The organism is Cryobacterium cheniae (assembly GCF_004403395.1).
Classification (GTDB): Bacteria; Actinomycetota; Actinomycetes; order Actinomycetales; family Microbacteriaceae; genus Cryobacterium; species Cryobacterium cheniae.
In genome coordinates, this window is record NZ_SOGN01000033.1 from 1 (window position 1) to 56,421 (window position 56,421).

Annotated in this window: 55 protein-coding genes and 2 tRNA genes (1 of these 57 only partly in view); 14 read left to right on the forward strand and 43 right to left on the reverse strand. The window is 67.4% G+C overall.

Annotation, left to right across the window (positions count from 1 at the left end; genetic code table 11):
* The coding region (locus tag E3T23_RS05700; RefSeq protein ID WP_166806218.1) for a chromosome segregation SMC family protein at window positions 1-1,418 on the reverse strand (1,418 nt) is incomplete at its 3' end.
* 182 nt (window positions 1,419-1,600) lie between these two features.
* On the opposite strand from E3T23_RS05700, the gene E3T23_RS05705 reads away from it, so the two are divergent.
* On the forward strand, window positions 1,601-2,683 hold the full coding sequence (locus E3T23_RS05705; RefSeq protein ID WP_134369425.1) for a GNAT family N-acetyltransferase: 1,083 nt from the start codon (window positions 1,601-1,603) through the stop codon (window positions 2,681-2,683).
* Window positions 2,684-2,725: 42 nt separating this feature from the next.
* Here E3T23_RS05705 and E3T23_RS05710 read toward each other — a convergent pair whose 3' ends face one another.
* The 10 genes from E3T23_RS05710 to E3T23_RS05755 form a co-directional block, all read right to left on the reverse strand.
* A complete protein-coding gene (locus E3T23_RS05710; protein WP_134369426.1) occupies window positions 2,726-4,174 on the reverse strand; it encodes a DUF222 domain-containing protein in 1,449 nt (482 codons plus the stop codon).
* A 117-nt stretch (window positions 4,175-4,291) separates the two neighbouring features.
* Complete coding sequence (gene mutM / locus E3T23_RS05715; protein WP_134369427.1) at window positions 4,292-5,197, reverse strand: bifunctional DNA-formamidopyrimidine glycosylase/DNA-(apurinic or apyrimidinic site) lyase; 906 nt, start codon at window positions 5,195-5,197, stop codon at window positions 4,292-4,294.
* A 51-nt stretch (window positions 5,198-5,248) separates the two neighbouring features.
* The gene (gene rnc / locus E3T23_RS05720; protein WP_134369428.1) at window positions 5,249-5,935 is read right to left on the reverse strand and encodes a ribonuclease III; all 687 of its coding nucleotides are present in this window, start codon (window positions 5,933-5,935) and stop codon (window positions 5,249-5,251) included.
* 165 nt (window positions 5,936-6,100) lie between these two features.
* Entirely contained in the window at window positions 6,101-6,304 is a 204-nt protein-coding gene (gene rpmF / locus E3T23_RS05725; protein ID WP_066596228.1) for a 50S ribosomal protein L32, read from the reverse strand.
* A 2-nt stretch (window positions 6,305-6,306) separates the two neighbouring features.
* The gene (locus E3T23_RS05730) at window positions 6,307-6,879 is read right to left on the reverse strand and encodes a YceD family protein (protein WP_134369429.1); all 573 of its coding nucleotides are present in this window, start codon (window positions 6,877-6,879) and stop codon (window positions 6,307-6,309) included.
* Window positions 6,872-9,283, reverse strand: coding sequence for a transglutaminase TgpA family protein (locus E3T23_RS05735; protein ID WP_134369430.1), 2,412 nt, complete (start codon window positions 9,281-9,283; stop codon window positions 6,872-6,874). The genes E3T23_RS05730 and E3T23_RS05735 overlap by 8 nt, the downstream gene beginning before the upstream one ends.
* Window positions 9,280-10,743 carry a DUF58 domain-containing protein gene (locus E3T23_RS05740; protein ID WP_134369431.1) on the reverse strand — a complete coding sequence of 488 codons (1,464 nt, stop codon included), beginning with the start codon at window positions 10,741-10,743 and terminating at the stop codon, window positions 9,280-9,282. The genes E3T23_RS05735 and E3T23_RS05740 overlap by 4 nt, the downstream gene beginning before the upstream one ends.
* A 4-nt stretch (window positions 10,744-10,747) precedes the next feature.
* Window positions 10,748-11,719, reverse strand: a complete 972-nt coding sequence (locus E3T23_RS05745; RefSeq protein WP_241977651.1) for an AAA family ATPase — start codon at window positions 11,717-11,719, stop codon at window positions 10,748-10,750.
* A gap of 86 nt (window positions 11,720-11,805) precedes the next feature.
* The gene (coaD, locus tag E3T23_RS05750; protein WP_134369432.1) at window positions 11,806-12,294 is read right to left on the reverse strand and encodes a pantetheine-phosphate adenylyltransferase; all 489 of its coding nucleotides are present in this window, start codon (window positions 12,292-12,294) and stop codon (window positions 11,806-11,808) included.
* Between the two features lie 58 nt (window positions 12,295-12,352).
* Window positions 12,353-14,551, reverse strand: coding sequence for an ATP-dependent DNA helicase RecG (locus E3T23_RS05755; protein WP_134369433.1), 2,199 nt, complete (start codon window positions 14,549-14,551; stop codon window positions 12,353-12,355).
* Between the two features lie 119 nt (window positions 14,552-14,670).
* Between E3T23_RS05755 and rsmD the strand changes: the two genes are divergently transcribed.
* Window positions 14,671-15,249, forward strand: a complete 579-nt coding sequence (rsmD, locus tag E3T23_RS05760) for a 16S rRNA (guanine(966)-N(2))-methyltransferase RsmD (protein WP_134369434.1) — start codon at window positions 14,671-14,673, stop codon at window positions 15,247-15,249.
* Window positions 15,250-15,387: 138 nt separating this feature from the next.
* Here the strand turns inward: rsmD and thiL are convergent, their stop codons facing one another.
* The gene (gene thiL / locus E3T23_RS05765; RefSeq protein ID WP_241977639.1) at window positions 15,388-16,395 is read right to left on the reverse strand and encodes a thiamine-phosphate kinase; all 1,008 of its coding nucleotides are present in this window, start codon (window positions 16,393-16,395) and stop codon (window positions 15,388-15,390) included.
* Between the two features lie 24 nt (window positions 16,396-16,419).
* Between thiL and E3T23_RS05770 the strand changes: the two genes are divergently transcribed.
* The 3 genes from E3T23_RS05770 to E3T23_RS05780 all read left to right on the forward strand — a co-directional run bounded on the left by E3T23_RS05770 (window position 16,420) and on the right by E3T23_RS05780 (window position 18,472).
* Window positions 16,420-16,935, forward strand: coding sequence for a DUF3515 family protein (locus E3T23_RS05770; RefSeq protein ID WP_134369435.1), 516 nt, complete (start codon window positions 16,420-16,422; stop codon window positions 16,933-16,935).
* Between the two features lie 238 nt (window positions 16,936-17,173).
* Window positions 17,174-18,232 carry a YeeE/YedE family protein gene (locus E3T23_RS05775; protein WP_134369436.1) on the forward strand — a complete coding sequence of 353 codons (1,059 nt, stop codon included), beginning with the start codon at window positions 17,174-17,176 and terminating at the stop codon, window positions 18,230-18,232.
* Window positions 18,233-18,244: 12 nt separating this feature from the next.
* Entirely contained in the window at window positions 18,245-18,472 is a 228-nt protein-coding gene (locus E3T23_RS05780; RefSeq protein WP_134369437.1) for a sulfurtransferase TusA family protein, read from the forward strand.
* Between the two features lie 106 nt (window positions 18,473-18,578).
* Here E3T23_RS05780 and E3T23_RS05785 read toward each other — a convergent pair whose 3' ends face one another.
* The 10 genes from E3T23_RS05785 to E3T23_RS05830 form a co-directional block, all read right to left on the reverse strand.
* On the reverse strand, window positions 18,579-19,697 hold the full coding sequence (locus tag E3T23_RS05785) for a D-alanine--D-alanine ligase family protein (RefSeq protein WP_134369438.1): 1,119 nt from the start codon (window positions 19,695-19,697) through the stop codon (window positions 18,579-18,581).
* Window positions 19,600-20,727, reverse strand: coding sequence for an NAD(P)H-dependent glycerol-3-phosphate dehydrogenase (locus tag E3T23_RS05790; protein WP_241977641.1), 1,128 nt, complete (start codon window positions 20,725-20,727; stop codon window positions 19,600-19,602). Before E3T23_RS05790 ends, E3T23_RS05785 begins: the two co-directional genes overlap by 98 nt.
* The gene (locus tag E3T23_RS05795) at window positions 20,717-21,487 is read right to left on the reverse strand and encodes a lysophospholipid acyltransferase family protein (RefSeq protein WP_420898302.1); all 771 of its coding nucleotides are present in this window, start codon (window positions 21,485-21,487) and stop codon (window positions 20,717-20,719) included. Before E3T23_RS05795 ends, E3T23_RS05790 begins: the two co-directional genes overlap by 11 nt.
* Before the next feature lie 58 nt (window positions 21,488-21,545).
* The gene (gene murA / locus E3T23_RS05800) at window positions 21,546-22,868 is read right to left on the reverse strand and encodes a UDP-N-acetylglucosamine 1-carboxyvinyltransferase (protein WP_241977652.1); all 1,323 of its coding nucleotides are present in this window, start codon (window positions 22,866-22,868) and stop codon (window positions 21,546-21,548) included.
* A gap of 98 nt (window positions 22,869-22,966) precedes the next feature.
* The gene (gene leuD, locus E3T23_RS05805) at window positions 22,967-23,575 is read right to left on the reverse strand and encodes a 3-isopropylmalate dehydratase small subunit (RefSeq protein WP_134369440.1); all 609 of its coding nucleotides are present in this window, start codon (window positions 23,573-23,575) and stop codon (window positions 22,967-22,969) included.
* Window positions 23,575-25,023, reverse strand: a complete 1,449-nt coding sequence (leuC, locus tag E3T23_RS05810) for a 3-isopropylmalate dehydratase large subunit (protein ID WP_134369441.1) — start codon at window positions 25,021-25,023, stop codon at window positions 23,575-23,577. Before leuC ends, leuD begins: the two co-directional genes overlap by 1 nt.
* A gap of 417 nt (window positions 25,024-25,440) precedes the next feature.
* Window positions 25,441-26,322: a PP2C family protein-serine/threonine phosphatase gene (locus tag E3T23_RS05815; protein ID WP_241977642.1), complete on the reverse strand. Its 882-nt coding sequence runs from the start codon at window positions 26,320-26,322 to the stop codon at window positions 25,441-25,443.
* Window positions 26,323-26,366: 44 nt separating this feature from the next.
* On the reverse strand, window positions 26,367-27,392 hold the full coding sequence (locus E3T23_RS05820) for a TerC family protein (RefSeq protein ID WP_134369442.1): 1,026 nt from the start codon (window positions 27,390-27,392) through the stop codon (window positions 26,367-26,369).
* 242 nt (window positions 27,393-27,634) lie between these two features.
* Window positions 27,635-27,707: transfer RNA gene (locus E3T23_RS05825), tRNA-Glu, on the reverse strand.
* A gap of 56 nt (window positions 27,708-27,763) precedes the next feature.
* Window positions 27,764-28,663 carry a diacylglycerol/lipid kinase family protein gene (locus E3T23_RS05830; RefSeq protein ID WP_134369443.1) on the reverse strand — a complete coding sequence of 300 codons (900 nt, stop codon included), beginning with the start codon at window positions 28,661-28,663 and terminating at the stop codon, window positions 27,764-27,766.
* A gap of 55 nt (window positions 28,664-28,718) precedes the next feature.
* On the opposite strand from E3T23_RS05830, the gene E3T23_RS05835 reads away from it, so the two are divergent.
* The 5 genes from E3T23_RS05835 (at window position 28,719) to E3T23_RS05855 (ending at window position 34,184) form a co-directional block, all read left to right on the forward strand.
* Window positions 28,719-29,357, forward strand: a complete 639-nt coding sequence (locus E3T23_RS05835; RefSeq protein ID WP_134369444.1) for an MBL fold metallo-hydrolase — start codon at window positions 28,719-28,721, stop codon at window positions 29,355-29,357.
* Window positions 29,358-29,626: 269 nt separating this feature from the next.
* Entirely contained in the window at window positions 29,627-31,297 is a 1,671-nt protein-coding gene (locus E3T23_RS05840; protein WP_166806219.1) for a YhgE/Pip domain-containing protein, read from the forward strand.
* 193 nt (window positions 31,298-31,490) lie between these two features.
* Window positions 31,491-32,213 (forward strand): ABC transporter ATP-binding protein, encoded by a 723-nt coding sequence (locus E3T23_RS05845; protein WP_134369446.1) that lies wholly within the window; start codon window positions 31,491-31,493, stop codon window positions 32,211-32,213.
* Window positions 32,210-33,508 carry an ABC transporter permease gene (locus tag E3T23_RS05850; protein WP_134369447.1) on the forward strand — a complete coding sequence of 433 codons (1,299 nt, stop codon included), beginning with the start codon at window positions 32,210-32,212 and terminating at the stop codon, window positions 33,506-33,508. Before E3T23_RS05845 ends, E3T23_RS05850 begins: the two co-directional genes overlap by 4 nt.
* On the forward strand, window positions 33,501-34,184 hold the full coding sequence (locus tag E3T23_RS05855; RefSeq protein WP_134369448.1) for a TetR/AcrR family transcriptional regulator: 684 nt from the start codon (window positions 33,501-33,503) through the stop codon (window positions 34,182-34,184). The genes E3T23_RS05850 and E3T23_RS05855 overlap by 8 nt, the downstream gene beginning before the upstream one ends.
* Window positions 34,185-34,348: 164 nt before the next feature.
* Here E3T23_RS05855 and ald read toward each other — a convergent pair whose 3' ends face one another.
* Window positions 34,349-35,467, reverse strand: coding sequence for an alanine dehydrogenase (gene ald / locus E3T23_RS05860; protein ID WP_134369449.1), 1,119 nt, complete (start codon window positions 35,465-35,467; stop codon window positions 34,349-34,351).
* A 357-nt stretch (window positions 35,468-35,824) separates the two neighbouring features.
* Here ald and E3T23_RS05865 point away from each other — a divergent pair, with 357 nt between their 5' ends.
* On the forward strand, window positions 35,825-37,048 hold the full coding sequence (locus tag E3T23_RS05865) for a PucR family transcriptional regulator (RefSeq protein ID WP_134369450.1): 1,224 nt from the start codon (window positions 35,825-35,827) through the stop codon (window positions 37,046-37,048).
* A 14-nt stretch (window positions 37,049-37,062) separates the two neighbouring features.
* Here E3T23_RS05865 and E3T23_RS05870 read toward each other — a convergent pair whose 3' ends face one another.
* The 8 genes from E3T23_RS05870 to E3T23_RS05905 all read right to left on the reverse strand — a co-directional run bounded on the left by E3T23_RS05870 (window position 37,063) and on the right by E3T23_RS05905 (window position 44,259).
* On the reverse strand, window positions 37,063-38,547 hold the full coding sequence (locus E3T23_RS05870; RefSeq protein WP_134369451.1) for an amino acid permease: 1,485 nt from the start codon (window positions 38,545-38,547) through the stop codon (window positions 37,063-37,065).
* Between the two features lie 158 nt (window positions 38,548-38,705).
* Window positions 38,706-39,587: an ABC transporter permease gene (locus tag E3T23_RS05875; protein WP_134369452.1), complete on the reverse strand. Its 882-nt coding sequence runs from the start codon at window positions 39,585-39,587 to the stop codon at window positions 38,706-38,708.
* Window positions 39,574-40,557 carry an ABC transporter ATP-binding protein gene (locus E3T23_RS05880; protein WP_134369453.1) on the reverse strand — a complete coding sequence of 328 codons (984 nt, stop codon included), beginning with the start codon at window positions 40,555-40,557 and terminating at the stop codon, window positions 39,574-39,576. Before E3T23_RS05880 ends, E3T23_RS05875 begins: the two co-directional genes overlap by 14 nt.
* A gap of 10 nt (window positions 40,558-40,567) precedes the next feature.
* Window positions 40,568-41,731 carry a LolA family protein gene (locus E3T23_RS05885; protein WP_134369454.1) on the reverse strand — a complete coding sequence of 388 codons (1,164 nt, stop codon included), beginning with the start codon at window positions 41,729-41,731 and terminating at the stop codon, window positions 40,568-40,570.
* A 119-nt stretch (window positions 41,732-41,850) separates the two neighbouring features.
* Window positions 41,851-42,204, reverse strand: coding sequence for a TFIIB-type zinc ribbon-containing protein (locus E3T23_RS05890; RefSeq protein ID WP_134369455.1), 354 nt, complete (start codon window positions 42,202-42,204; stop codon window positions 41,851-41,853).
* A gap of 119 nt (window positions 42,205-42,323) precedes the next feature.
* A complete protein-coding gene (locus tag E3T23_RS05895; RefSeq protein WP_134369456.1) occupies window positions 42,324-43,178 on the reverse strand; it encodes an SDR family oxidoreductase in 855 nt (284 codons plus the stop codon).
* Complete coding sequence (locus E3T23_RS05900; protein ID WP_206750239.1) at window positions 43,178-43,612, reverse strand: MarR family winged helix-turn-helix transcriptional regulator; 435 nt, start codon at window positions 43,610-43,612, stop codon at window positions 43,178-43,180. Before E3T23_RS05900 ends, E3T23_RS05895 begins: the two co-directional genes overlap by 1 nt.
* Before the next feature lie 14 nt (window positions 43,613-43,626).
* A complete protein-coding gene (locus E3T23_RS05905) occupies window positions 43,627-44,259 on the reverse strand; it encodes an NAD(P)-dependent oxidoreductase (protein ID WP_134369458.1) in 633 nt (210 codons plus the stop codon).
* 256 nt (window positions 44,260-44,515) lie between these two features.
* Between E3T23_RS05905 and E3T23_RS05910 the strand changes: the two genes are divergently transcribed.
* From E3T23_RS05910 to E3T23_RS15795, 3 genes are all read left to right on the forward strand, one after another.
* A complete protein-coding gene (locus tag E3T23_RS05910) occupies window positions 44,516-44,731 on the forward strand; it encodes an AsnC family protein (RefSeq protein WP_134369459.1) in 216 nt (71 codons plus the stop codon).
* Window positions 44,732-44,891: 160 nt separating this feature from the next.
* Window positions 44,892-45,878 (forward strand): serine hydrolase domain-containing protein, encoded by a 987-nt coding sequence (locus tag E3T23_RS05915; RefSeq protein ID WP_134369460.1) that lies wholly within the window; start codon window positions 44,892-44,894, stop codon window positions 45,876-45,878.
* Window positions 45,879-46,334: 456 nt separating this feature from the next.
* Entirely contained in the window at window positions 46,335-46,463 is a 129-nt protein-coding gene (locus E3T23_RS15795; RefSeq protein WP_255570672.1) for a hypothetical protein, read from the forward strand.
* 215 nt (window positions 46,464-46,678) lie between these two features.
* Here E3T23_RS15795 and E3T23_RS05920 read toward each other — a convergent pair whose 3' ends face one another.
* From E3T23_RS05920 to gltX, 12 genes are all read right to left on the reverse strand, one after another.
* Window positions 46,679-46,957 (reverse strand): HPr family phosphocarrier protein, encoded by a 279-nt coding sequence (locus E3T23_RS05920; protein WP_134369461.1) that lies wholly within the window; start codon window positions 46,955-46,957, stop codon window positions 46,679-46,681.
* A gap of 64 nt (window positions 46,958-47,021) precedes the next feature.
* Window positions 47,022-47,285 carry an HPr family phosphocarrier protein gene (locus E3T23_RS05925; protein WP_134369462.1) on the reverse strand — a complete coding sequence of 88 codons (264 nt, stop codon included), beginning with the start codon at window positions 47,283-47,285 and terminating at the stop codon, window positions 47,022-47,024.
* A gap of 6 nt (window positions 47,286-47,291) precedes the next feature.
* Window positions 47,292-47,654 (reverse strand): PTS glucitol/sorbitol transporter subunit IIA, encoded by a 363-nt coding sequence (locus E3T23_RS05930; protein ID WP_134369463.1) that lies wholly within the window; start codon window positions 47,652-47,654, stop codon window positions 47,292-47,294.
* A gap of 104 nt (window positions 47,655-47,758) precedes the next feature.
* Window positions 47,759-48,790, reverse strand: coding sequence for a PTS glucitol/sorbitol transporter subunit IIB (gene srlE, locus E3T23_RS05935; protein ID WP_134369464.1), 1,032 nt, complete (start codon window positions 48,788-48,790; stop codon window positions 47,759-47,761).
* Between the two features lie 11 nt (window positions 48,791-48,801).
* A complete protein-coding gene (gene srlA, locus E3T23_RS05940) occupies window positions 48,802-49,380 on the reverse strand; it encodes a PTS glucitol/sorbitol transporter subunit IIC (RefSeq protein WP_134369465.1) in 579 nt (192 codons plus the stop codon).
* Window positions 49,381-49,383: 3 nt separating this feature from the next.
* A complete protein-coding gene (locus E3T23_RS05945) occupies window positions 49,384-49,836 on the reverse strand; it encodes a transcriptional regulator GutM (protein WP_134369466.1) in 453 nt (150 codons plus the stop codon).
* Entirely contained in the window at window positions 49,833-51,770 is a 1,938-nt protein-coding gene (locus E3T23_RS05950; protein WP_134369467.1) for a BglG family transcription antiterminator, read from the reverse strand. Before E3T23_RS05950 ends, E3T23_RS05945 begins: the two co-directional genes overlap by 4 nt.
* A 23-nt stretch (window positions 51,771-51,793) precedes the next feature.
* On the reverse strand, window positions 51,794-52,597 hold the full coding sequence (locus tag E3T23_RS05955; protein WP_134369468.1) for a sorbitol-6-phosphate dehydrogenase subunit: 804 nt from the start codon (window positions 52,595-52,597) through the stop codon (window positions 51,794-51,796).
* A gap of 198 nt (window positions 52,598-52,795) precedes the next feature.
* Window positions 52,796-54,532 (reverse strand): glucose-6-phosphate isomerase, encoded by a 1,737-nt coding sequence (gene pgi / locus E3T23_RS05960; RefSeq protein WP_134369477.1) that lies wholly within the window; start codon window positions 54,530-54,532, stop codon window positions 52,796-52,798.
* A 375-nt stretch (window positions 54,533-54,907) separates the two neighbouring features.
* Entirely contained in the window at window positions 54,908-55,102 is a 195-nt protein-coding gene (locus E3T23_RS15910) for a helix-turn-helix transcriptional regulator (protein WP_134369469.1), read from the reverse strand.
* A gap of 196 nt (window positions 55,103-55,298) precedes the next feature.
* A tRNA-Gln gene (locus E3T23_RS05970) sits at window positions 55,299-55,370 on the reverse strand.
* A gap of 125 nt (window positions 55,371-55,495) precedes the next feature.
* Window positions 55,496-56,421: the 3' portion of a glutamate--tRNA ligase gene (gene gltX / locus E3T23_RS05975; RefSeq protein WP_134369470.1), read on the reverse strand. Its footprint extends 595 nt past the window's final position; the window shows 926 of its 1,521 coding nt (coding positions 596-1,521); the start codon falls outside the window, past its right edge; its stop codon occupies window positions 55,496-55,498.

Sequence of the window (56,421 nt, forward strand, 5' to 3'; positions counted from 1 at the left end):
TCCCGCAGACGTTCGACCTCGGCCTCCGTCTGGGCGACGGCGGCCCGGGCCGTCGCCGCGGCGACCGCGGGGTGGCTCTCGCCGGCGTCGACGGCGCACCCGTCAAGGGCCGCGGCCTCGGCGGTGAGCCCGGCGAGGTTGTCCGCTGCCGTGCCGACCCGGCCGCGGGCGGCATCGAGGGCGTTCTGCTGCCGCAGCACCTCACCGCGCACGGAGGCCAGCCGGCCCGCCGCGGTCTCGGCCTGCCCGACCAGCTGGGAGAGGTGCAGGTCGTGCCGGGAGACCAGCACGGCCTGGGCCGCAATCTGCTCGTCGAGGGCGTCGAGGCGGGCGCGGGCCTCCACGGTGGCCGCGCGGGCGGCAGCCCAGGCAGAGTCGGCCACGTCGATGCGGCTCCGCAACGTGTCGATCTCGGCCGCGGCATCCGTCAGCATGGCCGTGGTCACTCTCGGTCCGGCGCCGACGGGCTCGGCCTGCGAGCCGAGCAACGCCAGCCGCTGGTTGGCGAGGGTGTAGAGGCCGCGCAGGCGTTCCTGCACGGATTCGAGGCCGAAGCTCGTGCGCCGGGCCACGTCGACGGCGTCGCCGACCTGCTCCTGCTCGAGCCGGCTCAGGCGGCGCTGCCTCGTTTCGAGCTGCTCGGTCAGCACGAGGCGTTCGGCGTGCCGCTCGCTCTCGGTGCGGCCGTGCGCGTCGAGGGCTGTGCGCAGCGTGACGACGTCGTCGGCGAGCAGCCGGGCCCGCGCATCACGGGCGACGGCGGCGATGGTCTGCGCCTCCCGGGCGATGTCAGCCTGGCGCCCGAGCGGTTTGAGCTGCCGGCGGATCTCCCCGGCCAGGTCGCTGAGCCGGGTGAGGTTGGCCTGCATGCCGTCGAGCTTGCGAAGGGTCTTCTCCTTGCGCCGACGGTGCTTGAGAATGCCGGCGGCCTCCTCGATGAACCCGCGCCTCTCCTCGGGGCTGGCGCGCAGCACGGCGTCGAGCTGCCCCTGCCCCACGATCACGTGCATCTCCCGGCCGAGACCGGAGTCACTGAGCAGTTCCTGCACGTCGAGAAGCCGGCAGGTGCGCCCGTTGATGGCGTACTCGCTCGCGCCGTTGCGAAAGAGGGTGCGGGAGATGGTGACCTCGGTGTAGTCGATCGGCAGCGCACCATCCGTGTTGTCGATGGTCAGCGTCACGGCCGCCCGGCCGAGCGGGCCTTTGGTGGACGTGCCGGCGAAGATGACGTCTTCCATCTTGCCTCCGCGGAGGGTCTTCGCGCCCTGCTCGCCCATCACCCAGGCGAGCGCGTCCACAACGTTGGACTTGCCCGAGCCGTTCGGGCCGACCACGCAGGTGACGCCGGGTTCGAAGGCGAACGTCGTCGGATGGGCGAAGGACTTGAAGCCTTTCAGCGTGAGGCTTTTCAGATACACGGTTTCGCCCCCTTTCGTCGCTCGTCGCCGATCGTCATCGATCGCACCGGCCGCGGCTGCCCGGCGCGCCGCCCCCGTCAACGGTACCGGACAGCGCCGACACAGCCCGGTAGGCGCGGCCCCCGGCGGTAAGCGCGGGCTCGGCAGGCGGCGCGGCCGTGGCGGCGCTACGCTGGCCGATCATGGGGACCTTCCGCTTCGACGTCGACGAACTCGCCATTCCCGCCACCCCGACAGCGGCCGGCTGGCCCGACTTCGCGGCCGCCAACCGGGTGCGCAACGCGGTCGAGTCCGCGGCGTACGGCACCACCGACCTGGAGATGACCGCCGAGGAGGTCCTGCCCGGCTGGCGCAGCCAGAGCTGGGAGCATAGACGACTGTTCGTGGCCCGCTCTGATGGCCGCGTCGTCGGGCGCGGCCACTACGAGACCCTCCCGGAGGATTCCGCCGACCACACCTGGCTGGCCGTGCAGGTGCTCCCCGCCTACCGCCGGCACGGCATCGGATCCGCCCTCCTCGATCGGCTCGAGGCCATCGCGCGCGCCGAGGACCGCCGCGTGCAGATCGTCTACACCCCGTCACCGGATGCGCCGGGTGAGCGCCTGCCCTCCCCCACCGGATTCGGCTCGGTTCCGCTCGGCAACCCCGAGGTACGGTTTCTGCAGCACCGCGGCTACCGCCTCGAACAGGTCGTGCGCGCCAGTCGGCTGGCCCTTCCCGTCGACTCCGCTCCGCTCCGCCGGCTGCGGGAGGCCGCCGCCGCCCAGGCCGGCCCCGACTATTCCGTGGTGCGGTGGGTCGACCGCGCCCCAGCGGAATGGCTGCCCGACCTGGCCCTTCTCTACACGCGCATGAGCACGGATGCCCCGAGCGCCGGCCTCGCCGAGCCGGAGCAGCACTGGACGCCCGAGCGCATCGTGCAGGAGGAGCAGAAGGCCGCGGCCGGCCCCCGCACGGCGCTGACCTCGGCCGTGCTGCATGGTCCGAGCGGCCACCTCGTGGGATTCACCGAACTCGAGGTGCCGGCGGAGTCCCTCCGCTCGGTGAGCCAGGAGGACACCCTCGTGCTGCGGGAGCATCGCGGCCGCCGGCTGGGCATGCTGTTGAAGGCGGCGAACCTGGAGCTGCTCGCGGCGGAGCACCCCGGGCATCCGTCGGTGACGACCTTCAACGCCGAGGAGAACCGTCACATGCTCGCCGTCAACGAGGCCATCGGTTTCGCGCCGATGGGCTACGAGGGAGCCTGGCGCCGCGACACCGCCTGACCATCTCCCGCGACGCTGGTCGAGCCGGTCGAGACCCGAGAGCTACAGCTTCCCGCTCTTACCGGGCAGCGCGATCAACTTCTGTTCCGGGTCCACTTCCACCGGTGGCCGCAGCCAGTACTCGGTGCCGGTTCGGATGATCGTCCAATGCCGGTTGTGCAGCAGCAGATGGTGCGGGTGGCAGAGCAGTACTCCGTCGGCGAGGTCGGTGTAGCCGTTGTCTTTCAGCCATTCGTTGATGTGGTGGGCCTCGGTCCAGGCCGGTGATTTCTCGCAGTCGACCCAGCGGCATCCGCCGTCGCGTACCGCCATCGCGGCGCGCTGTGTCTCAGTGAAGAGGCGTTCGTCGCGGCCGACGTTGATGATCTGGCCGCCTTCGTCGAACTGGATGCCGCGGGTGCCGGTGTCGCAGAGGAGCCGGTCGATGGTTTCCTGCGAGATCGGGACCGGGCTCCCTTCGATCTGCCCATGGGCAGCCGGTTCGGCGGCTCCAGGCTCAGCCGACTCAGACCGTGGAGGCGTGAGCGCTTTCTCGGTCACGATCACCCGCACCGAGGGCCGGCGGCCGCCGAAGACCCGGCCGGGGTCGGCCTCGCCGGCGATCTTCAGCAACTGCACGAGCGAGTCCGCGGCGATCTGCTCCGTGCTGCGCGAGTCGTCCTGGATGCGCTTCGCCCAGGCGGCCTTCTCCTTGTCGACGAAACGGACGCCTCCGCGGCGGGGTGCGGTGATCGAGTCGAAGACGGAGAGCACGAACTCGCCGTCTTCGGGCGCGAACAGCCCGTTCAGGCGCACATTGCCGTTGCTAAGCCGGTAGACCTTCAGGTAGCGGTCGTCGTGGGCCTGCTTCTCCCGGGCGGCGATGCCGGCCTCGTCGAGGGAGTCGCGCATCCGCCGGGCACGTTTGAAGACCTCGTCGGCGTTCAACGACGACGCTTCCGCCAGAAGCGACTCCAGCGCAGTCCCGAGCTTTTCGGCCGTGACTGCGGTGTCGATCTTGCCCAGCCCGGCCCGGATGGACTCCGCCGCGTCGACCGAGAGGATTCCGTCGGTCACGGCCCGGGCGATCGGGGCCTGCCAGGGCACCTTGGCGACGAAATCGGCGATGTCGGCGGCGTCCGCGTCGGACGAGGAGAGCGCCTCCTCGACCTGCTTCTCGGCCGCCTCGGCATCGGCCATCATCGTGCCGACCGCGACCAGCTTGTACGCGTCGCCCTTGGAGGAGCCGGTCCATTTCTGGATCAGGGCCTCGGGTGAGAGGAACCCCTGCTGAGCGGCCAACCCCGCATGCCCCAGCTCCGGCCGGGAACGCTGGGCGATGGTCGCCGCCATCCAGACGGAGTAGGTGTCCAGGAGGCGGCGGGCCGCAGCGATTCGCTTCTGGCCGGCCAGCGCGTCGACGTCGGGCAGGGCCGCCAGGTCAGCGCTCGAGGAACCCAGCAGTGCCACGGCGTCGGCCGCCCGCCTGAGTTCTTCCGCGAGGTTCGTCATGTGACGAGAATATCCGATCACGAACAAATAGTCGAGAGTTCGTCACTTATTGGGGTCAATTAAGGGTGCCAGTTTCGTTTGCTTGTTCGAGTGGCCACTAGAACGCAAGCGTCAGCGTCAGCGGAGTCGCTGGCAGCGCGGGCAGAGGTGCGAGCTGCGATTCATAAACTGCCGCCGCACGAGCGGCGTGGCGCAGCGCGGGCACGGCGATCCCTGCCGGCCGTAAGCGGACAGACTGTGCGCGAAGTACCCGGATTGCCCGTTCACGTTCACATACTGCGCGTCGAAGCTGGTTCCGCCCTCTGCCAGGGCCCGATTCAGGATGCTGCGCACGGCGGCCAGAAGCGCCCGCGCCTTCGCGGGAGACAGGGAGTCGGCCGGCTGCTCGTAGTGCAGGCGGGCGGCGAAGAGCGCCTCGTCGGCGTAGATGTTGCCGATTCCGCTGATCAGCGTCTGATCGAGCAGCGCCCGCTTGATGCCGGTCTTCTTCCGAGCCAGGGCCGCCAGGAACAGCGGGGTCGAGAACCCCGGGTCGAGCGGGTCCCGGGCGATGTGCGCCACCTGCGACGGGATCAGCCCCGACCAGGGTCCGCTCGCCCGTCCGGAGAACCCGGCGGGCAGGCCGTCCCGGGTGGGCTGCATGGCGTCGACGGCCATGCTGCCGAAGATGCGCTGGTCGACGAAGTTGAGCCAGAGTTCACCGTGGTCGGGGTGGTCGAGCGCCAGACGGATGCGCAACTGTCGGTCGGCATCCGTGCCCGGGCTGCGCAACAGCACCTGCCCGCTCATCCCGAGGTGCACGACCAGGGCACGCCCGGTATCCAGAGGCAGCCAGAGGAACTTGCCTCGACGCACGGCAGCCAGGACGCGGTGGCCCTGCAGCATTTCGGTGAACGGCCCCAGGGCCGGGTCATGTCGCCGCAGCGAGCGTTCCTCGAAGACCTCGACGCCGGCGATCACCGCCCCGGTGACAGCCGGCTCGACGCCGGCGCGAACGACCTCGACCTCAGGCAGCTCGGGCATGCGCGCCGTTCAGCCGGCCGGAATCAGAAGGGGCTTTCATCACGGGAGGCGTCAGGGAGAGCTGAGCCGCGTCCAGGCGTCGAGGGCGGCGGCCATTTCGGCGTGCTTCTTGCTGGTGCCCTCACCGACGGCGGTGACGACGCCCACCGTGACGGTGGCGATGAAGACCTTGGAGTGGTCGGGGCCGCTCTCGGCGATGGAGTACACGGGAATCCCGGAGCCCAGCCGCGCCGCGGCTTCCTGCAGGCTCGTCTTGGGGTCCATGGAGACACCGAAGTGCCCCGGGTCGCGCAGGAGCGGCTCGATCAGGCGCAGCACGAGTGCCGTCGCCGTGTCTCCGCCGGAGTCGAGGTAGACCGCGCCGATGAGCGCCTCAACGGTGTCGGCGAGGATGGACGACTTGTCGCGCCCGTTGGTGAGTATCTCGCCGCGACCGAGGCGCACGAACGCGCCCAGTCCGATGCCGCGGGCAATGCCCGCGAGGGCAACGCTCGACACCAGGCTGGCCCGGCGTTTGGCCAGGTCACCCTCGTCGAGCTGCGGGTACTCCCGGTAGAGCATGACCGTCACGGCCTGCCCCAGAATCGAGTCGCCCAGGAATTCCAGACGCTCGTTCGTGGGCCCACCGCCGTGCTCGTACGCGTACGAGCGATGGGTGAGAGCCAGCTCCAGCAGGGCCGGATCGAGCTGCACACCGAGAGTCGCCAGCAGGGCCGAGTCCTCGGGCAGGCCGTTCACGAGCGCCCGCCGGAAGCATGCCCGTCGGAGACATGCCCGTCGAAAACATGCCCGCCGAAAACATGCCCGCCGAAAACACTGATGCCGCGACTCAACGGACCGGGACCCTCAATCGGGACCCCCGGCATCCGTCGGCGCGGCATCAGACGTTCAAGCACGACGGAATTAAACGTCGGCGACCTTGCGGCCCTTGTATTCCATGAACAGCGCCGTGCCGGCGGCGTCGGTGACGACCTTGGCGCGGTGCGGCAGGCTGTAGACGACTTTGCCGTTTTCCATGGTCTTGACCAGGGTGGGAGCCTCGGCCTTCCAGCAGGAACGACGTGAACGGGTGTTGGAGCGTGATTGCTTGCGCTTCGGGACTGCCATGACTACTTCTCTTCTCTATCCGTTTCAGCCTGGATGTCTTCATCCGTGCCGCTGCTTTCGGAAGCTTGGAATTTCATGAGCGCGGCCCACCGGGGATCGCGCTTTTCTTCGGGTACGAACTCAGGGGCCTCGGCAAGCCGTTCACCGGTCTCGGGGTCGAGACCTGGGCAATCCGGCCGGCAAACCGGCTGGAACGGCAGTGACAACACCACCGCATCCCTGATCAGAGGTTCAAGATCCACGTGGTCATCTTGAACCTCACTTTCATAAGCTTCGTCTAGAGAGTACGCGAAAAGCTCGTGAAACTCGACTTGGACCGGCAATTCGACGTCGATGAGGCATCTGCCGCACTCTCCGGCGGCGATCCCGGACACCTGGGCCGACACGAGGATGCCCTCGTGCAGGGTTTCCAGGCGCAGATTCGCGACCAGGCCGGAGCCGGCCTTCACGGCGACCAGGCTCTCGCCGAGGTCTTCCGGGACGACGATTTCGAGGTGCCGTTCGTGCATGGTGCCCGGGCGGTTGATCAGGTCGCGCACATCGACCTTGTACGGGGTCTTCTTAAACTTACTCACGGGCGTAGATTCTACGCGTTCGCGGCTGGGAGTCCGTGCGTCGCTCGGCGGGCCGCCACAGCGAAGCGGGCAGCAGCGTGGCCCGCGCCCGCGCCCGCCGGTCTGACGCCGAACGGATGCCGCGGAGCACCATGTCGAGGTCGGCCAGGAGTTCCGCCGCCCGCGGGTGGGACGCATCGCCGCCCGGGCGTCCGTAGCGGCTCTGCTCCGCCCCGACCAGGATCCGGTCGAGGGCGGCGGCCGCGGCACCGATACCGGCGCCCCGCGCGCCGGGCGCCGATCCGATCAGTACCCGCAGCCGGGCGGCGAGCTCGCGCGGCGTCTCGGTGTCGCGCACGAAGACACCGTGGTCCACGGCCGTGTCGCTGATCTCCCGCCACGCGTCCGCGGCTCCGCTCCGGCCGGACAAAATGCCCCGGCGCCGCAGCATCCGCCGGGTCACCCGCCAGGCGGCCGGCAGGAGGAGCAGCGCGAGCGTCCCCAGCAGGAGCAGTCCGAGGCGGAGGATGCCGCCGAGCTCCTCCGCGAGCGAGGAGGCGTCGGACTGGGCGTCGGCATTCTGTTGGCCGCCGAGGTCCTCGGGACGGGGCGCATTCGACGGGGCGTTCGCCCCGGATTCGCCGAGCGGCACGGCGGCGGCATCGTCTCGCGTGTACGCGGGCACGGCGCCACGGCCGGGCGTGGGCTCGAAGGGGACCCAGCCGACGCCCTCGAAGTAGATCTCCGTCCACGCATGCAGGTCGTGGGTGTCGACGCTGTACCGGCCGACCCCGGCGACGGAACCCGACGCGGACAGCGACCCGGGCTGGTAGCCGATCGCGATCCGGGACGGGATGCCGATCGAGCGGGCCATCGCGGCCATCGCCGAGGAAAAGTGGACGCAGTACCCGGTCTTGACCTCGAGGAAGGTGCTCACGACGTCGATGCCGCCGCCGTCGTAGCCGTCCTCGACGGGAGCCTCGGTGTCGTAGGCGAAGTCGCTGCCGCGCAGGTAGTCCTGCAGGGCGCGCGCGGCGTCGTACGCGGTCGCCGTGCCTGCGGTGACCTCGCGGGCGGTGTCGCCGATCAGGGCCGGAGTCTCGGCCGGCAGTCTCAGGCTGCGCCGGATCTCCGCCGGATAGGCACCCTCGGCCTGCCGCAACTGCTCCGCCGTCGGCTCCAGAGTGAGCGCGGTGACGGTGTATTCCTGGCCGATGGTCGTGTCGCCGGGACTCGCAATGGACCCGGTGCCCTCATTCCAGTACCACGCACCCAGCAGGCCGGTCACCGAACGGGCCGGCATCGGGGCCGGCAGCCACCGGGTCGCCAGGTCGTCGATGCCGATGCTGGTGATCGTCTCGCTCGTTTTGATCTCGGGTGAGAGCCCCGGCGGCAGGGCGATATCGTCGACGGTGTTCTCCCGGCTGCCCGGCGCAATGCCGGCGACCCAGTTGCGGCCGGTGAATTCTTCGAGCGTCAGCAGCCGCAGGTAGGGCGGCCGGGTCGCCGTGGTGCGGTAGTGCAACACCGGTTCGGCGTCCGGACGGCGCAGGTCCTGGCCGAGGTTGATCATCGGGCTGACACCGTTGGAGAACAGCAGGTTGCTGCCCGGGCGCGTCCCGGTGACGCTGCCTCCGGGCAGCACGGGCGCGGTGACGCTGACCACGATCGCGGCCACGATCGCGACGCTGCCCACGACGACAGCGCCCCCGGGCGCGCCGGGCGCGCGTTTCCACCCCTGAGAGACCGAGCCCGGACGCGCCGGAACCGGCGGCCGTTGGAGGCTGCCGGCCTGGCGCATCCGGATCTCGACCCTGAGGAGCAGGAGGTAGGCGACCGCCGTGAGCACGAGGGCCGGCAGGTTCGCCGCACCGGTGAGAACAAGCCCCGGCACGAGCACCGGCACCAGCACGGGCAGTCCGGCGAGCGCGGGCACCCGCAGAATGACCGCGAGCGTGTCGAGCAGGATCGCGATCATGCCGGCGCCCGCCGAGAGCAGGAACAGGATGCCGACAGTGGCCTCGGCCGGCGTCGACTGCTGTTCGACGGAGACCGCCCCGGAGAACACCAGGTCGCGGAAGCGGTCGACCGTCTCCCCGGTGGGGATCAGCCAGAGCCAGCCGCTTCCGGCGCCGAAGAACAGCGTCAGCATCGCCACGAGCACCCCGAACCCGGCGAGGGGCCCGAAAAAGGCGGGCAGCCCGGCGCGGCGGAGCCCCGCGGAACCGAGCAGCACGCCGGCGGCCGCGAACGTCATCAGCCACCACCAGCCCGTGTCCTCGAGCAGCGGACCGAGGCCGGCGTTGGCCACGACCAGCAGCAGCAGCAGCGCGAAGGCGAGCGGCCACTGCGCCTGCTTGAGTCGGGCCGCCCGGGCGGACGGTCCGCGCCGTGCGGGGCGGATGCCGGCATCAGGAGGGGTCATGCANAGGGGTCATGCACGCGCCTCCTCTCTCCGATCAAGTCCTCCCAGGCCCGGGGGATGTCCCGGGCCTGGTGCACGGGGATGCACCGCCAGCCGGCCTCGCGCAGCCGGCGCACGGCATCCGTGTCGACCGTGTCCAGCACGAACGCCACCGCCGGCCGGCTCTGGGACACGAGGTCGGCGAGATCGACCAGGTCCCGGTCGTCGACGGCGACGAGCACCGCGAAGGTCGGCAGCAGCCCGCCGAAGGCCCGGTGCGTGCGGCCCGTCCCGGACGCTCCGGACCCGGGTGCACCCGGTGCGACGGATGCCGCGGGTTCGGGCGTCAGGCCGGCCCCGTCGGCGGTCCTCGCCCGGTCCACCCCGTGCTCCGCGGTCTCCCCCGGCTCGTTCGGGTCCACCGGAACGACCCCGGCCAGCCCCTCCAGCAACAGCGCCGCTCCGCCCGGCGGCAGGAAAACGGCGGGCGGGTCGCCGAGCGGGTTCGGGCCGAGCGCGACCAGGTCGACCCGGTAGCCGGCCGCCAGCAGGTGCACGCCCACGGACGCCACCAGCTCGACGGCCACCTCGAAGGCCCGCTGGAGGCGCGGCCGGCCCGCACCGTCGCCACCGTCGCCACCGGCCTCCGTGTCGCCACCGGTGCCGGTCGTCGCGCCACCGCGGCCGCGCAGCGCGGTGTCGAACACGATCCGAGCGCCCGGGTTGCTCTGCTCTTCCTCTTGCCGCACCATGATCTCACCCAGGCGTGCCGTGGCCGGCCAGTTCACGCGGCGCAGCGGGTCACCCGGCCGGTATTCGCGCGCAATCAACGGGTCCGCGTTGTGGTGCAGGCGCCGGAGCCGCTCCGGCACGTCGCCGTCGTTCTGGGCGCCGGTGAGGCCACGCCCGGCCAGGACGGTCACCCGGGGCGTCACCACCAGGGCCTGCGGCTCCCCGACGGCCCACTCGCCCGCTGCGAGGCCGAAGGGGTCAGAGCGCCCGATCAGCACCGGGCCCGTTGCGTAGAGGCCGCGCCGGGGAGGGGTGAACCGGTACTCGAACCTCACGCTGTCGGCGCCGTTGTCCGGGCCGCCCTCGTAGGCGTCGAGGGCGGGCAGCGGCGTTGCGGCCGGAGGGGTCAGTCCGAGGTCGGTGGTGTCCCGCCGGCGCACGGTGTCCCGCAGTCGGAGGCCCGACACGGGCCGGGAGGAGAGGTTCCGCAACCCGAGCCTCACGACGACCTCGCCGCCGGCCGGCACGACGTGTGGCCGCAGCGTCCGGGTGGCGCGCAGGCGTACCGGACGGATCAACACGTACCCGACCGCGGCGACGGGGGTCGCCAGCAGCAGGCCCGCGACGAACAAAAGGTCGCGCTGGTCGTTCAGCAGAGCGAGGAGCAGCAGGCCGGCACCCGCGGCCAGGAACATCCCGCCGCGGACAGTGAGCCGGGGGAACCGGGCGCGCCGCTGCTTCGCAGGCATGGCGTCACGGATGCCCGGGGGCGCCGACGGGAACGGGGGTGGCAGCCACAATTCGGCGAACGATGTCGTCGACGACCGGGCCGCGGTCCTGATGGTGGCCGACCACCCGGCTGCTCGCCACGAGGCGGTGCCCCAGCACGGCGACGGCCAGCGAATCGATGTCGTCGGGCAGCACGTAGTCCCGGCCGTGCAGCGCCGCCCGGGCCTTGGCCGCCCGGATCAGCTGCAGCGTGGCGCGCGGGCTGGCGCCCAGGCTCAGGTCGCGGTCGTCGCGGGTGGCCCGCACCAGGCTGACCGTGTACTCCTTCACCGCCGCGGAGGCGAACACCCCCCGCACGGCCGTCATCATGCCGCGCAGCTGGTCGGCGGAGACGACCGCCTCGATGCCGGCCAGCGGGCTCGCCGTGTCGCGGGCATCCAGCATCATCAGCTCGGATTCGGTGTCGGGGTACCCCATTGAGATGCGGGCCATGAACCGGTCCCGCTGGGCCTCGGGGAGCGCGTAGGTGCCCTCCATCTCGATCGGGTTCTGGGTGGCCACCACCGTGAAGGGCGGCGGCAGCAGGTACGTGGCACCGTCGACGGTGACCTGGCGTTCCTCCATGCATTCCAGCAGCGCCGACTGGGTCTTCGGGCTCGCCCGGTTGATCTCGTCGCCGATCACGATATTGGCGAAGATGGCGCCCGGCCTGAACTCGAACCGGCGTTCGACCTGATTGAACACAGACACGCCCGTCACGTCGGAGGGCAGCAGGTCGGGGGTGAACTGGATGCGGCTGACCGAGCAGTGCACGGACTTGGCCAGAGCCTTGGCCAGCATGGTCTTGCCCACACCGGGAACGTCCTCGATCAGGAGGTGCCCCTGGGCCAGCAGCACGGTGAGGGCCGTGGTGACGGCCGCCCGCTTGCCGTCGATGACGGTTTCCACATTGCGGATGATCGCTCGGGCCGCCGCCTCGACGGAAGGCAGGTCCATCAGGGTCTCGTCGTCCGCGTCGACGACGGGGCCGCCCGCGCTCCCGGCGAGCGCCGGAACGGGCACCGAGCGCATGGGCGAGGCATTCACACGGGTGCCTTCTGCAGGAATGCCGCCACGGCAGGCGGGACGTATGGGGAGATGTCGCCGCCGAGTGCGGCGACCTGGCGCACCAGGGAACTGGACACGTGCGCGTTGGCGGGGTCCGGGAGCAGGAAGATCGTTTCCACGGCGGCGAGGTTGCGGTTGACGATCGCCATCGGGGTCTCGTAGGCCACGTCCACCTGCGACCGGATGCCCTTGATCAGCACGCTGGCGTCGACCTCCAGGCAGTATTCGACGAGCAGTCCCATGTTCCAGGAGGCCACCACGATGTTGCCCGGCAGCCCGGCGTCCAGGATCGACCGCTGCAGTAGGGAGACCCGCTGTCCGATCGGCAGCAGAGCCGTCTTGGCGGGGTTGTGCACGACGAGGACGTGCAATTCGTCGAAGAGCCCGGCCGCCCGTGCAATCACGTCGAGGTGACCCCGCGTGACAGGGTCGAATGATCCGGGGACGACGGCGATCCTGCGCATGCGATCACCCTAGCCCCAGACCGTGAACGGCACCTGAACGTGCGTTGATCTTGGCCGGTCAGGACTTGGTGAGCGAGGCCCGCTCCGCGTCGTCGAGTCGTCGTCGCACCGCATCCCGCAGCGCCGGGACCGTGTCAAGGTGCGGGTCGTGCTCGCTGAGGCGCTGCGCGTGGGCTCGGGCCTCTCCGATCAGGTCGCCGTCGGTCGCCACCCGCAGCAGGCGCAGCGAGGAACGCCCCCCGGACTGGTTGCTGCCGAGTACGTCGCCCTCCCGGCGCAGCTCCAGGTCGACCTGGGCCAGCTCGAACCCGTCGAGGGTGGCCGCGACGGCCTCGACCCGCTGGCGCGCGATGGTCTCCGCCTCCGCGGACGTGACCAGGAGGCAGAGTCCCGGAACGCCACCGCGGCCCACCCGGCCGCGCAGCTGGTGCAGCTGCGAGACGCCGAACCGGTCGGCATCCAGCACCACCATGGCGGAAGCGTTGGGCACGTCGACGCCGACCTCGATGACGGTCGTCGCCACGAGCACGTCGATCTGACCGGCTGCGAACGCACGCATGGTCTGGTCTTTGTCCTCGCTGCTCATGCGCCCGTGCAGCGGCTCGATGCGGGCGGAGGCCAGGGCCGGGTTGCGGCGCAGTTCGGCGAGCACCGTTTCGACGGATGCCGGCGCGGCCGCATCGGGATCGACCTCCGCGCCCTCCTCGAGCTGCTTCGGGGCGATGGCCGGGCACACCACGAAACCCTGGCGGCCCAGGGCGAGTTCTTCCGCCAGCCGGGTCCACACCCGGGTGACCCAGCCGGGCTTCTCGAACAGGGGAACGACGAACGTCTCGATGCCCTGCCGCCCCTCCGGCAACTCCGCGATCGTGCTCACATCGAGGTCGCCGAACACGGTCATGGCCACGGTCCGCGGGATCGGGGTGGCGGTGAGCACCAGCACGTGCGGCGGCACGGCCCCCTTCTGCCGCAATGCCTCACGCTGGTCGACACCGAACCGGTGCTGCTCATCGACGACGACCAGCCCGAGGTCGAAGAACGTGACCTTGTCGCCGAGCAGCGCGTGCGTGCCGATCACGATCTTCGCCTGCCCGGACACCACCCGCAGCAACGCCTTGCGGCGCTCCGGCACCGAAAGCTGCCCGGTCAGCAGGGTGGGCATCAGCTCGCTCGCCGGCTCGGGGCCGAGCGACCGCACGATCGAGCGCAGGTGTTGGGCGGCCAGAACCTCGGTGGGGGCGAGGAAGGCCGACTGGCCGCCCGTGTCGGCGACGGCGAGCATGGCGCGCAGGGCCACGACCGTCTTGCCGGAGCCGACCTCCCCCTGCACGAGCCGGTTCATCGGATGGGTCTCGGAGATGTCGGCGGAGATCTCCCCGGCCACACTCTGCTGGTCCGCGGTCAGGGTGAAGGGGAGGGCGGCGTCGAACCGGTCGAGCAGCCCGCCGGGCGTCGGCACGCGCGGGGTGGATTGCTGCTGCCGGGCGGTGAGTCGCTGCTGCACCAGAGCGCTCTGCAGCACGAACGCCTCCGTGAAGCGCAGGGTGTCCCTGGCCCGGCGCCAGTCCGAGTCGGTTTCCGGGCGGTGGATGAGTTCGAAGGCGCGGCCCTGCGGCAGGAGCCCCCGCTCGGCGCGCAGCTCCGGTGGGATCGGGTCGGGCACGGAAAGAACGCTGTCGAGCAGGATCTCGATGGTCTTCGCGACCTGCCAGCTGGCCACGGTGTTGGTGGCCGGGTAGATCGCGACGGGCTGCTCGATCCAGAGTTTGGCGGCCGCGGCATCCGTGGGCATCTCGGGTTCGTCGTCGGCGCCGGGACCGAAGAGCTTGTAGGTGGGGTGGGTGAGCTGCAGGTGGCCGCGGTAGTCGGTGACCTTGCCCGCGAACATGCCGCGCATGCCGGGCAGGAGCTGCCGGGCCCGCCAGGACTGGTTGAAATAGGTGAGGGCCAGGATGCCGTGGCCGTCGGAGATCTTCACCTCGACGATCGACCCCTTGCGGGCCTTCATCGGGCGTTCCTCGACCGAGCGGATCTCCGCCACGATGGTCACGTTCTCGTCGAGCGGGAGCAGGCTGATCGACGAGAGCTCGCCGCGGCGGGCGTAGCGGCGCGGGTAATGGCTGAGCAGATCACCCACGGTGACCACACCGAAGGCCTTGCCCAGGGCGACGGCCGTCTTACCGCCGACCACGTTGGCCAGCTTGCTGTCGAGGGTCACCGGGGCGAGGGTGGTCTCCGCGGCCTCCGAATCGCTCATGCTTCGATCGTAAGCGGGACGTGCGACCTGCGGGGCCGGTTCGCGGCGGGTTCGGGCCCGCCGCGCCGCAGGGCGCGCCCGAGACCTCGGTCGGTGGCGGGCGATAAACTCGACGGGTTATGACGCGAATCGTTGCCGGGTTTGCCGGTTCCCTGCCTTTGGCGGTGCCCAAGACCGGCACCCGCCCCACCAGTGACCGGGTGCGGGAGGCGATCTTCTCCGCGCTCGACGCGCGCGACATCATCCGTGGCGCGCGGGTTCTCGACCTGTACGCCGGGTCGGGCGGGCTCGGCCTGGAGGCGGCCAGCCGCGGAGCGCGAATCGTGACCCTGGTCGAGAACAACTTCGGCGCCGCCCAGCTGTGCCGTAAGAACACCGAGGCCGTGCTGCGCGCGGCCCCCAAGCGCGACGCCCCGAAGGTCAAGGTGAGCAGCCAGGCCGTGCAGTCGTTCCTCGCGGCCACCGGCGACGGGTTCGACCTGGTGTTCATCGACCCGCCCTACGACCTCGCCGAGACCGAACTCGGCCACAACCTCGCCGCCCTGGCGCCGCTCCTCGACCCGGACGCCCTCGTCATCGTGGAACGCAGCTCACGCTCCCCCGAACCGGTCTGGGGCGCGGGCCTCGCGTCGGACCGGCGCAAGGACTACGGCGACACGACCGTCTGGTACGCCTCCCCCGTGCTTCCCACCGCCTGAGGCGCCCCGCTCGCGGCTCCTCGCGGCTCCTCGCGGCGCACCCTATGGCTCGCGGCGCATGCTCTAACGTGCGCCCGCTTCCCCAGGGTGCGCCGCCGCGACGGATGGCGACGGCCGTCGGGAAAGCCGGCTCGCGGTTCAGGCGACGGCGCCGTCCCAGCCTCGGTAGGGGTCCCAGCCGACCTGGTCGTGGGGGCGGCCGTCCACCAGGACCCCGCCCGCGGCATCCGTCACCACACCGAGGGCACGGAAACCGTCGGGGAGCACGGTGCCCGGCGGGAAGGTGACCAGCAGGCCGTGGTCCTCGCCGCCGCCAAGGGAGCGCTCGACGTTCTCGCCGAGCGCCGACCGGGCGAAGTCGATGCCCACGCCGCTGGCCCGGGCGAGGCGCCCGGCGTCGAGGGCGAGTCCGTCGGACACGTCCAGCATCGCGGTCGCGCCGGCCGCGGAGGCGGCCGGTCCGCGGTCGATGGGCGGCACGGGGGCGAGCTGCGCCGCGACCGCCTCGGGATGCTGCGCCCGCAGGATGTCCGCCAGCGCGGCATCCGGGACACCGTCTTCATCCACGGCGAGCCGAAAGAGCAGGTCCAGGCCCCGCGCGGCCTCACCGAGACGCCCGGCCAGGGCCACAACGTCGCCTGGCCGCGCCCCGGAGCGCAACACGGGATCGCGCCCCTCGAGGTCGCCGAAGGCCGTCACCGCCAGCGTGAGGGCGTCGGAGGCGGACAGGTCGCCGCCGACGACGCCGCAGCCGGGGGCCAGCGCCTCGCAGCAGTCGCGCAACCCGTCGGCGATGCCCTCGATCACCGAGATCGGCGTCGCCGGCGGGGCGGCGATCGCCACCACCAGCGCGGTCGGGCGGGCACCCATGGCGGCGACGTCGGACAGGTTCGTCGCGGCGGCCTTCCAGCCGAGGTCGTGCGGACTCGACCAGGCGAGCCGGAAGTCCGGGCCCTGGATCATCATGTCGGTGGTGACCACGTAGCGCCCGTCCGGGGCCCGCATCACGGCGGCGTCGTCGCCGGGTCCGAGGAGCTGGGCGGCGGAGCCGGGCAGCCGGGGGAAGATCCGGGCGAGAACCTCCCCTTCGCGAAGATCGGCCAGCGTTTCACTCGTGGGGAGCATCGCGCCCGCAGCATTCGTCATGCTTCAAACGGTAGCCTGAATGCAATGACTCCCCGCATCCGCTTCCTCCGCACCGGCCTGGCGCTCACCGTCGTCGCCGGCACCGTGCTCCTCACCGGATGCACGGCGATCGTGCCGCTGGAACCGGCCGCGGATGCTGTCAATCCCACCTGCGCCGACCTCATCGTTCGCCTGCCGACCTCGGTGGCCGAGCTGCCGGAACGCGAGACGAACGCCCAGGCCACCGGCGCGTGGGGCACCCCAAGCGCGGTCCTGCTGCACTGCGGCGTGACCGTACCAGCACCAACGACGCTCCCCTGTCTCACGGTGAACGGCATCGACTGGATCGAAGACGACTCGGATGCCCCGCTCTACCGGTACACCACCTACGGCCGCGACCCGGCGACCGAGCTGATCATCGACTCGGACAAAGTCAGCGGGTCCACGGTGCTCGTGGACCTCGCCCAGGCCGTGGGCAACATCCCCGCGACGGGTCAGTGCGTCGGCGCCGAGGACCTGCTGCTGCCGACCGATGGTGAGACCCTGCCTCCCGCCCCCTAGCCGGCCGGACCTCGCCGAGCCGTGAGAAGCGCCCCTGAAAATCCCTAAAGCGGGGGCGAAACTCACGGCTAGGCGAGGATGCGGGCCTGTTCGGGCGACTTTCGGCGCGGTGCTGTCAAGTGTTACGCCTCATTTCGTCATGCCGCGACGTCTGGGAGCAGGGCCGCCGGCCGACCCGTAACGTCGCCGGGGAGTCGCCGTCAGCAGGCGTGCGGCCGCTGATGGACGGGGACACGACATGCTTCTCACCGGACTCGGCCTGGGCCTCGCCCTGGGCTTCACCATGCAGCGGGGCAGGTTCTGCGTGACCGGCGCGTTCCGGGACCTCTGGATCACGGGCAGCACGCGCTGGCTGACCGCCTTCCTAATCGTCGTCGCTGTGCAGAGCGTGGGTGTCTTCGCCCTCGACGCGGCCGGTGTCATCACCCTCGACCCCCAGCCGTTCGCGTGGCTGGCCACGATCCTCGGCGCGTTCATCTTCGGATTCGCCATCGTGCTGGCCGGCGGATGCGCCACGGGCACGTACTACCGGGCTGGCGAGGGTCTGGTGGGCAGCTGGTTCGCCCTGATCTTCTACGCCCTCTTCTCCGCCATGTCGAAGACCGGCGCACTCGCCGGCCCCGTCGCCGCGCTCCGCGGGGTGACCGTCCCGGCCTCAACCATCCACGGGTTCCTCGGAGTCTCACCGTGGCCGCTCGTGGCCATCCTCGTGACCGGCGTCGGCCTGCTCGCCCGGCATCATCTGCGCCTGCGATCGCCCCTGCCGATGGCGTCCTTGCCGGCCCGCAGCACAGGCCTCCGGCATCTCCTGTTCGAGAAGAAATGGGGCGCGTTCACCACGGCACTCATCATCGCCGCGCTCGCCATCCTCGCCTGGCCGCTCAGCTGGGCGACGGGCCGCGAGTCGGGGCTCGGTATCACCGGTCCGTCCTCGGCCATCGTCAATTACCTCGTGCAGGGCGACGCAGAGGTCATCGACTGGGGTGTCTACCTGGTGCTCGGCATCCTCATCGGGGCGTTCATCGCCGCGAAGGGCAGCGGGGAGTTCCGGATTCGGATTCCCGATGCCCTCACCACGGTGCGCAGCATCGGCGGCGGCGCGCTCATGGGCGTCGGCGCCAGCCTGGCGGGCGGCTGCACCATCGGCAACGCCATGGTGAACACCGCAACGTTCGGCTTCCAGGGCTGGGTGTCGCTGCTCTTCATGATCATCGGCACCGGCGCCGCGACCCGCCTTTTCATCACCGGATCGGCGAGGGTCGGGACCTCCCCAGCACTCGTCCCGGCCAACCGCTAGAAGGACAACACCATGGCACAGCACGTACTCGAAACCGACGGTCAGGTCTGCCCGTTCCCCCTGGTCGAAGCCAGGGACGCCATCGCCCGGCTGAACCTCGGCGATGAGCTCATCATCAACTTCGACTGCACCCAGGCAACGGATGCCCTGCCGCGCTGGGCGGCGGAGAACGGCTACCCGGTCACCCACTTCGATCGCATCGGTGAAGCCCAGTGGACCATCACGGTGCAAAAGGCGTAGCCGCCGCCACACGACCTCGCCACACCCCGCCGAACCGTGAGTAACGCCCCTGAAAAATCAAGAAGCAGCAGCGAAACTCACGGCTCGGCGAGTATTTCCCGGGCGGCTAGACCGCCAGGCGGAGCGCGGCCGGCGCGGCGCGGTGCGCCAGTGCCACCTCGATCAGTTCGTCGATCAGCTTCGGGTAGGTGAAGCCGCTGGCCAGCCAGCAACTCGGGAACATCGAGATGGGGGTGAACCCGGGCATGGTGTTGATCTCGTTGATCACCCAGCCGTCACCGGTGAGGAAGAAGTCCACCCGGGCCAGGCCGGCACCGTCGATCGCGTCGAAGGCGCGGATGGCCAGGGTCTGCATCTCGGCCAGTTCCACCGGGGTGAGGTCGGCCGGGCAGACCAGGTCGATGCCGGACGCACCGAGGTACTTCGCGGCGAAGTCGTAGAAGTCCCGCCCGGTGACCCGCACCTCGCCGGCGACGGATGCGCGCGTCGGCTCCCCGGGACGCCCCTGCAGCACCGCGATCTCGAGTTCGCGTCCGCGCAGGCCGGCCTCGATCAGAATCTTGCTGTCCTCCAGCAGGGCCACCCGCATCGCCTCGGCGAGCTGGTCCAGGTTCGACACCCGGCTCACGCCCACGCTCGACCCGGCCCGCGCCGGTTTCACGAACACGGGCAGCCCGAGTTCCTCGGCCGCCGCGAACGCCATGCCGGGAGCCTCGGCCCAGTCGCCGGCGGTGATGGTGCGCCACGGGGCGACCGGCAGGGCAGCCTGCTGGAAAACGGTCTTGGTGAAGTGCTTGTCCATGCCGAGTGCCGACGCGAGCACGCCCGAGCCCACGTAGGGCAGCCCGACGAGTTCGAGCAGCCCCTGCACGGTGCCGTCCTCACCGAACGGGCCGTGCAGGATCGGGAAGACCAGGTCGACGTTGCCGAGCGAGCGGTAACCGTCGCCGTCGCTGACGGTCAGCTGGCGGCTGAGGCTGCTTTCCGGCCACCGGATGCGGGTGCCGTTGTCGAAGACCTCCGGCAGTGCGTCGGCGTCCAGTGCGAACCGGGCCGGATCATCCGCTTCGAGCACGAAGGCGCCGTCCCGGGTGATGCCGATCGGGATGACGTTGTAGCGGTCGCGGTCAATCGCCGCGAGGACGCCCCCCGCTGTGGCGCAGCTGATCGAATGTTCGCTTGACCGACCCCCAAAGAGCAGCGCCACCGTGAGCTTGTTCGTCATCAATCGTCCTTTCACCCTGCGGCTCGGCTGAGTCCGTGGTCAGGTGCGGGGCCAGGTCCCGCGGTTTCAGAGTACCGGCCAGCACCTGGCGGACCTGCTCGACGATGGGCATGTCCACCCCCTTGGCGCGGGCGAGGTCAAGAATGGGGCCGACGGATGCGAGGCCCTCGGTGGTCTGCTGCATCTGCTTGACGACGTCATGGATGCCGTAGCCCTGGCCGAGGAGCCGCCCGGCGGTGTTGTTGCGCGACAGCGGCGACTGGCAGGTTGCGATCAGGTCGCCCAGGCCGGCCAGACCGGCCAGGGTTTCCGGATGCGCGCCGTAGGCCACCGCGAAGTCGGTCATCTCCACGAGGCCGCGGGTGATGATCGACGCCTTGGTGTTCTCGCCGTAGCCGACGCCGTCGACGATGCCGATGGCCACGGCGATGAGGTTCTTGAGCACGCCGCCGAATTCGGTGCCGATGACGTCCGTGTTGACGTAGGAGCGGAAGTAGCGGTTGCGGGCCAGCATGGCCACGGCCTGCGCGGTCTCGAGGCTGTTCGAGGAGACCACGGCGGCCGTCGGTTGCTCCTTGGCGATTTCAAGCGCCAGGTTGGGCCCGGAGATCACCGCGATGAGGTTGGGGTCGATCGGCAGGATCTCGGCGATGATCTGGCTCATCCGCAGGCCGGACCCGCGCTCGACGCCCTTCATCAGTGACACCACGATCGCCCCGGGAGCCAGGAACGGCTCGGCCAGGATCAGGTTCTCGCGCAGTGACTGGCTGGGCACCGACACGAACACCTGCTCGGCGCCGGCGAGGGCCAGGTCGAGCCTGGATGTGGCGCGGAGACCGATCGGAAGGTTGATGCCGGGCAGGTAGTCGCTGTTGCGCCTGGCCTCGCTGATCTCCCGGGCGAGCTCGGGGCGCCGGGCCCAGAGCACGACGTCCGCTCCGCCGTCGCTCAGGATTTTGGCGAACGTTGTGCCCCAGCTTCCGGCACCGAGAACGGCGACGCGCTTGCCGGGCTGGATCTTAGGCTTCAAAACGGCCGGTCTCTTTCTGATCGTGCTCGGCCGGGTTCCAGCGCTCGCGCGGCGCCGTCTCATCCCGCAGGTCTTCGAGCAGCCGGGTGATGGCGGCCATGACGAGAGTGGTGGCCTCGTTGAGCGTCGCCGCGTCGAGGCTGCGGCCCCGGAACCGGTCCAGGTCGAGCGGTTCCCCGATCTTGACCAGCACGGTCTTCCGCGGGAACAGGCTCAACCTCTTCGAGTAGCGCGGCATGATCTCCTGCGCTCCCCAGTGGGCCACCGGCACGATCGGAATGCCCCGCTCGAGGGCGATCCGCACGGCGCCGGTCTTGCCGCGCATCGGCCAGAGCCCGGGGTCCCGGGTCAGCGACCCCTCGGGGTAGACGACGACCATCTGGCCGCGTTCGACCAGGCGCTCGGCCGCCTTCACGGGCTCGCTGCCGCGCACGCTGCCGCCGCGCAGCACCGGGATCTGCCCCGATTTTCGCAGCAGCCACCCGATCACCGGAATCGTGAAGACGGATGCCTTCGCCATGAACCGGGGCGCGCGCCCCAGCTTCCAGCTCAGCACCCCCATCAGAACGGGGTCGATCTCGCTGAAGTGGTTGGGAGCCATCACGAACGCCCCCGCCCGGGGGAACTTCTCGGCGTCGGTGACCTTGAACCGGACGGCGAGATTGATCACCGGAAGGATCAGCAACGCCAGCACCCAGAAAACCGACGGGCTGTTCTTTTCCGAACGTCCCCTGCCCGGGTTCACCGCTTCACGGGAGATATTGGCCTGGGGCGTTGGATCGGGCACGGGCGCGTGATCTGATGCTGGCACGGCCCCATTATCCTTCGAGATCGAAGTCAGCCCCCAACAGTTGAAGCTTGGTGATGAAGTTCTCGTAACCGCGGCTGATGATTCCGACGTTGCTGACCGTGGAGGTTCCCTCCGCGGTCAGGGCGGCGATCAGGTGGCTGAAGCCGCCGCGCAGGTCGGGAACCTCGATGTCGGCGCCGGTCAGTTTCGTCGGCCCGGTGATGACGGCCGAGTGGTTGAAGTTGCGCTGGCCGAACCGGCACGGGTGCCCGCCGAGGCATTCCCGATGGATCTGGATGGTGGCGCCCATCTCGACGAGAGCATCGACGAAGCCGAAGCGCTGTTCGTAGACGGTTTCGTGCACGATCGACACGCCGTGCGCGTGGGTCAGTGCGATCACGAGCGGCTGCTGCCAGTCCGTCATGAAGCCGGGGTGGACATCCGTCTCGATGATGACGGGCTTGAGGTCGCCGCCCGGATGATAGAAACGGATGCCGTCGTCTTCGATGTCGAACGCCCCGCCGACCTTACGGAACACGTTCAGGAACGTCAGCATCTCGGGCTGGCGCGCGCCGCCGACGAAGATGTCACCGTCGGTGGCCAGGGCCGCGGCTGCCCAGCTGGCAGCCTCGTTCCGGTCGAACAGGGCGCGGTGGTTGTAGCCCTCGAGGCGTTCGACGCCCTCGATCCGGATCACCCGGTCGGTGTCCACCGTGATGACGGCGCCCATCTTCTGCAGGATGTTGATGAGATCCATGATCTCGGGCTCGATCGCCGCGCCCTTGAGCTCGGTGATGCCCTCCGCGCGTACGGCGGTGAGGAGCACCTGTTCGGTCGCGCCGACGCTCGGGTAGGGCAGGGACACCTTGGTTCCCTTGAGCCCGTTGGGCGCGGACATCCGGATGCCGTTGGGCTGCTTCTCGACGACGGCGCCGAACTTGCGCAGCACGTCCAGGTGGTAGTCGATCGGGCGGTCGCCGATGCGGCAGCCGCCGAGGTCGGGGATGAACGCCTCGCCGAGGCGGTGCAGCAGCGGGCCGCAGAACAGGATCGGGATGCGCGAGGAACCGGCGTGAGCATCGATCGCCGCGAAGTGCGCGCTCTCGACGTCGACCGGGTCGAGCAGCAGTTCGCCGGGCTCGGCGCCGTCGGTGACCTTGACGCCGTGCACCTCGAGCAGCTGGCGCACGATGCGCACATCGCTGATGTTCGGCACGTTCTTGAGCGTGCTGGGGCTCTCGCCCAGCAGCGCCGCGACCATGGCCTTGGTGACCAGGTTCTTGGCACCCTTCAGCTCGATCCGGCCGACCAGGGGGATTCCGCCGCGGATGGTGATCCGATCGCCCTGCAGCCCGACGGCCGCACCCCAGTTCTGGGAGTTCTCGCGATTCTGCGCGTCCGACCGGTTCTGGTCGTCTTCACGGTTCTGGGTGATTTCGCTGATTGTGCTCACAAACTTACCTGCCTTGCGGGGAGAGTGCGGGGCCGCCAGGGCTCCCGCTGGGATTCGAATTCTGCGATTCGCGATTCGTCGCGGAGGGTGAGGCCGATGTCGTCGAGGCCCTCGAGGAGTCGCCACCGGGTGTAGTCGTCGATCTCGAACGGAACGGTCAGGGCGCCCACCCGAGCGGTCCTCGACACGAGGTCGACGGTCAGTTCGACTCCGGGGTCGGCCTCGATGATGTCCCACAGACGCTGGGCATCGGCCTCGGAGATCTGGCCGGCGAGCAGACCCTGCTTGCCGGAATTGCCGCGGAAGATGTCGCCGAAGCGGGGGCTGAGCACCACGTCGAAACCGTAGTCGCGCAGCGCCCAGACGGCGTGCTCCCGCGAGGAGCCGGTGCCGAAGTCGGCGCCGGCCACGAGCACGCGGGCACCCGCGTACACCGGGTCGTTGAGAACGAAGTCGGGGTCGGCTCGCCACCGGGCGAAGAGGGCGTCTTCGAAGCCGGTCTTGGTGACGCGTTTGAGGTAGACGGCGGGGATGATCTGGTCGGTGTCGACGTTGGAGCGGCGAAGCGGAAGCGCGACGCCCGTGACGGTCGTGAACTTTTCCATTACTTCTTCTCTCCATCCTGGGCCAGATCCCACGGGCTGGACAGCGTACCGCGGATCGCGGTCGCCGCCGCCACCAACGGGGAGACGAGGTGGGTGCGCCCGCCCTTGCCCTGACGGCCCTCGAAATTGCGGTTGCTGGTGGAGGCGCACCGCTCGCCCGGGGCCAGCTGGTCGGGGTTCATGCCGAGGCACATGGAACAGCCGGCGAAGCGCCACTCGGCGCCGAAGTCGGTGAAAATCCTGTCGAGGCCTTCAGCCTCCGCCTCGATGCGCACCCGCGCGGAACCGGGTACCACGAGCATCCGCACACCGGGGGCCAGTGTGCGGCCCCGGATGATCTCGGCGGCGGCGCGCAGGTCTTCGACCCGGCTGTTGGTGCAGGAGCCGAGGAAGACGGTGTCCACCCGGATGTCCTTCATCGGGGTGCCGGCCGCGAGGTCCATGTACTCGAGCGCGCGTTCGGCGGCGGAGCGCTCGTTGGCGTCGACGATTCCGGCCGGGTTCGGCACGTCCCCGCTGAGGGACACGCCCTGCCCGGGGTTGGTGCCCCAGGTGACGAAGGGTTCCAGGGTGTCCGCATCGAGGAAGACTTCGGCGTCGAACACGGCGCCGTCGTCGGTGGCGAGGGTGTCCCAGTAGGCGACCGCGTCGAACCAGTCCTGGCCTTCCGGGGCGTGCGCGCGACCCCGGAGATAGTCGTAGGTGATCGCATCCGGGGCCACCATGCCGGCACGGGCGCCGGCTTCGATCGACATGTTGCAGATCGTCATGCGGCCCTCCATGGAGAGGGCGCGAATGGCGCTGCCACGATATTCGAGCACGTAGCCCTGACCGCCGCCGGTGCCGATCTTCGCGATCACGGCGAGGATGATGTCCTTGGCCGTCACACCGGGGCGGAGGGTGCCGTCGACGGTGATCGCCATGGTCTTGAAGGGCTTCAGTGACAGCGTCTGGGTGGCCATCACGTGCTCCACCTCGCTCGTGCCGATGCCGAGCGCCATGGCACCGAAGGCGCCGTGGGTGGAGGTGTGCGAGTCGCCGCAGACGACGGTGATGCCCGGCTGGGTCAGGCCCAGCTGCGGTCCGACGACGTGCACGATGCCCTGCTCGATGTCGCCGAGCGAGTGCAGGCGAATCCCGAATTCCTCGCAGTTGCGCCGCAGCGTCTCGATCTGGGTGCGGCTGGTCAGGTCGGCGATCGGCCTGTCGATCGCCAGGGTGGGAGTGTTGTGGTCTTCCGTGGCGATGGTCAGATCGGGGCGGCGCACGGGGCGTCCGGCCAGGCGCAGGCCGTCGAAGGCCTGCGGGCTGGTGACCTCGTGCACGAGGTGCAGGTCGATGTAGATCAGGTCGGGAGTGCCGTTTTCGCCCTTGGCGACGAGATGTCTGTCCCAGACCTTCTCGGCCAGAGTGCGCGTGCGTTCTTCCGGCAGTGGTGCATCAGTCATGTGTGTGCGTCTTCCTCAACGATGGGTATGCAGCCGACAAGAATCTCCACGACGAGGGCGGCCTCAGAACGGGGACTCGTCGCGGCAGAGAAGAGGGAGTCGACCGAGCAGCACCCTGACAGGCTAACACTCTGCGTCTGTGAGCTCGGCTGGCGACCCTCGTTCGAGGGTCCTTTCGCCTGTGTCCACGTCGCCACTCTAGCCGCGGCGCGCTATTTCGAGAGATCGACGCGGCTCCAGTCCCGGCGTGTTCGGAGGCGGACCCGGCTGAAGATCCGACGCAGCCGATCGATGCTGGCCCAGAGGCGAACGGACTCGTCCGCGGGTCCGTCCGAGCGCACCACGACGAGCTGTCCGCCCAGTGTCGCCGCCAGCCAGTCCCCCGACTCATCGTATTGATACGAGAGCAGCTGTCATCTACGCCTGGCTTGTTGGCCTCGTGTCCTCGAGATGCTCATGCATCCCGGTGGATCGGTCACTCGTGCTGGCGGTGTCGTCCTGATCGGGATTGCCGAGTTCCGACTCCACATAGACGACCGTCACGTTGTCGCGTCCACCGCGGGCCACGGCCGCGTCGACGAGCACGTCCGCGATGGACCGAGCGGGCTCGTCACGGCCGTCGTAAGACGCCAGCAACTTCGCGATCTCGGCCGCGCCGAGTTCCTTCGTGAGCCCATCGGAGCAGATCAGGAACGCGTGCCGCCCGGACGCAGGCAACAGCCACACGTCGGCATCCACGGACTCGTCGGCGCCGATTGCGCGGGTGATCACGTTGCCTTCCGGATGCTGCTCCGCTTCCTCCGCGGAAATGAGGCCGGCGTCGACGAGCTCCTGCACCACGGAGTGGTCGACACTCAGCTGGGCGAGCGTGCGCCCGTCCCAGGTATAGACGCGTGAGTCACCGATGTTGAAGGCCATCCAGTGGAAGCCGACATCGTCGCCGGCGTCGACGAACGCGATGCCCGACAGTGTCGTGCCGGACACCGCGGTGCCGTAATCGTCGACGCCGCTGAGGTCGCGCACCGCGTCGTTCGAGGAGTGAATGGCGTCGAGCACACGTTCCGGGGTCGAGGGCGCGTCTCGGGCGATGTGCTCCTCGAAGACCCGCACGACCGTCTGGCTGGCCACGTCCCCCTGCGCGTGCCCGCCCATGCCGTCAGCGACGAGGAAAACCGGTGACTGCGCCAGGAAGCTGTCCTCGTTGACCGTGCGCACACGGCCGACGTCGCTCCGGGCACTGAAAACGAACCGCCCGCGGGTCGCGGGGAGCACCAGTTCGCTCTCAGTCTGCGAGACCACGCCTGCTCCAGTGTTCGGGTGCGTGCGAAGCACGTCGGCGGATGTCACTCCTCGACGAAGTGGGGGATCTCCTCGGCGAGGGTGTGACCGCGCCGGCGAGCATCCCGCCGAGCCTTGATCAGGCTGGCGACGGTGGCGACGGCCATGGAGACCACGATCACCCCGAGCGAGGTCCAGGTATCGATCTCCGGGGCCCAGGCCACGCCCTCGCCGCCGTTGATGAAGAAGACCTCATTGGTGTGCAGGGCGTGGAAGACAAGCTTGACGCCGATGAAGAACAGGATGAAGGCGATCCCGTACTTGAGGTATTCGAGGCGCTCGAGCAGCCCGCCGAGGAGGAAGTACAGCTGGCGCAGGCCCATCAGGGCGAACACGTTCGCCGTGAACACGATGAAGGGGCTCGTCGTGATGCCGAAGATCGCTGGAATGGAGTCGAGGGCGAAGACCAGGTCGGTGGTGCCGATCGCGAGGAGCACGATCAGCATCGGCGTGAAGACCTTCTTGCCGTCGATCAGCGTGCGCAGCTTGGAGCCGTCGAAGGTCGACGAGATGTTCATGTGCCGGCGCAGGTAACGGATCAGGCCGTTGTCGGCCTCGTCCACGTCGGGCTCCTTCGCCACAGCCTGGTGCACGGCCGTGTAGAGCAGGAACGCACCGAAAATGTAGAAGATCCAGCTGAAGTTCTCGATCAGCTGGGCGCCCAGCAGAATGAAGATGCCGCGCAGCACCAGCGCAATGATGATGCCGACGATGAGCACTTCCTGCTGGTACTTCCGGGGCACCGAGAACCTCGCCATGATGATGACGAAGACGAACAGGTTGTCGATGCTGAGGCTGTACTCGGTGAGCCAGCCGGCGAGGAACTGCCCTGCGTGCTCCGCGTCGCCGAGGACCAGCATCAGCAGGGCGAAGACCAGTGCCAGTCCCACGTAGAAGGCCACCCACAGGCTGGCCTCGCGCATCGACGGCACGTGCGGCCGCTTGAAAACGATGAGGAGGTCGGCCAGCAGGATGAGCGTCAGGACGACGAGCGACCCAATCTCGAACCAGAGCGGGAGAGCAAGTTCCATGCGTGTAGAGCCTTTCACTGAAGGGAATGCTGGAGGCAGCAGGAAACCTGAAAGTCTCTCCCGTATCGATGGATCGATACCGCCGTGCCGGGGCCCCTGCAACGCGGCCCGTGTTGACGTTCACGGCGAAGTGCCCCAAACGGGCACAGGGATACTCCCCTTCACTTGGTGGAGTCTACCGAGAGTTTCCGCATAAAGAAAAACGCCCGGTCCCCTTTCAGAAGGAGGAAACCGGGCTGTTGTGACCCCAGCGGGATTCGAACCCGCGTTACCGCCGTGAGAGGGCGATGTCCTAGGCCGCTAAACGATGGGGCCGTTTTGCAACTCACCTAATATGCCACACGCCGTCGACTAAAACCAAACTGAGCGGGTCAGGCGTGCAGTCGCAGGGCTCCGGGCACCACGTCGATCTGCACGGGCAGGGCTCCGATCCGCTCACCGTCGGCGTAGGCGACGACCCGGTCGGCGTCGATTCGGATGCTGCGGCACCGGGTGATTTCGACCTGCGGCAGAGTCGTATGCGTGCCGGAGAATACCTTCGGGAACACCCGGAGGAAACCCACGCGCGAGAGCGGAGTCACGATGAAGAGGTCCAGGAGCCCATCGTCGATGACCGCGCCCGGAGTGATCCGCATGCCGCCGCCGATCGAGACGTTGTTGGCGACGGAGATCAGCATGGCCTGCACCCGGCGGGGCCGGCCGTCGACGGTCAGCCGGTACGAGATCGGCCGGAACGTTGCCAGCACCAGAAGCATCGCCAGGGTGTAGCGGCTTTTCCCGCGGGGTCGGCGCATCCGGTTGGCCCGTTCGTTCACCACCGCGTCGAACCCGGCCGAGAGCACGCCCGCGAACCAGGACGTCGTGTCGCCGCACCGCACCCGGGCGGCGTCGATCGCGCGCGGCGGGCGGTCGAGGGCATCGAGCAGATGACGGATGGCGGCATCCGTGTCGTCGACCGGGATACCGAGCCCGCGTGCAATGTCGTTGCCCGTGCCGCACGGCACGATCGCCAGAGGCAGCTCGGTGCCGGCCAGGAGGTTCGCACCCAGGTTCACCATCCCGTCACCGCCGACGACCACGAGCGCGTCGACCGTTGGCAGCAGGGCGGCCTGAACGTCGCGCCGGAGCGCCTCGAAGCTGGGCGCGGTCAGGCTGGTCACCTCGTGGCCCGCCGCGATCAGGGCCAGGGAGACCCGAGGGCCGACGTCGTTGCGGCGGCCGAAAGCGGCGGCCGCGTTGATGGCGACGACGAGGCGGAGACGAGAGGGCACCGCTCCAGTATGGCGTCAGCTTGCAGCGCGCTCTGATTAGGTATTAGCTCTATCCATGAAACTGACGAAGCTCGAGCACGCGGCACTGATTCTTGACAAGGCCGGCCAGAAGTTGTTCATCGATCCCGGTTCGTTCACGAGCCCGCTGACCGAGACCGCCCGTGCCGTCGGCGTCGTCATCACCCACGAGCACCCCGACCACTGGACCCCGGAGCAACTGGACCGCATCCTCGCCCTGAACCCCGACGTTCCGATCTTCGCCCCGGCAGGGGTTGCGGCCGCCGCCGCCGGCTATCCGATAACCGTCGTTCGCGCCGGCGACACCGTGGAGGCCGGGCCGTTCCGGCTGCGCTTTTTCGGTGGCACGCACGCCGTCATCCACGAGACGATCCCGGTGATCGACAACCTCGGCGTGCTGATCGACGAGGAGCTCTACTACGGCGGCGACTCATTCATCATTCCTGACGGCGTGACGGTGCAGACCCTGGCCGTTCCGGCCGGCGCGCCCTGGCTCAAGATCAGCGAGGTGATGGACTACGTGCTGGCCCTCAAACCGCGCCGAACCTTCCCCACCCACGAGATGGGCCTCTCCCGAGCGGGCAAGGAACTGTCCAACGTGCGGATCAAGTGGGCCACCGAACAGAACGGCGGCGAGTTCTTCCCGCTCCAGCCGAACGAGTCTCTCGGTCTATGACGGTTCGCACTCCTTTCGGGGGGTAACCCTGTAGGAATCCCACAAGGTTCACCGAGCAAGCGCGGAATGTGTTAGTCCCAGCCCCGAAATTTTTCACGCCTTCGAATCTGGACCTGACCCGCTGCTACGTTCGACTCACTTCGGCGCGACAACGTTCCGCGCGGCCTTAGACCAGTAGCCGCCACGCCGAAGCCTGAACGCGCACCGCACACACACCACGCGAGTTCCGGCATGCCCGCATGCCCGCTCGCGTCTTTCGAGGAGCCTCAATGATGAGATCTGACCGTGTCCTGTCCCGCCCCAGCACTGTGGGCATCCGCTCAACGGTGACCGCACTCAGCTTGCTGCTGGTCATGGTGCTGACCTTCTTCTTCCTCACCACCGGGCGGCTGGCCAGCGGCGCCGGAGAACTCTCCACCGGGGCAGTCCAGCTGCAGAGCGGCTCCCTGAAAGTCGCCGGCGGTGCGGCGAAACTCGCCGAGGGTGCCGAGACCCTCTCGGCGGGCGCGGCCGCCGCGGCCACCGGAGCGACCGACCTCCAGGCCGGGGCGACCCGGGCCAACACGGGTGCCGGCAGCCTGGCTGCAGGTGCGGTGAGCGCCTCGACCGGGGCAGGAACCCTGCTCGAGGGAGCGCTCGCGAGCGTCAGCGGCAGCACCAGGCTTGTGCTCGGCGCTGAATCCGCCGCGCGAGGCGCGGAGACGCTGTCCACCGGAGCCGCCAGCGCTGCAACCGGAGCAAGCGCTCTCGCCACCGGCGCCGGGGCGGCCGCGACCGGTGCGGCGACTCTCGCCGCCGGCGTCACCGCGGCCGGGGCCGGCGCCACAAAGATCTCCGCCGGCGCGACGACAGTCTCCGCGGGTGCGGCAGCCCTGGCCAGCGGCGCCGGAAAGGCTGCCGCCGGCGCGACGACGGCTCGGGACGGTTCGGTCCTGCTCGCCGCTGGAACGGCATCCGCCGCCCAGGGCGCAGAAAAGGCCCGGCTCGGGGCCGAGGCCATCGCGCTGGGAGCAACCGGGCTCACTGCCGGAGCCGGCAGCGTCGCTGCTGGTGCCACGAAGCTGGATGCCGCCCTCGCCACCCTCGCCGGCCAGGTCGAGGCGGACACGATCAGCCGGGACGCCCTCCTGGCCACCCTCAAGGGACTGAGCTCCGCCGCCTCCACCCTGCACACGGGCACCACGGCAGTCGAGTCCGGGGCACTTGCCCTCCGGGACGGTTCCGCCGCCCTCCGCGACGGATTGACGCCGCTGAGCGCGGGCACCGCGGTGCTCCAGACGAAATCCGCGGAACTGCGCGATGGACTCACGAACCTCGCCACCGGCACGGCCCAGGTGTCCGGCGGAGCGGCCGAGCTGGCCGCGGGCGCAGGCACCCTCGCCACGGGAGCCTCGCAACTCCAGGTCGGCACGCAGGCGCTCACCGTCGGCTCCGAACGGGTCGCGGCCGGCACCAGCGCGGTTTCCACCGGTGCGAGTTCCCTGCAGGGCGGCGTCGGCCGAGTGGCCGCCGGCGCCTCGTCGTTGTCCACGGGAGCGACGACCCTGGCAACGGGCGCCGTGAGCCTCGCCGACGGTGCCACCCGCATCTCGGTCGGCGCCGGATCACTGGCCGAGGGCACGCAGACCCTCGCGGCGGGGGCCTCCACACTGGTCGTCGGGACCACCGCACTCGAAACCGGGTCCACCGCCCTGGCCGCGGGCACCGAGAAGGTATCGGCCGGATCCGGGACGCTCCGAGACGGCGCGAACACACTCGCTGCGGGCTCCGCCAAGCTGAGTGACGGCAATGCACAGGTGGCCGCGGGTTCAGGCAAGCTGGCCGACGGTGCCGAGACGGTGAGCTTCAATCGTGTGGCGCCCGGGATCATCCTCGTGGTCGGACTGGCCCTGGCAGGAGCAGCCGTCTGGCTGCTCCGCCGCCTGAGGATGGCGAGCTGACCGACGACCGAACAGAGCGGGGCCCGGATCGGTTGATCCGGGCCCCGCTCTGTTCGACCCGCTACCGATGCGGGGAATGCACCGGCCCTGCACAGGGTGTTCCCAGCCCGCCGCGCATCGGTGCAGCTACTGTATTTTTGTCGTCTCTGCACAGGTTCGACCCGCCCGCCTCGCCCCGAAGGATGATGCCGCCATGACCGTTCCCGTTCTCTCGGCCCAGAACATAGGCAAGTCCTATGGGAGCGGGGCGAACCGTTTCGACGCGCTCAAGGGAGTCTCCGTCGACATCCGTGCCGGTGAATCCGTCGCCATCGTCGGCAAGAGCGGGTCAGGCAAGTCCACGCTGATGCACCTGCTGGCTCTGCTGGACGACCCGGACAGCGGCGCCCTGCTGGTCGAGGGAACGGACGCGAAGAAGCTCAAGGGCAAGGAGGTGAACCGGCTCCGCAACCAGGACTTCGGGTTCGTCTTCCAGCAGTTCTTCCTCACCGCCAACGCGAGCGTGCTCGAGAACGTCGTGCTCCCCCTCAAGATCGCCGGGGTCGACCCGAAGGAGCGTAAGGCGCGCGGGATGGAGGCTCTGGAGCAGCTGGAGCTGGCCGACAAGGCGAAGAGCAAGGCCATGAACCTGTCCGGCGGGCAGAAGCAGCGCGCCGTCATCGCCCGAGCCCTGGTCAACAACCCGAAGGTGATCTTCGCGGACGAACCGACCGGCAACCTTGACACGGCCACCGGCGCCGTCGTGGAGGACATCCTCTTCTCCCTCAACAAGGACAAGGGCATCACGCTCATCATCGTCACCCACGACATCGATCTCGCAGCCCGCTGCGACCGTCAGATCTTCATCCGGGACGGGCTCGAAGACGTCACCAGATCCCCGGAAGCCATCGCGAAGCCCGCAGGAGCTCACTCATGAAGTTCGTCGACATCATCAGGACCGCGATCGCGAACAGCTTCCGCAGCAAACTCCGCACCGGCCTGACCGTCATCGCCATCTTCATCGGCGCGTTCACCCTCACGATCACCAGTGGAATCGGTACCGGGGTGACGAGCTATATCAACAGCCAGGTCTCGGCGATCGGGGCCGCGGATGTGCTCACCGTCACCAAGGCCGACGACGGCGCGACGGCGGGTGACGGACCGGCCCCCTACGACCCGGAGAAGGCCACCGCGATCAGCCTCGGCAACGGCTCGCGCCCCGGAAGCACCATCCAGGCCCTCACCGACGACGACCTCGACACGATCGAGGCCACCAGCGGCATCCTCGGCGTCGACCCGTCGGTGCAGGTGACGCCCGACTACATCGTGTACGACGTCAGCGGCAAGTTCGAGTTGACCGTGAACGCGGCCGCCACTCTCACCACGGCCGACCTGGCCTCCGGGGAGCAGCTGGACAACGAGAGCGCCACCGACCAGATCCTGCTGCCGACCACCTACCTCGATCCCCTGGGCTTCAGCACCCCGGAGTCGGCCATCGGCCAGACCGTCACGATCGGCATCGCTGACTTCGCGGGCACCCAGCAGCAGGTTCCGGCCACCATCGTCGGCGTGCAGAACGAGACCATCCTGGGCGCCGGCGCCGGACTGAACCAACCACTGACCGACCGGCTGCGTGCCGTGGAACTGTCCGGCACCCCCGCCGAGGCGCCGCAGAGCTACGCCACCGCGACCGCCCGGTTCGATCTGGACGCCTCCGATGAGGAGATCACCGCGATCAAGGCCGACCTAGCCGACCAGGGCTACGCCTCACAGACCGTCGCGGACCAGATCGGCTCCTTCGAGACCGTGATCAACGTCATCATCGGAGTGCTCAACGCCTTCGCCGTGATCGCCCTGATCGCGGCCGGTTTCGGCATCATCAACACCCTGCTGATGAGCGTGCAGGAACGCACCCGGGAGATCGGGCTGATGAAGGCCATGGGCATGAACGGTGGTCGCGTGTACGCCCTGTTCAGCACGGAGGCCGTCTTCATCGGCTTCCTGGGCAGCGCCCTGGGCGCGCTCGTGGCGGTGGCCGTCGGGTCGGTGGTCAGCAATATCCTCGCTACGACCGTGTTCGAGAACCTGCCCGGACTCCAGGTCGTGCAGTTCGCGCCGAGCTCGATCGCCGTCATCATCGGCATCGTCATGCTGATCGCCTTCTTGGCCGGCACCCTCCCCGCCCGGGCCGCGGCCAGGCAGAACCCGATCGACGCCCTGCGGTATGAGTAGCACGGGCCTGGCCGGCCGGGGCCTCCGCGGTCCCGGCGACCCTGCCGCCGACGAGGGGCTGCGGGCCCGCAAACGCGCGGCCACCCAGTCGGCGCTGGAGCGGGCCGCCGTCGCGCTGGCCCTCGAGCACGGCTATGACAACGTGACGGTAGACATGATCTGCGAGGCGGCCATGGTCTCGCCGCGCACGTTCTTCAACTACTGCGGAACGAAGGAGGGTGCGTTCCTCGGCGGCACCCCGCCGAAGCCGACGGATGCCGCGCACCAGGCGTTCGTGCACGGCACCGGCCGCGACGTGCTCGGCGACCTGGTCGGAATGATCGCCGCCGCGATGGCCGACCACTCCCCCGACACCGACCTCCTCCGCCGCCGCAGGTTGCTGATCGAGCGCACCCCGGAACTCCTCACCGGGGAGACGTCCCGCATCGCGGAGCTCGAGAAGCATCTGGTGCACCTGGTCCTCGAGCGCTTCCATGCCCAGGGGCGCACCGAGGCGAACACCCCCGAGCTGGTCGACGAGGCGAGAATGGTCGTCGCCCTCGCGGGCAGTGTGATGCGCTACTCGATGCAGAAATGGTTCTCCGGCGCCTTCACCGGCACCCCCGCCGCACTGCTGCAGGACTCCCTCACCCTGATGCAGCGCGTCACGGCGGCGGCTGCTCCGGCGACGCACTGACGCCAGCTCCCCGCTGACCGCGCGCCGCCGCGTCCCAGACCCGGCAACCGGCATCCGTCGTCACGTCGGCGCAGGAAGGCTCGGGGCGCAGGTTGTGGAAGCCGGCGCACGTTAGAACGTGCGCCCACTTCCACAGGGTGCGCCGCGACGGCGAACCGCCGCGGCTACGCGGTGACGAGCTCGCGCCAGTCGGCCAGCGGCAGGCCGTGGGCCTCGGAGACTGAACGGTTCGTGACCCGACCGGCGGCGACGTTCAGGCCCAGGGCCAGGGCGTCGTCGCGTTCGAGCGCCGCCCTCACACCCAGGTTGGCCAGTGAGAGCGCGTAGCGCAGCGTGACGTTGGTCAGCGCGTAGGTGGACGTGTTCGGCACGGCGCCGGGCATGTTGGCGACGCAGTAGAAGATCGAGTTGTGCACGCGGTACGTCGGGTTCTCGTGTGTGGTCGCGTGGGTGTCCTCGAAGCAGCCGCCCTGGTCCACGGCGATGTCGACCAGCACGGAGCCGGACTTCATGCGGGCCACGAGCGCGTTGGTGACCAACTTCGGGGCCTTGGCGCCCGGGATCAGCACGGAACCGATCACCAGGTCGGCATCCGTCACGGCGATCTCGATCTCGTAGGCGTTGGATGCGACGGTCTTCAGCCGGCCCTGATATTGCGCGTCGAGCTGACGCAGGCGGTCGATGTTGATGTCGAGGATGGTGACGTCGGCGCCGAGGCCCATCGCCATGGCGGCCGCGTTGGTGCCGGCGACGCCGGCGCCCAGCACGACGACCTTGGCGGGGCGCACCCCGGGCACGCCGCCGAGCAGCACACCCTTTCCGCCGGCCGGGGCCATCAGGGACTGCGCGCCCACCTGCACGGCCAGGCGGCCGGCAACCTCGCTCATCGGGGCCAGCAACGGCAGCGCACGATTGGCGGTCTGCACCGTCTCGTAGGCGATGGCGGTGACGCCGGCCTCGGCCAGGGCGCGGGTCAGATCGGGCTCGGCGGCCAGGTGCAGGTAGGTGAAGAGGATCAGACCCGCGCGGAAGCGGTGATATTCGGCCGCGACCGGCTCCTTGACCTTCATCACCATGTCGGCGCGGGCCCAGACCTCGTCGGCGGAGTCAACCAGCTCGGCGCCGGCCACGTGGTACTCGTCGTCGGGGATGTGCGAGCCGAGGCCGGCACCCTTCTCGATCAGCACGGTGTGGCCGGCGGCCAGGAACTCGTGCACGCCCGAGGCGGTGATGGCAACGCGGAATTCGTTGTTCTTGATTTCCTTGGGTACACCGATGATCATGGCCGACTCCGTTGCTCAGTACTGCTCAGTGGAACTTGTGACAGAGGGCCGCGGTGCCACTTTCAACGGTGAACCGCAGCGGGGTCAAGACTAAATCCACCAATTCGGCCCGGACCGGGCGCGTCCGCCGAGCCCGCCCACCGGCCGAGCATGCCGATGCCCACGAGGGGGCGACCGCAGTCGAGATATAGCCTTTATTCGGGGCTTTTCCTGATAATTGTGGCCGGCTTCGCTCCGGCCGCGGCCGGCCGCCGAGACGAGCACCCCGTTTGTCACTCGACAAATGTCGAGCCTCGCTCCGGCAAATGTCGCCTGGTGTCCGTTTCCGGCCCGCTCCGGCCCCCTAGCATGGAGCCAATGAGAAGCGCGGAGATCGAAGACCTGGTCGAGCACCTCGCGGCCGGTCTGGACCGCGCCCTCTCGCTCGAGGACCTCGACGGAGGCCTGCTGGCGTACAGCAGGGATCAACCGCTCGCCGACAGCGTGCGGGTCAATTTCCTGCTCAGCAAGAAGGTCCCCGCCGACGTCAGCGCCTGGCAACTGCAGCACGGCATCAATACGGCGGTTCGTCCCGTCGTCGTTCCCGCCAACGCCACGCTGGGCATGCTCGGCCGGGTCTGCGTGCCACTGATGGTGCGGGGGTTCCGGGTCGGCTACCTGTGGGCGATGCAGGGGTCACATGACGAAACGCCGGAGGAGATCCTCCGGGGGCTGCCCGCGGTGCGGAGCCAGTTGGACCGGCTGGCCGAGACCCTGCTCGACACCAACACCGCCGACTCCGAGCACCGCCGACAGCGGGAGGCGGTGTTCCTCGCGGCCTGCCACGCGGAGACATCCGCCATCGAGGAGATCGCCGGCTGGCCGCAGATTCGTGGGACGGGCCCATGGCATCTCGCCACCCTCCTGCCGCGCCCCGATGAGACTGCCGGCCCGTCGGCGACGCCCGATTCCGCGGCCGGCGTTCTGCTGCAGCGAATCTCGGCCCTGCACGCCACGGTCGGCATCGACGCGGCCCGGTTCAGCGCCGGCACCCAGACCCACGCGGTCGTACTGCTCCGTGATTCTCCGGGCAAGGTGGCCCACACCGAGATGCTGCACCGGTATCGGGCCGAACTCGCACGGCGCGGCGGCACCCCCGAGCGCCCCGACCTGATGGGCTTCAGCGAGGTGTTCAACGATCTCCGACGGTTCCCGGATGCCTACCTCCAGTCCCGCAAGGCGGTGCAGGCCGCCGCGGTCGACGCCCGCCTGGGAACCATCGCCGATTTCCGCCAGATCGGTGTCTACCAGTTCCTCGCGGCCGGCAGCCGCAATCTCTCCCCGGTGGAATCGGTCTACTTCGCCGAGCTCCGGGACTTCGACGACAATCACGAGCTGCTGCCGATGCTGGAACTGCTCTACGACACCGACGGGTCGGTTCAGGATGTCGCGGCGTCCCTGCACCTGCACCGGAGCAGCATCTACAACCGGCTGGCGAAGATCCGCACGCTGATCGGCGCCGACCCGCTGGGCGGCCAGGTGCGGCTGGAGCTGCACCTGGCCATGAAGGCCGACCGCTGGTCCCGTCGGCCCCGGATCTAGCGCCGGCCCCACTTCTAGCGCACGAGCGCGGCCTTCTCCGAGCGAGCCTCGGCCCGCCACTCCTCGATTCGTGCCTGCTGCAGCGGGGCCTTCCGGTTGACGAACCAGGCGGCGCCGAGCAACAGGAACCAGACCGGGGCGACGACCAGCGCCAGCCGGGTGTCGGCGGCCTGGCCCAGCGCCCAGAGCATGAAGGCGAAGAACGCCAGCACGACCCAGGGCATGACCCGGGCACCCGGCATCCTGTACTTCGAGGCGGCGTGCAGGTGGGGACGGCGGCGGAGGAAGGCGAGGTAGCTGACCATGATGATGGACCAGACGAACATCGTCAGCACCGACGCCACCGAGGTGACGAGTGTGAACGCGCCCATGAAGGAATCACCGGTGTAGAGCAGCACCAGGCCGGCCAGCAGGAAGATGCAGGAGAACAGCAGAGCGTTCTGGGGCACCTTGCGGCTGCTCAGCGTGCCGAAGGACTTCGGGGCGTTGCCGTCCTGCGCGAGGCCGTAGACCATCCGGGAGGTCGAGTAGATGCCGGAGTTGGCGCTCGAGGCGGCCGAGGTGAGCACGACCAGGTTGACGACGATGGCCGCGACCCCCAGCCCGGCGAGGGCGAACATGCCGATGAACGGGCTGCTGCCGGGGTCGATGCTGCGCCACGGGTTGACCGACATGATGATGACCAGGGCACCCACGTAGAAGAGCAGCAGGCGCAGCGGGATGGTGTTGATGGCGCGGGGCAGGTTCTTCTCCGGGTCCTTCGTCTCCGCCGCAGCGGTGCCGACGAGCTCGATGCCGGCGAAGGCGAAGATGGCGATCTGGAAGCCGAGGACGAAGCCGGCGACGCCGTGCGGGAACATCCCGCCGTCGTTCCAGATGTTCTCGAAGCCGGCCACGGCGCCCGCAGGCGAGGTGAAGTGCGTCATGATCATCACGAGGCCGGTTCCGATCAGGGCCAGGATGGCGACAACCTTGACCAGGGCGAACCAGAACTCGGCCTCGCCGAAGGCCTTCACGCTCGGCAGGTTGAGCAGGATCAGGACGACCGGGGTGAGCAACGCCGGGATCCAGAGCGGAGTGCCCGGCGCCAGCACGTCGACGTAGCCGGAGATGGCCACAATGTCGGCGACGCCGGTGACCACCCAGAACGCCCAGTACGACCAGCCGGTGAAGAAGCTCGCCCACGGGCCGAGCAGGTCGCCGGCGAAGTCGCTGAAGGACTTGTAGTCAAGGTTGGACAGCAGAATCTCGCCCATGGCCCGCATCACGAAGAAGAGCATGAAGCCGATGATCATGTAGACGAAAATCACGGATGGCCCGGCGAGGGAGATGGTCTTGCCGGCGCCCATGAACAGGCCGGTCCCGATCGTGCCGCCGATGGCGAGCATCTGGATGTGCCGCCGGCTCAGCGAGCGGGCGAGGCTCGGATCCGCGTGCGAGTCTCGTACTGCGGCCCCGGCACTTGTGGTTCCGGATACCGCGGTGGTGCGTTCAGGCATGTGGCTACTTCCTCATAACGGCACAGACGCAGCCGCCCAGAGGACGACCGTGTCACCCGGCCGCATTCCTCACGGTTGTGAGGCGTGCCGACTCGGGTTCTGAAGTAGCAACGCTAAGCCCTCAACGAGCATCCGTTCGCCACCGACCGTCAAACGGGTCAGGACAGGATGTCCTTGGTGGAGAAACGGCCGTAGGCCAGGGCGCCGAACACGGCGATGTAGCCCAGCTGCAGAAGCGCGTTGTCACCGAAGGAGCCCAGGTCCATGGGCTGCCGCAACAGGTCGGCGAAGCCCAGCCAGTAGTGGCTGAAGAGCCAGGGATGCAGCCACGACAGTTGCGGGAGCACGTCCAGGATCTGCGCAACCACCGACACCACCACGGTGGCAGCCATGGCCCCCACGGGAACGTCGGTGAGCGTGGAGATGAACAGCCCGATCGCCGCGAAGCCGAGCAGGGAGACCGTCACGTAAAGCGAGATGAGCGCGGAGCGCAGCAACGATTCCGGCACGCTGATCACATCGCCGGACAGCAGCGTCACCGGCCCGACCGGGAACAGGGCCGCCCCGATCAGGGTTCCGGCCACCGCCAGGGTCAGCGTCGCGGCCAGACAGAACACGGCGACACCGGCGTACTTGACGAGCAGCAGCCGCACCCGCCCGGCCGGGGCGACCAGCAGGTACCGCAGGGTTCCGAGGCCCGCCTCCCCCGCGATGGTGTCGCCGGCGACGACGCCGATGGTGAGCGGGAGGAACAGCGGGATGGCCACGATCATGGCGGTGAACGCCACGAAGAGCCCGTTCTGGGTGACCCGGTCCAGGAACGGCGGACCCTCCCCCGGTGCCAGGGTCTCCGACGACAGCCGCACGGCCACGGCCAACAGGATGGGGATCAACGCGACGGCGACCAGCATGGCCCACGTGCGCCGGCGGCGGAACAGCACCGTCAGCTCGGAGCCGAGCAGGTCCAGTCCGGCCGAACGGCGCCGGCTCAACGCGCCGGTGCTCACCACGTCAGGGCTGGCCACACTACTGGACGACATCGAAACCTTCTCCGGTCAGGGCCACGAAACGTTCTTCCAGGCTGGATTCCTCGATCAGGAAACCGCGCACGCGCACTCCCCCGGCCACGAGCGCGGTGACGATGGCCTCCGGCTGGCCGGTCAGGTCCCCCGAGGCGTCTCTGGGCAGCGGAGCCGCGACCCAGGGGTCCTGCTCGGGCACGTCGCTCTGCACGGGGGCCAGACCGAGGCGGGTCAGCACGCCGGCTGCCGCGGCGGCATCCGGTGTGCGCACGCGCACCCGCGTCTGGCCGACGTGACGAAGGTCGGCCAGCGTTCCCTGGGCCACGAGGTTGCCGCCGCTCATCACCGCGGCGTGGGTGCACATCTGTTCCACCTCCGCGAGCAGGTGGCTCGAGACGAAGACCGTGGTGCCCTCGGCCGCGAGCGACCGCACCAGGCTGCGCACCTCGCGGGTGCCCTGCGGGTCCAGCCCGTTGGTCGGTTCGTCGAGAACGAGCAGCTCCCGTGGCTGCAGCAGCGCGTTGGCGATGCCGAGGCGCTGCTTCATGCCCAGCGAATAGGCGCCGACCTTCTTGCCGGCGGCGTGGGTCAGGCCCACACGGGCCAGGGCCTGCTCGACCCGGGCGCCGCGCGTGCGCGAGGCCGCATTGCGGTCAGCGGTGTCCAACCGGCGCAGGTTGGCTGCGCCGGACAGGAACGGGTAGAACGCCGGCCCCTCCACGAGGGCGCCCACGCGGGGCAGCACGTCGTGCAGGCTGCCGGGCATGCTCTGGCCCAGCAGGCTGATCTGCCCGCTGCTGGCCTGGGTCAGGCCGAGCAGCATCCGGATGCTGGTGGTCTTGCCGGAGCCGTTGGGGCCGAGGAATCCGAAGACCGACCCGCGCGGAACGGCCAGGTCGATGTCGTTCACGGCGATCTGCTCGCCGAATCGCTTGGTGAGACCCCGGCTCTCGATCGCGAGATCGGGAGCCGAGGTGACGGATGTCACTGTGGCGTGATCATTGGGCGGCTGCGGCCTGGAGCAGCTCCACCGGAACCGAGCCGGCGAAGATCCGGCCGTCGTCGGCCAGGAACACGTTGACCAGGGCGGTGGAGAATACCCGGCCAGCGTCGACCTCGGTCGCGAGTTCCGACATCAGCGGGTTGGCGCTGAGTTCGGCGGGAACGGATGCCGCGGGCACCTCCACGATGGCGTCCCACCCGGTCCCCGTCACGACGGGCAGGTTCTCGGCCGGGATCTCAGGCTTGGCCTGGTCGACAGCCATCTCGGGCTTCGCCGGCAGGGTGACCTCGTCGACGGTGGCGTCGGCCGGCGGAGTGAAGTCGAACAGGTCGGCGGACGGGGTGCTGAAGTCGACGGCGGTGAAGCCGACCTGGAAGGCCGGGTCTTCCTGGCCGTCGGCCCGCACCGTGACCTGCAGCGGCACGCCCGTCTCGGAGTCGACCGAGATCGACACGGATTCGACCAGGGTCTGCGTCGCCTTCGGTGTGAGCACCAGCTCGTAGGCGGTGCGGCCCGCGACGGTGCCGTCGGCGCCGACCGAGACGGTGGTGCTCGGGTCGATCTCACTCAGGAAGCGCTCGGCGACCTCAGAGGGCGTCGACAGGTCGGCGGGGGCGGAGGCGACCATCTCGGCGAGCTTCGCCTCGGCGGTGGCCCGCGCGTCGGCGGGGATGGCCAGGTGGCTGGCGGTGTTCGTCTCGGAATCGTAGGTCCAGACATCGGTTCCGTTGCTGACCACGTTGCGCTCGGCCATGCGGTCCTGAATCTGCACGCGGGCCTTCGCGGGGCCGTCGGTATCGCTGCCGTCAATGTAAACCCGTGCCGTGTGGGAGCCGGTGAAGAGTTCCAGGACGGAGGCGAGCCCGGCAGTGCCCGCAGCCTCAGGCGCGGAGTCGGTGCCGTCGGGCTCGGACTCGGCCATCGGGCCGGACATACCTGCGCCGAGGTCGATGTCGGGCAGGCCCAGCGCGGCGGTCTTCTCGACGGTTCCGGAGAAAGCACTGACCGTGCTGTCGCTGACCATCAGGAGTACCTGCTCGGGCGTCTTGTCGGGCAAATCCACGACGGCACCGGCCTGCAGAGGTACGGCGAGAACACCGGCAACGATGACAACCGGCACGACGATGGCCGGAAGCCATTTGACTGAATTGCGCGACATGATCAACGACCTGTTCCAAGACGATTCATAATTCGATGCTACGCCGGGCCCCGACACAGCGCCCGCAATCACGCTGGGAGGTTGCCCACAAATGCGCCGCCGAGGCGCCGCCAGGGCCCCTAGCCGAAGAGTTCGCCGAGCCAGTTGTCCTTCTTCTTGGAACGGTACCCGTCACGGTCGTCGTACCCACGATCCCGGTCACCATAGCCCTGGTCGCGGTCGCGGTCGCGGTCGCGGTCGCGGTCGCGGTCACCGTATTGCGGCGCGCGCGTGCGCTGATCCGGGTACTGCTGCGCCGGTGCCGCAACCGGCGGAACGGGTGCCGCCTGGGCGAACTCCTTCTCGGCACGGTCAAGGATTTTGTCGAGTTCTCCGCGGTCGAGCCACACGCCGCGGCAGTCGGGGCAGTAGTCGATTTCGACGCCACTGCGTTCGCTCATCACCAGGGTTGTTGAGTCGTTCGGGCACTTCATGAGGGTCCTCCAGGACGTCGTGGGCTTTCGATCCTAGACAACCGGACGCAGCAGATCCTGAGAGTCGCCGGACGGCGTGCGGAACGTTGTTCCCTACGGGGTTTCTCGCCGACGCGCGATCACCCCCACACCTGGCGATTGTCGCTGATGTACTGATGGAGGGTTGTGGCCGGTCGGCCGGACAGTGTGCGCACCTTACGGTTCGGGAAGGCGGAGATGTTCAGCCGCACGACGCGGTGGATCATCTTCTGCACCGCGATGTAGTCCTCGGGGAGGTTGTCGGCAGCCAGTTGAGCGAGGTAGAGGTCCTCGCCGGGTCTGGCGTACCGGATCGGCCGGCCGAGCACTTCGGTCATGATCGCGGCGACATTCCGGTAGGTCAGGCTCTGCTCGCCGGACAGGGTGTACGCCTTTCCGACGTGGCCGGGCTCGGACAGGGTCGTGGCGGCGACCCTCCCGACGTCGCGTGCGTCGATGAATGCAGTTCGTGACCTTCCCGCGGGCACGAAGATCTCGCCGCGTTCCCTGATCGGACGGGCGTAGGTCGTGGCCAGGTTCTGCATGAAAAAGTTCGGGCGCAGAAAAGTGGAGGGACTTCGGGTCTCCCGGAGGTACTGCTCGACCGCGTGGTGGGGTGTCTTGCGGTTGACCTGCACACCCTGCAGGGACAGGAAGGCGATCTGGCGAATGCCGCGCCGGTTTGCCGCATCGATCACCCGGAAGAGGGTCCGCTGCACGTCGGCGATCGCCGGCGGTCGCATGAGGAAAAGCCGGTCCGCGCCCTCCAAAGCGTCGTCCAGTTCAGCGGGGTCCGTGTCGAAGGAGAACTTCCGGGTCACCGCCGGGGAGGGCAGACGGCCTGAATCGGACGGTTCGCGGATGCCGGCAATCACCGGTTGCCCGAGCCGGAGAAGGTGTTCCACCACGGCCGAGCCGACCGTCCCCGTGGCGCCTGTCACGAAGACCGCACCCATCAGGATCCCTTCACCTGCGCGAGGAGTCCCGCAAGGTCGGTCAGTGCGTCGTCTGTCAGCGTTTCGAACCAGGGTGCGGCGCGCTCGACCACCGCACTCTCGAACGCCTCGACCTGTGAACGCGCGGATCCGGTGAGCCTGACGAGCCGCAGTCGTCCATCCTGGTCGGATGCGAATCGCTCCACCAGATCACGCTCGCGCAGCTGGTCGACGATCTGGGTGATGGCACCCGGGGTGACGTGCAACCGCGCGGCGAGCTGGCCCGGGGTGGGAGCGCCCTGCGCGTGAGCAAGGAGGAACAGGACATCCATCTGGGTGCGAGTCAGAACCGTACTGCCGAAAAGAGTCGATCGCGGGTTCGCGAGCGACCGCGACAGACGAACGACCGCCGCCAGCACCTCACCCACCTCCTTGGACCGGTGAGAGGGCGGCACGTTCGGCGATTGTGTCATGCGCTCACGAACGGCATCTGCCCGATAAAAGTGCGATCCACAACCTGGGTGAGGATGAAATCAGCGAGGTCGTCTCGACTGATCTGGGTGCTCGCATCAACGCCCACCCATCCCACCCGGTAGGTGCCGGTGCCCGGCTTCACGGTCAGCCGCGGACCACGGACCACGGTCCAGTCCAGCCCGGACGCCTCGAGCACTCTGAGGTGCTGCTCGGCATCGGCGAGCACGTGCCCGGCCAGGGTCTTCAGCAGGAACCTGATGACGCGGTCGGCGGGACCGGGCCGGTCGAGCGAAGCGGATAGCCCGCCGCCAGACAGGGTGACGATCCGATTCACGCTGTGCCTCCTCATCGCGTCCGCGATGAGCTGGGTACCATCGGCCTGCAGCGTGGGCGGCGAACCTTTGACCTGCCCAAAGAGGCTGAGCACGGCGTCCGACCCCGCCACCGTCTGATCCACAGCATCCGCGTCCAACACGTCACCGCGGATAACCGTCAGAGCCTGCGACGTCGTTGCGAGCCTGGCCGGATCACGCACCAGAACCCTTACCTCGAATCCCGCACCAAGAGCGCGGGTCAGAACGCGATGACCGGTTCGACCGGTCGCACCGAACAAAGCAATCACTGTCATACGGCTTAGTTTAGTCGCTAAACGTTATGCCGGATGCTGCATGTTCCGCCGGAATGACCGCTGGGCCATCCAGCGACATGCCAGCCACGATTCTGGTCACGGCGGAGGTGCGAGGCACGCCTGCCGAACACACTCTCGACACCTTCCGCACGGCTGCTCCTCGCGAGTACCCCTTCACGCCCCTTGCGCTCACCCTCAAAAATGGGTGGCCTGCGAGCCGGAGGCATACGGAACTATCGTCAACTAGTATTGACGAATGCAGGCGGAGAGATTGAAGACACTCGTCGAAGCGATGGACGGCAAGGGACCAGCTGAAGCCCTGCAAATCATTGCCGAGCTCCATCGGGAGTTAGGGCGCAGTGAGGCAGGCCTCGTTCGCAGCGCTCGCCAGGCCGGGCTTTCATGGGAGGCCATTGCTCAATGCCTCGGCGTCACCAAGCAGGCAGTCCACAAGAAGCACGGCAAGCGGTAGCACGCAGCCGCAGAGTCACTCCAGGTGCCACCGAACGAACGGCGGCGTCAACTGACGTTGACTTTTTGCTAATGGGTCGCCTATGGTTTGATCAAACGCATCGTCAACAAAGGTTGACGATGAGCCGACCGACGCGCGATCGTGCGGAGAGGAAGCATCCATGGTCGCTCAATGGCGTGGGGACACTGCACTTATTCGTGCTGTGGGCCGCGTCTTCCGTTCCACCGGAAGAGCCGCAGTGGCAGTGATTACCCCTCAGGGCGAATCGACCGCAACGGTGGGTACTGACCACCAGTCCACCTTCGAGATTGGGTCAATCTCAAAGGCGTTCACGGGCATGTTGTATCGAGACGCGACGGAGCGCAGTCTCGTCTCGCAGACGGCGGTCCTTCGCGACTTGCTTCCGCTTGAGGGCCACGGAGAGGTGGGCTCAGTGAGCCTCAGTTCCCTGGCCATTCACCGTTCTGGTCTTCCGGGCTTACCGCCAGGGATGCATCTACTTCGCCGCACCTTCGACTTCTGGATCCGCGGGCAGAACCCTTACGGCGATTCGCTCGCTGATCTCCTCGAACAGACTCGCTACGTGCGAGTCGGCACCCCTCGTCCCCGGTACTCGAACCTCGGTTTTCAGTTGCTCGGGCACGCCGTGGCGAAAGGAGCCGGGACTACCTACGAACGGCTCCTGCGGGAGGTCCTGGGCGAGGGATTCTCGACGCCCGCCCGTGCGGAGGACCTTGGGCCGGCGGATCTGACAGGATTCAGTCGGTTCGGACGCCCACTGCCCGCTTGGGTAGGTGAGGGGCTCGCGCCGGCAGGAGGCATCCGCGCGACCATAGGCACCATGCGCGGCTTCCTCCGCTCAGTCCTCGACGGATCGGCTCGCGGTCTTTCCGCGCTCGAGCCAGTCTCAAAATTCTCACCCAGGGTCGGTATCGGTGCAGGGTGGATCACACTCGATTTCCAGGGCCGCGCGATCACATGGCACAACGGCAGTACCGGGGGGTTCAGCAGCTGGATCGGGCTCGACCGAGATGCTGGTGTCGGAGTTGTTGTGCTCGCGGCAGCCCATGGGTCCGTCGACAGACGGGGATTTCGCCTCCTGACGGACTTCGTGAATTCCCGAGGAGGTGCCACCGTCACTCGCTGACCTGCGGGACCCGTTCCTCCTACGGCGCAACCCCGAGTACGTGGCCCGGGCTGGTGACGCGGTGAATTGCGGGTGAGCGAAAACCAAGGGCACTGCGATCAGTGGCACTTAGTCATTCGCATTGATCTCCGCTGTTTGCGTCTTCACGCCCTGTCTCAGGAGCCGAATGGCTTCGGTCCGACGCCATGCAGCAGCCGGTGCTCCTATCCGCGGGAGGGCCCCTGATTGGTCCACGGCACGACGCTACGCGATCGGTTCCGAACGCGCGAGGCCGCGCTTCCCCCGCCATCCTGACAACAAAAAGCCCCCCGCGTTTCCGGGGGTTCTCACTGCTGGGATACCAGGATTCGAACCAAGTCACCCGCACGTAGTTCACCCACAGGGGAGCCGCGTCGTCTCCGGCGTCGACGCTCGTCTTGTGATTGACCATGTGATCGCCTTGCTTACAATTCATCCTTGACTGCGCGCAAGTATCGAATCGGCGGTGCGCCCAGTCTTGGCAACGCCGCCCGCGATCTTGTCCAGCAATCGGCACTCCTGGTGGACGTGGATGAGCGGGACGGCAGCACCTTGATCAGCCATTAGAAAACCGCGCCTTGCAAGGTGGTCAATCGCAGTGGAAGACCAAGCGGTCGACCCTGGCGACGTAATTACGCGGCGTTGAGGCGTTCCGGAATTGCGGCCAAAAGTGATTGCGATCAATTACACGCTTGGAAGCACCAGTGGGCAACACGGGGTGGTCTTAGCCGAGCAATGTCCGCTAGCTAATTAGATGTGCAGGACGCGGCGCCGCGCGGACGTTATGCGGCGTCGAGGTCCCTTTCGAGGATCTTGACGAGGGAGTCGAGGGCCTCGTCGGCTCCGTCGCCCTCGGCACGCAGCACAACCACGTCGCCGTTGGCTGCACCCAGGCTCATCAGCGACAGGATGCTCGAGGCATCCATCGCGTCTTCGGCCGCGTCGCCCTCGAGGGCGATGGTGACCTCTATGGTCAGTCCGGCGACGGCCGCCGCGAAGATGGACGCGGGGCGGGCGTGCAGGCCGACGCGGCTCGCGATGGTGACTTTACGTTCGGACATGGTTCTCCTTATTGGTGCCCGGCGAACGCCGGTGCGATAGTGCGAAGGCTGCCGGTCGTCGTATTCAGGCGTCCGTGGTGGACTGGATCATCGCAGCGACGGCGCCGACAGCTTCGACTTCGTCCGTGCCATCTCCGAGAATCTCGATTTCGGTGCCGACCTGGATTCCCAAGGCCAGTACCGCGACAATGCTGCGCAGACTGGCTGTCTCTCCACCCCACCGGAGGAAGACGCTGCTGCTGAAATGGCTGGCGGCATGGTGCAGGCGATGTGCAATTGCGGAGTGGATACCGTGCGGAAGGCGCACAGTCGCGCGTTGCTGGAACACGGGTCTCTAGACCTGGATTGTGATGACACTGCCGACGTGTAATTTCGGCGGCGTTCCGGCCTCGACGTAGACCGAGCCGTGCATGCGAGCCTCAGTGGCCCCGTTGAAGACGACGGTGATGTGTCCGAGGCCGTCCAGGTTCTGCCGCGCAACTTCTCCGACTGCCGTGATCCTGAAAGGTTCGTCGTCAAGATGAAGGTGCTGCCCGGGCTCGATGGCCGCGGTAGACGCGTTGACGTCGACGATGTAGCAGTAGTCCTTCAGAGTGTCCGGCGCCCCCAAGCCGAAGAGGATGAACATCCCCTCGCCGAGAAAGGAGTCGACCTCGTCGCCAATTTCGCCGACGGTGGTTGAATAAATGACTGACATGGCTGTGCTTTCCGTTCGTGTAGCGGTGGGTGTTGAGCTTCGGAGGTGCGGAAGACCCGCCAGGGAGGGACCCTCCCGCGGTGAGGGTCCCTCCCTGGCGGTCCTCAGACGTAGAGTCCGATGCTGGCCAGCCAGGCCAGCGCGACGCGGGGTGCGCCGGTGATGAAGCGCGAGTACAGGACCGAGGGAACGCCCACCTCCACGGTTTCCGGCTCGGCCTCGGCGAGTCCCAGCCCGACGGGGATGAAGTCGCAGGCGTTCTGGGTGTTGATGGCGAACAGGGCTGGGAGTGCGAGCCCCGGCGGGATGTTGCCCTTGCCGATCTCCACACCGATGAGCGTACCGATGACCTGTCCGATGACCCCTCCCGGGCCCAGAAGAGGCGAGAGGAATGGCAGGGAACAGATGAAGCCCAACAGAATCAGCCCGAGACCACTCCCGGCAAGGGGGGCAAGAAAACCGGAGAACCAGTTTCCGAAACCGGAACCTTGAATGATTCCGATCAGCATGGCGACGAAGGCCATGAAGGGGATGATCGTGTGGATCATCGTCTGCACCGCGTCGCGGGCAGCCTGGTAGAAGGTGTTGACTACCTTGCCGGCGCCGAGCCCGATCTTCTGCACGAACGACTGGTTGGGTCGTGCGGCGAGAGTCTCAGAGATCTTCTTGTCGGTCGAGTACTTAAAAGTCCTCTCGGCCACATCGCCGTCCCCAGCGCTTATTCTGGCGGATGACGAACCGGCGATGTTGGCGCCGACCGCAACCAGACTTCTGACCTGGTCGAGCCCCACAGCGGAGACGTAGATGTCCTCGTGTATGTACTGCATGAGAGGGCCGGAGCGACCGGTGGGCATAATGTTGATCGTCGGTATGCGCTTCTTCGGGTAGATCCCGCAGCGCAGGGTACCTCCGCAGTCGATGACTACGGCGAAAGTTTCATCGTCGGGCACCGACGTCTTGAATCCGTTGATCGGTTCCGCGCCCGTGAGCTCGGCAATCTTGTCAACGATGTCAGGCTTTGCCCCACCGCCGGTGATGTAGACGAGTTTGCTTTTCTTCTCCGTGGGGGTGACGGTGAGCGGGCCGCCGAAACCGCCGCTTCCCTTGTTGATCACCACTCCGTGATATTCGACCATGATCCTTCTCCTTAGGCCTGGACCGTCGCGGCGTCCTGGGTGTGGACGACCTTGCTGAGTGTTACGCCCTGCTGCTTCGACACGATCTTCGTGGTGAGGTCAGTCACCCACCCGCTGAGGAAGTTGAGCACGAGGCCGACGAGCAGGTACCTGATGGCCAGCGGGCCGGCGTCGAGGCCCAGCTTCTGAATGCCGGCAGCGATGCCGAGCCAGATGAAGAGTTCACCTGGATTGATGTGCGGGAACACTCCGTTGCTTGTGTGGCAGAAGAAGGCCGCACTCGCGAAATAGCTGGGCTTGTACCGCTCAGGCAGGAATCGCCCGAGCGAGTGCACCATGGGGTTGGCCAGCAGGAACGACCCAACGAAGGGCAGAACCATGTATCGCATGAGCGGGTTGCCGCCGGCCTTGCCGGCGAAGGTGTTGATTCGGTCCTCACCAACGAGCCGAATCAGCGAGTTCATTGCAATGAGCAATAGTAGAACCACCGGAACGATGGTCTGCATCCAACCGATGAAGGTCTCTGCGCCGGTCTCAAACAGGCCGATGAAAAGCTGTGCGCCTTGCACGAGAATGCCAAGAATATCCACAGCTCACTCCTTTCTCTTTTTGAAGACGGACTTGATCTGCGTCGTCAGTTGGCCCAATGGGCTTTCTGGCTCCGCGACGGTCCCCCCTGCCATGATCGTGATGTAGTTTTCACGTGCGGTTTCCGTCGCCTTGCGAACGCTCTTCGGCTGGCGCCGACAGTCATCCGCAGAGGTGGACCGAATGTTCTTGCCCTCGAACCCCGGAAGTACCCGGAACTTCGAGAAGACTGTGACCCCGGAGATTCTCCGGCTGTCGAGAATGTCACCCGCGTCGTCGACGCAGTGCATGACGATGGCACCGGAGGAGAAGGCGCCCTTCTTGATGCCGATGGCGACCTTCCCCTTCCGTCTCAGCTCACCGTAGGTGACCGTGAAGCTCTTCATTTGAATGATCGCAAGGCCCATTTGCAGGATGTAGGCGACGCCCAGGGCGACCACGATCGGCCAGAAGTTCATCTCAGTTCCTCAGGTTTGTAGGACGGTAGGGGTGTTCTTGCCATATGAAAGAAGAAATCCTCGTAACTCGTGAGGCGGGAGATCTGGTCGATTTCCGACCGATTGCCCGCAAGCCGGATGATCTCGTCGTAAACTTTGACGAGCATGGTGTCGTCGTAGTCCGACTTGTCGGGCAGACCCATCAGGAAGATGACGCGCACGCCGCTGTCCCCGGGGGGCCTGGGCACGACACCCATGGCGAAGACGACTTTGCTGCCCAGCGCGTTCGCCAAATGAGGGAATGCAACGTGTTCATCGAGCACCATGGTTGACTTCGCTTCCCGAACGAGAAGGCGCGTCTTGAACCCGCTATCGACCGCACCCTGTGCGCAGAGTCGATCGACCATGATCAGGGTGTTCTCTAGATAGGTCTTCTCTGGCGAGAGGATGAAGAATCGGCTGCGGTCGAGGATCGAAACAAGCAGGCTGTGGGCCCCGGCAGCAATCGGGATGTCCACCTGCTTGTCGTAGCGGAGCTGATTGATCTTGCGCAGGAATTCTCGATTGTCGAAGAACTCGCTCAGCTCGATAATGCTGGTTGTGGTGACCAGTTCGGACCAGGCGGTCGTGACCACGAGATCGAACCGGTCGAGGGTGATGGCATCGGCGTCATTCAGGGTGAGGATCTGGTACTCCGTTCTTCCCGACATGACTTTCTGCAGTTGGGTCTGAATCAAGCGGGCCGAGACGAGTCCCGCCGTGCTGACGATCGCGACGCGGTAGCTGGGTTCGCTCTGAGCGTGCTGTTCCTCGAGGAAGACCTGGAAGTACGAAGCGATGAAGCCGAGTTCGTCCTCGATCACCGTCAACTCGGTCTCCCGCTCGATCACCCGCTTCGCGACCTCCGCCATCCGGAAGGCAACCGGGTATTCGGACTCGATGTCGTGGAGTGACAGATCCTTCACGTAGACGCGGTATCGCATCCGGTTCTGCATGAAAGTGATGTGATAGACGAACTCCTTCAGGAGGGCATCCGCCGGGACGTGCAGATCCATTTCCGATTTGATCTCGTCGAGGATCTTCTGCACCAGGTCTGTGTTTTCTGAACTGGCGGGGAACTGCTTTCGACCCAGCTCGTGCGACGGGGTCCGCATCCCGGCGATCGGAAGTGCAAGGAAAATCGATTCCTCTGCCGGGATGGAGATCTGGATCCGACGCCCGATGGCATTGATGACTGTGTCGGCCAGCCCGAACGCCGGCGTGTTCTTCAGGCTGAGGTATTTACCCGGCATCCCGACTAGTGCGTGATCGGTGAGCACCCGGTCGATCATCACGGTGAACCAGCGTGTAAAGGATTCCGTCGTCCCCGGGTCGAGATGGTACTCCTCAGCGGCATCCTCGATGATTTCCACGAAGTCGTCGTCCAACGGGTAGTCGGAGTAGACCGCATCGAACATGTTCTCGAGCACAAAAAGCCGAATCTGCAGCTCGTCCCCAACGAGTTCGATGCCGACATTCGGGATGCCGGTGATCCGCAAAGCATAGGGTGAAAGTTCTTTCTTGAGCCGGCTCAGGTCCGCGACGACCGTGCTTCGACCAATGCACATCTCTTCGACGAGATCATCGATGAGGGTCGGTGCTGCCTGACCGATCAAGCGACGAAAGATGTACCCGTAACGGTTGGTCGGAAGATTGAAAGAATCAATCCGCTCGCAAATGGTGTCCCGCACCTGGCTGAACGACTCCGGGTCACTGATGAAGAGGCGATATCGACCGTTTTCCATCTCGATCGCGCCCGACGCTGATATGAGTCGGTTGAGATCGCGGATATCGTTCGTGATCGTCTTCGGCCCGACGCCGAAATGAAGCGCGAGAGCCTCATTCGACGCCGAGAGCCGGGTTTCCAGGTATCGGATGATTTGTGCGGGCCTGCTGAGCTTGCGACGGTTGTCCACGGTGACCTTCCGCCCAAAGGGGATTAGCCTCTGGACTTTCCTCCGCTGATGTTGATGGTGGTGCCGGTTATGTAGGAGGCCCGTTCGGAGACCAGGTACACGACGAGGTTGGCGATGTCGCTCAATTTTCCAGGCCGTCCCAATGGGATGACCTTGGAATAGTCGGTTGCGAGCTGCTCGGGCTTCACCCCTCGGGTGTAAGCGAGTGCATTGTTGTAAACCGGAGAGGTCAGCCCCGTCGGTTCATTGATTCCGGGGGCAACGCCGACGACCCTGATGTTCTGCGCGCCGAGTTCCTTCGCCCACGACCTGGTGAATCCATTGAGGGCGCTCTTCGTGGCGGAATAGCAGCTCTGGCCGGTTGAACCCTCCATGCCGGCTTCGGAGGTGATGTTCACGATCGTACCTCCACCGTTTTTCAACAGGGCCTTCGTTGCGGCCTGGGTGGAGAGGAATGCGCCCTTGACGTTCACTCCGAACATGAGGTCGAAGTCCTGCTCATTCAGCTCGTAGTCGGGACGTTCTTCCTTGGCATCGACCAAGAGCCGCGGCAGGTTGATGCCGGCGTTGTTGACCAATGCGTCGAGATGACCGAATTCCGTCACGACCGACTGAACCATTTCAGACACGCTCGTCGCTTTCGTGATGTCGCACTTCACGTTGAAGATGCCCGTTTCCGGGTCAGTGCCTGTTTCGACGCAAAGGTCGCTAACCGCGACCTTCGCTCCGACTCGGACGAGTTCACGGCTGATGTTCTTGCCGATTCCGGATGCACCACCCGTGACGATGACGACTTTTCCTTCGAGCCCGAGCCATGTATTCGACATTGCATCTCCTGTTGATTCCCGTGCGTGACAACCGTGTTACTTCTTGGTTTTCACAGTACGGCGGGGACTGCGACAAATTAATACAGCCATTTTCCTGTCGGCTGAAATGCTCTGTAGCAGCCCCCGATGCGCACAGGCCCGGAGTGCTTCACCTATTCTGACGGTCTCAGGCGGCACGACATAGGTGGTCTTTTCCGATCAGTTTCGGAGCTTGAGGTACTTTGCGATCAGCGACTTCGTTGACGAGTCTTGAGATTGCAGGGCGTCGGCGTCACCCTGAACTGCCGGAGTGACTTGGAGCGCGAGCTGCTTGCCAAGCTCGACACCCCATTGGTCGAAGGAATCGATACCCCAAATGATGCCCTCGACGAACACGATGTGCTCATACAGCGCGATGAGCTGACCGACCACGCTCGGCGTCAGGGCCGGCGCGAGGATCGACGTGGTCGGCCGGTTTCCGGGGAATGTGCGGGCCGGGACGATTGACTCGTCAGTGCCATCGGCGCGCACCTCATCCGCTGTCTTGCCAAATGCGAGCGCCTTGGTCTGGGCGAAGAAATTCGCCATGAACAACGCGTGCACGTCCTGGCCGGGCTCAACAGAGGCACCGTCTCCCGCTTCGTCCTTCAGCGGGTGAGCAGGATTCGCGACCGCGATGAAGTCGGCCGGAACCATTCGCGTGCCCTGGTGCAGAAGCTGGTAAAAGGCGTGCTGACCATTCGTACCCGGTTCGCCCCAGAAAACCTCGCCGGTGTCGATCGTTGTGGGTGACCCGTCCCAGCGGACAGTCTTCCCGTTGGATTCCATTGTGAGCTGTTGCAGGTAGGCCGGGAATCGGTGGAGATATTGCGCGTACGGGAGCACGGCGTGGCTTTGGGCCTTGAGGAAGTTGGAGTACCAGACGTTGAGGAGGCCCATCAGGACGGGCACGTTCTGGTCGATGGGTGCGGTCCGCATGTGCTCGTCGAGGACGTGGAAGCCGGAAAGGAACTCGCGCCAGTTGTCGGGGCCGATGGCGATGATCACGGAGGTGCCGATGGCGGAGCAGATCGAGAAACGACCGCCGACCCAGTCCCAAAATCCGAAGACGTTCTCGGGATCGATGCCGAAAGCCGCGACCTTGTCCAGAGCTGTCGAAACGGCGACGAAGTGCTTGGCGACGGCCTCAATGCGGGCGGCGTCTGTATCGTCGATGGCGCCCGTGCTAAGCAGCTGGTTCCAGAGCCACTCTCGCGCCAAGCGGGCGTTCGTGAGCGTCTCGAGAGTGCCGAACGTCTTTGACGCAACGATGAAGAGGGTGGTCTCAGGGTCCAGGCCCGCCGTTTTCTCATAGACGTCGACCGGGTCGATGTTCGAGACGAACCGGCACTCGAGGCCTTCCTGCACGTACGGTTTCAGCGCTTCGTAGACCATTACGGGGCCGAGGTCGGAACCGCCGATCCCAATGTTGACGACGGTCGTGATCGGCTTGCCCGTGATCCCGGTCCAGGTGCCGGACCTCACCTTTTCCGCAAATGCGTACACCTTGTCGAGTGTGGAATGGACGTCGGCGTCAACATCCTGACCGTCGACGACGAAGCCCGTCGGCGGCACGAGGTCGGCGCCGTCCTTCGGCCTGCGCAGCGCAGTGTGGAGCACCGCCCGGTCTTCGGTCACGTTGATGTGTTCACCAGCGATCATGGCCTGGTACCGTCCGGCCACGTTGATCTCCGTCGCGAGCTGCACCAGGTGGGTCAAGATCTCCTCGGTCAGCAGATTCTTCGACAGGTCAACCGTGAGATCGGCTGCTTGAAGGGTGAACCGATCGGCTCGTCCTGGGTCGGTGTCGAACCAACCGCGGAGATCAGGAGAAAAGCCCGCGGCGAGCCCGGCGAGCCCGGCGAGCCGGCTCCAGGCTTCAGTGGACGTGGGATCAATTGGGGCAGTTGCGGTCATTGTGTCTCCTGAAGGCCGAACGATAAAGCTGAAGATTGCCCGCGGCTCCCGCAGCGCAGCGAGGCGGACCCTTTCAAGCCTATTGCTGCACTTGCCGCTTTCGGACGTGATCGGGGAGGTGGGCACACGGGCTCACATATATGGAGATCGAACCGCCGCCGCCCGGCTACGGAGGCCGCGCGGGCACCGCGGCGGCGATCTAAATTGATCTCAGCGCCGTCGGTATGGGCACGGGCTTTCTCTTCGGTGTCGGCCACCGCAGCGAGGCGATGCAATGCTCCGCCATCGTCCCGGCAAGATGCGCAAGCTCGGTAGCGTCCGCTCGGAAGGATTCCGACGACGACGGTGCCCAGCTCTCCAGCGGGCATATGCGGCCTAGCCATGTCGGTGCTCCCTGGCCCAAGCGAACACGTCCTGAAGGTCGTACCGCACATGCCGGCCGAGCTTCGAGTTCGGCGGCCCTGTGTGCGTCAGGCGCCAATCTTCCAGCGTGCGCTCGGGGAGTCGAAGCAACTCGGACAGTTCGTGCTGGGTGAGGAACGTCGGAGTAACCTGCGTTGTCGCGTCCATACCCAGAAGGTGCGTAGGCGCTACCGGGAGCCATCCGCGTGAGCCGTGACAGATCAGTATTTGTCCGGGCCGCACGACAACCCAGTACTGCTGCCTGGGGTATCTGGTGTCGTATCTGGTAATTCGGCCCGTTTCGGGCCTCAAAGGAGGGATGGGCGATGGGTGATATCGCCGCAGAATCCTGCGCCTGCTACTGCTGGGGTACCTGGACTCGAACCAAGAACAACTGAACCAGAATCAGTCGTGTTGCCAATTACACCATACCCCATTGCCCATTCAACAGAACGGGCCGACTCGTAACTCTAACCCACTCTGGAGGCCCGGACAAACTCAGAGCCGAAATAGCCGGCGGCTCACCGGGGCAGACCGAGATCGGCCTGCCCCGGTGACGGCTCACTCGAGAGTGCTGGCCGCCAGGCGCGCGAGCCGCAGCACGGACTCCGCCTTTCCGAGGATCTCCATCGACTCGAAGAGGGGCGGCGAGATGCGACGGCCGGAAACGGCGACCCGCAGGGGGCCGAAGGCCACCCGCGGCTTGAGCGCGAGCCCGTCGATCAGCGTCTCGGTCAGAGTCGTGTGCACGCGGTCGTGGGTCCATTCCGCTTCGGGAATGTCGAGCAGCGCGGCCGTGGACGCGGCGAGGATCTCGCGCATGTTCTTCGGGAGCGAGGCGAGGGCATCCGGCTGGTAGACCAGCGAGTCGCCGCCGATGAACAGGAAGCCGAGCATGCCGGGCGCCTCGCCGAGCAGGGCGATACGTTCCTGCACGAGCGGTGCGGCGGCCTCGAGGATGGCCTGCTGCACCTCGCTGAGGGGTTCGCTCACATCACCGGCGGCCACCAGGTACGGGATGACCCGGGCGGCGAAGTCGGCCGGTTCGAGCAGACGGATGTGGTCGCCGTTGAGCGACTCGGCCTTCTTGAGGTCGAAGCGGGCCGGGTTCGGCAGCACGTCGACGACGTCGAACGCGGCGATCATCTCGTCGATCGTGAACACGTCGCGGTCGCTGCTGAGCGACCAGCCGAGCAGCGACAGGTAGTTGACCAGTCCCTCGGGCACGAAGCCGCGGGCGCGGTGGTGGAACAGGTTCGACTCGGGGTCGCGCTTGGAGAGCTTCTTGTTGCCCTCGCCCATCACGTAGGGCATGTGCCCGAAACGCGGTACGAACGTGGCCAGCCCGATGTCGATCAATGCGTGGTACAGCGCGATCTGGCGCGGCGTGGAGGAGAGCAGGTCTTCACCCCGCAGCACGTGGGTGACGCCCATCATCGCGTCGTCGACCGGGTTCACGAACGGGTACAACGGATGCCCGTTGGGCC

Excerpts from the sequence above, each read along its gene's own strand:
- E3T23_RS05705 (WP_134369425.1), top strand. The coding sequence starts at position 1,601 with ATGGGGACCTTCCGCTTCGACGTCGACGAACTCGCCATTCCCGCCACC.
- E3T23_RS05710 (WP_134369426.1), bottom strand. The coding sequence starts at position 4,174 with ATGACGAACCTCGCGGAAGAACTCAGGCGGGCGGCCGACGCCGTGGCA.
- mutM (WP_134369427.1), bottom strand. The coding sequence starts at position 5,197 with ATGCCCGAGCTGCCTGAGGTCGAGGTCGTTCGCGCCGGCGTCGAGCCG.
- rpmF (WP_066596228.1), bottom strand. The coding sequence starts at position 6,304 with ATGGCAGTCCCGAAGCGCAAGCAATCACGCTCCAACACCCGTTCACGT.
- E3T23_RS05735 (WP_134369430.1), bottom strand. The coding sequence starts at position 9,283 with ATGACCCCTCCTGATGCCGGCATCCGCCCCGCACGGCGCGGACCGTCC.
- E3T23_RS05745 (WP_241977651.1), bottom strand. The coding sequence starts at position 11,719 with ATGGACCTGCCTTCCGTCGAGGCGGCGGCCCGAGCGATCATCCGCAAT.
- coaD (WP_134369432.1), bottom strand. The coding sequence starts at position 12,294 with ATGCGCAGGATCGCCGTCGTCCCCGGATCATTCGACCCTGTCACGCGG.
- E3T23_RS05755 (WP_134369433.1), bottom strand. The coding sequence starts at position 14,551 with ATGAGCGATTCGGAGGCCGCGGAGACCACCCTCGCCCCGGTGACCCTC.
- rsmD (WP_134369434.1), top strand. The coding sequence starts at position 14,671 with ATGACGCGAATCGTTGCCGGGTTTGCCGGTTCCCTGCCTTTGGCGGTG.
- thiL (WP_241977639.1), bottom strand. The coding sequence starts at position 16,395 with ATGACGAATGCTGCGGGCGCGATGCTCCCCACGAGTGAAACGCTGGCC.
- E3T23_RS05770 (WP_134369435.1), top strand. The coding sequence starts at position 16,420 with ATGACTCCCCGCATCCGCTTCCTCCGCACCGGCCTGGCGCTCACCGTC.
- E3T23_RS05775 (WP_134369436.1), top strand. The coding sequence starts at position 17,174 with ATGCTTCTCACCGGACTCGGCCTGGGCCTCGCCCTGGGCTTCACCATG.
- E3T23_RS05780 (WP_134369437.1), top strand. The coding sequence starts at position 18,245 with ATGGCACAGCACGTACTCGAAACCGACGGTCAGGTCTGCCCGTTCCCC.
- E3T23_RS05785 (WP_134369438.1), bottom strand. The coding sequence starts at position 19,697 with ATGACGAACAAGCTCACGGTGGCGCTGCTCTTTGGGGGTCGGTCAAGC.
- leuD (WP_134369440.1), bottom strand. The coding sequence starts at position 23,575 with ATGGAAAAGTTCACGACCGTCACGGGCGTCGCGCTTCCGCTTCGCCGC.
- leuC (WP_134369441.1), bottom strand. The coding sequence starts at position 25,023 with ATGACTGATGCACCACTGCCGGAAGAACGCACGCGCACTCTGGCCGAG.
- E3T23_RS05820 (WP_134369442.1), bottom strand. The coding sequence starts at position 27,392 with ATGGAACTTGCTCTCCCGCTCTGGTTCGAGATTGGGTCGCTCGTCGTC.
- E3T23_RS05835 (WP_134369444.1), top strand. The coding sequence starts at position 28,719 with ATGAAACTGACGAAGCTCGAGCACGCGGCACTGATTCTTGACAAGGCC.
- E3T23_RS05840 (WP_166806219.1), top strand. The coding sequence starts at position 29,627 with ATGATGAGATCTGACCGTGTCCTGTCCCGCCCCAGCACTGTGGGCATC.
- E3T23_RS05845 (WP_134369446.1), top strand. The coding sequence starts at position 31,491 with ATGACCGTTCCCGTTCTCTCGGCCCAGAACATAGGCAAGTCCTATGGG.
- E3T23_RS05850 (WP_134369447.1), top strand. The coding sequence starts at position 32,210 with ATGAAGTTCGTCGACATCATCAGGACCGCGATCGCGAACAGCTTCCGC.
- E3T23_RS05855 (WP_134369448.1), top strand. The coding sequence starts at position 33,501 with ATGAGTAGCACGGGCCTGGCCGGCCGGGGCCTCCGCGGTCCCGGCGAC.
- ald (WP_134369449.1), bottom strand. The coding sequence starts at position 35,467 with ATGATCATCGGTGTACCCAAGGAAATCAAGAACAACGAATTCCGCGTT.
- E3T23_RS05865 (WP_134369450.1), top strand. The coding sequence starts at position 35,825 with ATGAGAAGCGCGGAGATCGAAGACCTGGTCGAGCACCTCGCGGCCGGT.
- E3T23_RS05870 (WP_134369451.1), bottom strand. The coding sequence starts at position 38,547 with ATGCCTGAACGCACCACCGCGGTATCCGGAACCACAAGTGCCGGGGCC.
- E3T23_RS05875 (WP_134369452.1), bottom strand. The coding sequence starts at position 39,587 with ATGTCGTCCAGTAGTGTGGCCAGCCCTGACGTGGTGAGCACCGGCGCG.
- E3T23_RS05885 (WP_134369454.1), bottom strand. The coding sequence starts at position 41,731 with ATGTCGCGCAATTCAGTCAAATGGCTTCCGGCCATCGTCGTGCCGGTT.
- E3T23_RS05890 (WP_134369455.1), bottom strand. The coding sequence starts at position 42,204 with ATGAAGTGCCCGAACGACTCAACAACCCTGGTGATGAGCGAACGCAGT.
- E3T23_RS05895 (WP_134369456.1), bottom strand. The coding sequence starts at position 43,178 with ATGGGTGCGGTCTTCGTGACAGGCGCCACGGGGACGGTCGGCTCGGCC.
- E3T23_RS05905 (WP_134369458.1), bottom strand. The coding sequence starts at position 44,259 with ATGACAGTGATTGCTTTGTTCGGTGCGACCGGTCGAACCGGTCATCGC.
- E3T23_RS05910 (WP_134369459.1), top strand. The coding sequence starts at position 44,516 with ATGCAGGCGGAGAGATTGAAGACACTCGTCGAAGCGATGGACGGCAAG.
- E3T23_RS05915 (WP_134369460.1), top strand. The coding sequence starts at position 44,892 with ATGGTCGCTCAATGGCGTGGGGACACTGCACTTATTCGTGCTGTGGGC.
- E3T23_RS05920 (WP_134369461.1), bottom strand. The coding sequence starts at position 46,957 with ATGTCCGAACGTAAAGTCACCATCGCGAGCCGCGTCGGCCTGCACGCC.
- E3T23_RS05930 (WP_134369463.1), bottom strand. The coding sequence starts at position 47,654 with ATGTCAGTCATTTATTCAACCACCGTCGGCGAAATTGGCGACGAGGTC.
- srlE (WP_134369464.1), bottom strand. The coding sequence starts at position 48,790 with ATGGTCGAATATCACGGAGTGGTGATCAACAAGGGAAGCGGCGGTTTC.
- E3T23_RS05945 (WP_134369466.1), bottom strand. The coding sequence starts at position 49,836 with ATGAACTTCTGGCCGATCGTGGTCGCCCTGGGCGTCGCCTACATCCTG.
- E3T23_RS05955 (WP_134369468.1), bottom strand. The coding sequence starts at position 52,597 with ATGTCGAATACATGGCTCGGGCTCGAAGGAAAAGTCGTCATCGTCACG.
- pgi (WP_134369477.1), bottom strand. The coding sequence starts at position 54,532 with ATGACCGCAACTGCCCCAATTGATCCCACGTCCACTGAAGCCTGGAGC.
- E3T23_RS15910 (WP_134369469.1), bottom strand. The coding sequence starts at position 55,102 with ATGGACGCGACAACGCAGGTTACTCCGACGTTCCTCACCCAGCACGAA.